Consider the following 42585-nt stretch of genomic DNA (forward strand, 5'->3'; position numbering starts at 1 on the left):
CCCTGCGCCTGATCGGCGAGGTGATCGAGCGTGAGTTCGGCATCAAGCTCTCGCGCTCGGCCGTGGGGCGGGCGATGGCGGCACTGGGCTTCACCCCGCAGCGCCCGCTGCGCCGGGCGCGCGAGCGTGACCCCGTGCTGGTCGAGCGCTGGGAGCAGGAGGAATTCCCGGCGATTGCCGCCGAGGCCAAGCGCGTGGGGGCGCGGATCTTCTTCGCCGACGAGGCCGGCATGCGCTCGGATCATCATGCCGGCACGACCTGGGCACCGATGGCCCGCACGCCGACGGTGCCCACCACCGGCCAACGTTTCGGCATCAACATGCTCTCGGCAGTGGCCCCCGACGGGCACTTCCACTTCATGGTGCATGAGGGTCGCGCCACGGCCGAGGTCTTCGTCGACTTCCTCCAACGCCTGCTGAACGACGCCGATCGGCCCGTGTTCCTCGTCGTCGACGGCCACAGCATCCACAAGGCGCGCATCGTCAGGGAGTTCGTCGAAGCGCAAAACGGCCGGCTCAAGTTGTTCTTCCTGCCGCCGTACTCCCCGCACCTCAACCCAGACGAGCAGGTCTGGGGCAACGTCAAGGCATACATCGCCAAGCAGACGGTGGCCAACAAGGTCGACCTCAAGGAGAAGGCAGTGCGGGCGCTGGAGCGCCTGTGCGCATTGCCCAAGGTGGTTGCCGGTTTCTTCCGCCATCCGCACTGCCGCTATATCCTCGATGCCCACGCTGCGGCCTGACATTACTTAATGGACGGTTAGTACGCGCGGCTCCCCCAGAAGCCCTCCCGAGGCGTGTAGGCTGGGGCAAGCGCCCCGGCAGCTCCTCAGCAACGGCTCCCGCCAGCCGACGGCGACTCGCGGCGCAGGAGCGCCGCCGGATGCGTGACACCGCGGGAGCGGTGTCACCAGGCGACAGCGGCTGCGGCAATCGGCGTCGAGCATTCGCTTCGAGGAAGTGAAAGCGCTTCTGCGATCGGCAGGGTCCGTGCTGTTCGCTTGCTGAACCGTCAGCCATGTGCTGCAATCTAGAAAATTGTGACACAAGCGAGTGGCCAGGCGATGCGAGAAATCAACGTGCGCGAGATGCGGGCATCCATCGGGCGCCTCGATGAGCTCGTGTGTGAGGCCGGCGAGCTCGTCATCAGCCGGCACGGTAAGCCGATTGCGCGCGTCCTGCCGATACGCGGCCGTCGCGCGCGGCCGGACCACGCCGATCTTCGCGCCCGCATGCCGCGTGTGCGGGAACCTTCCGAAGCCCTGATTCGCGCTGAGCGGGATGAGCGCTGAGACCGGCTCCGCCTACCTGGACACCAGCGCGCTGGCCAAGTGGTATGTGAACGAGCAGGGCTCGGATGCGTTCGTCGCCTATCTTAAGGGACTCGACTCGGCGGTCATCAGCAGCCTGACGCGTGCGGAGATGCGCAGCCTGTTCGCCCGCCGCAGGCGCATGGGCGACTTTGACGCAGCCCTCGAGACGCTCCTCTTCTGCGCGTTCCTCGACGATATCGCGAGCGGCGCCTTGCTGGTGCGACCGGTGGATGATGCGCGCTTCGACGATGCGGCCAATCTCATCGGGCGCTACCCGGAGCATCCGCTTCGCACCCTGGACGCACTGCACCTCTGCGTGGCACGCCAATTGGGTCTGGAAGCCCTGGCAACGGCCGATGCGACGATGGCCGCGGCGGCCCGGACCATGGGCTTCTCTGTCGCCCGATTCTGACGCCTGACTTTGCGCCAATTCCCCACAGACATGCCCCATCCACCGCAGATCAAGATCCCCGCCACCTACATGCGCGGCGGTACCAGCAAGGGTGTCTTCTTCAAGCTCGACGATCTTCCAGAGCCCGCCCAGGTGCCGGGTGAGGCGCGGGACAAGCTGCTGCTGCGGGTCATCGGTAGTCCGGACCCCTATGGCAAGCAAACGGACGGTATGGGCGGGGCCACGTCCAGCACCTCGAAGACCGTGATCCTGTCCAAGAGCGACCGCCAGGACCACGATGTGGATTATCTGTTCGGCCAGGTGTCCATCGACGAGCCTTTCGTGGACTGGTCCGGCAACTGCGGAAACTTGAGCGCCGCGGTCGGCGCCTTTGCCGTGACCAACGGCCTGGTGGACCCGGCGCGCATCCCAGAGAACGGCGTCTGCGCCGTGCACGTCTGGCAGCAGAACATCGCCAAGACCATCGTCAATCACGTGCCGATCACCAACGGCCAAGTGCAGGAGACCGGCGACTCCGAGCTCGACGGCGTGACCTTTCCGGCGGCCGAGGTACCGGTGGAGTTCGTGAGCCCCATCGACCCCGGCGAGGCGGTATTCCCCAGCGGCAATCTCATCGACACCCTGGAAGTCCCGGACATCGGCACCTTCGAGGTCACGATGATCAACGCGGGCATCCCGACGGTATTCCTGAATGCGAAGGATCTGGGCTACGACGGCACCGAGCTGCAGCCGGCCATCAACGACGACGCGGCGGCGCTTGCGCGCTTCGAGACCATCCGCGCCCACGCCGCCGTGCGCATGGGCCTGATTCGGGATGTCGCCGAAGCCGCTGCCCGCCAGCACACGCCGAAGGTGGCCATCTGCGCGGAGCCGAAGGGCTACACGGCCTCCAGCGGTAAGGCCATCGAGGCCTCTGACATCGATCTCAATGTCCGCGCCCTGTCCATGGGCAAGCTGCACCACGCCATGATGGGCACCGCCGCAGTCGCCATCGCCAGCGCCGCGGCCATCCGCGGCACACTGGTGAGCCGAGCCGCCGGCGGCGCGGGCCGCGAAACCCTCACCTTCGGCCATCCCTCCGGAACGCTCAAGGTCGGCGCCACCGCCTCGGAGCAGAACGGCACGTGGCGGATCGAAAAGGTCGTCATGAGCCGCAGTGCCCGGGTGCTGATGGAAGGCTGGGTGCGAGTGCCCGGCGATACCCTCTGATCCGCACCGCGAGTGCCACGACGCCGTGGGCGGCTTGCCTCCGGCTCGCGGGGAGTCGGATGGGGCCGAAGCGGCCCATGGCGGGACGGGCACTGCTTGTTCAGGCCCGACCAGGCGGTTACCCTGCCATCAGCCTCGCGCGGCAGCGCTCGTGACCAGGCCGAAAAAACCATTCAGCAAGTATGCCCATACCCGACGAGGAGTCCTCGACATGTCCCACAAGCCCGCCGTCATCGCCGTCGTCAGCCTTTTGCTGGCCGCTCCCCTGTATGCCGAGGTGGATCTGCAAACCCAGCCGGTGGTCGCCGAGGCTATCGAGACCAAAATCGAGGGCGAGGTCATGGTGGTGAACACCAACACTCGCCTGATGACCCTCAAGCTGGCGGATGGCACCTACAAGGTGCTGCACGTGCCGCCGGAGGTGGAGCGCCTGGAAGAGATCAAGATCGGCGACATGGTGACCATCACCGAGAGCACCACCGCGCTCATCGAGCTGCAGACCGGGCGCGACGCCGGTGCCATGGGCGCCGAGGGCGAAACCCAGGTGACAGTGGAGCCCGGCGACAAGCCCGCCGGCAGCATCACCGATGCCCTGACCCTCTACGGCAAGATCGTCGGCGTCGACAAGGCCGCAGGCACCATGACCATCCAAGGCGCCGAGACCACCCGTGTCTTTCCGGTCGAGGATGCAGCCTTGCTGGACGAGCTCGAGGTGGGTGACGGCGTCGTCGCCGAGTTCCGCAACGTCATTACCGGCGAAGTGACCGTCAAATAATCGGCCCTGCGTACCCGCGGCGCCCTGCGCGCGGGCGCCGCCGAGACAAGCCGCCTGCGGGCGGCTTTTTTCGTGGCTTGACGCTTTTGGCAATCTGCGAACCGGCGGGCGCTCTCGGGGCTTATTTCTTGCCGAACAGCAGCGGCTCCACGTCCGCGAAGCGGCTGACGAAGTGGACCTTGAGGCCTTTCTTGATGTGCTCCGGCACTTCGTCGTATTCGCCTTCGTTGTCCGCCGGCAGAATGATCTCCTTGATGCCGGCGCGCCGCGCTGCGATCAGCTTCTCGCGCACGCCGCCGATGGGGAAGACCTCGCCGGTGAGGGTCAGCTCGCCGGTCATGGCGACGCGGCGCGCCGGCTTGTTGCGCGCCAGTGACAACAGCGCCGAGGCCATGGTGATGCCGGCGGAGGGGCCGTCCTTGGGCGTGGCGCCGGCGGGCACATGCAGGTGGATGAAGCCCTTCTCGAAGAAGTTGGGGTCCGCGCCGAACTTGTTCGCGTGGCTGACGATATAGCCGTAGGCGATCTCCGCGGATTCTTTCATGATGTCGCCGAGCTGGCCTGTCAGCTTGAAGCCGCGGCTGTACTCGTGGGTGCGTACCGCCTCGATAGAGAGTGTCGCACCGCCCATGGCGGTCCAGGCGAGGCCCGTCACCACGCCCGGGCCGCCGAGCTTGCGCTCGTCGCGAAAGACCGGGCTGCCGAGGTAGTCCCTGAGCTGCTCGGGGCTCACGCTCACCGGCTTCTCTTCGCCCTCCAGCAGGCGCACCGCGGACTTGCGCACAATCTTGCCGAGCTGCTTCTCCAGTCGGCGCACGCCGGCGTCGCGGGCGTAGCCTTCTATCACCGCGCGCAGGGTCTTGGTGGCGAGCTTCACGGTGCCCTTGTCGAGGCCGGCGCGCTCGATCTGCCGCGGCAGCAGGTATTTCTTGGCGATGGCCAGCTTCTCGTCGGCGATGTAGCCGGAGAGCTGGATGACTTCCATGCGGTCCAGCAGCGGCCCCGGGATGGTGTCGGTCTGGTTGGCGGTGCAGACGAAGAGCACCTTGGACAAGTCGAAGCGCAGGTCCAGGTAGTGATCCAGGAAATCCCGGTTCTGCTCCGGGTCCAGAACCTCCAGCAGCGCCGAGGCGGGGTCGCCGTGGTAGCTGGCGCCGATCTTGTCGATCTCGTCCAGCATGATGACGGGGTTCTCGGTGCCGGCGTCCTTGATGGCCTGGATGAACTTGCCCGGCATGGCGCCGATGTAAGTGCGCCGGTGGCCTTTGATCTCGGCCTCGTCGCGGATGCCGCCGACGGAGAAGCGATAGAACCGCCGGCCCAGGGTGTCGGCGATGGAGCGGCCGATGGAGGTCTTGCCGACGCCGGGCGGACCCACCAGCAGGATGATGGAGCCCGCGATCTCGCCCTTGTGGATGCCCACGGCGAGGAACTCCAAAATACGGTCCTTGACGTCGGCGAGGCCGTAGTGGTCGCGGTCCAGAATGCGCCGCGCGCGCTTTAAGTCCAGCTTGTCCGCGCTGTCGACGCCCCAGGGCATCAGCGTGATCCAGTCCAGATAGTTGCGGGTCACCGAGTACTCCGGTGAGCCCGGCTCCAGCACGGACATCTTGTCCATCTCTTCGTCGACGCGCTTCTGGGCCTCCTCGGTGAGCTTGAGCTTCTCCAGGCGCTCCTTGAACTTATCGATCTCCGCGGTGCGGTCGTCCTTGGCGATGCCGAGCTCCTTCTGGATGGCCTTGAGCTGCTCCTTCAGGAAGAACTCGCGCTGCTGCTTCTGCATCCGCTCTTCCACGCTCTCGCGGATCTTTTGCTGCGCGCGGGCTAGCTCCAGCTCGTTGTTCAGCAGCACCAGCACCTTCTCCATGCGCTTCATCAGCGGCACCGCCTCCAGCACCTCTTGCAGCTGCTCCTTGCTGGAGGTGGTCAGGCTTGCCGCGAAGTCCGCCAGGTGCGAGGGGTCGTCCGGCCCGAAGCGGTCGAGGAACATCTTGAGCTCCTCGACATAGAGCGGATTCAGCGGCAGCAGCTCCTTGATGGTGTTGATCACCGCCATGGCGTAGGCCTTCACCTCGCTCTCGGGCTCGTGCCGAGGCTCCGGCATGTAGTCCACGCGGGCGGTGAAGGGCGCCTTGCGGTTGACGAAGCGCTCGATGTTGAAGCGTTGCAGGCATTCCACCAGGACCTGCAGCTTGCCCTCGTCCTCGGCGACGCGGTGCACCCGGCAGGCGGTGCCGACGGCGTAGAGCTCGTCCGCGGTGGACTCCTCGGAGGACTCGGCACCGGTGAGCACCACGCCGAGGATCTTGTGCTCGCTCTCACCCACCTGCACCAGGGTGCTGCGCCAGTGCTCCGCGTCCATCAGCAGCGGCACCGCCTGGCCCGGGAAGAAGGGCCGGGAGGCCACCGGCAGCAGCGGGATCAGCGTCGGCAGCACCTCGGAGGCGCGGGCCAGCTGACTGCCGTTCTCTTCGGTGTCCTGCGCCTCGCCGTCGGCGTCGACGCGGTCGTCCTGGCGATCGTCTGGGGCGGGGATGTCGTTCATGATTGACGTGGTCGCTGTCCGGTCGGTGGCGGCCGAGCGCAAAGGCCCGACAGCACAGTCCAGTGTTCATTGGCGCCGGTCCCGCGTCGCCGCGAGTCTTGCTGATCCGGCGAATTGACCCGTCAATTTCAGGGATTAGGGTTGGGAATGCAACCGCTGTCGGTGGTGTCCCGGGCGCCGGCAGCGGCGTTGGCGAGCCGGGCGAAATCCACCACCGAGAGCTGCTCCGCCCGCGCCCCGGGGTCGAGTCCGCAGCGCGCCAGAAGGGCCGTGTCCGCCAGCCCGCGCAGGCTGTTGCTGAGGCGTTTGCGGCGCTGCGCGAAGGCGGCGGCCACCAGGCGGGCATGCAGGTCCGGGTCGGCGATGGTCAGCGGCGGCGGCCGCAGCGGCACCAGCCGGACCACGGCGGAGGCCACCTTGGGCGCTGGCGTGAAGGCGCCAGGGCCCACCGTCAGCACACGCGCCACGGCGCAGCGGCTTTGCACCATCACCGACAGCCGGCCGTAGACCTTGGAGCCCGGCGCGGCGGCCATGCGATCCACCACCTCCTTTTGCAGCATCAGATGCATGTCCCGGATGCAGTCCATTTGCGCCAGAAAGCGGAACAACAGGGGCGTGGAGATGTTGTAGGGCAGATTGCCGACGAGGCGCAGACGCTCGCCGGCCTCCGCGGCGCCGGTCGGGCGCAATCCGCACAGATCGAAGCGCAGGGCATCCGCCTGATGCACCCGCAGCTGCCCGAGACCGCCCAGGCGCTCGGCCAGGGGGGCCACCAGGCCCCGGTCCAGCTCGATGACGTCCAGCGTGCCGGCGGCCTCCAGCAGGCCGGCGGTCAGGGCACCGCGGCCGGGGCCGATCTCCACCAGGTGCTCTCCCGGCACCGGCGCCACGGCGGCGAGGATGCGGCGGATGGTGCCCGGGTCGTGCAGGAAGTTTTGTCCGAAGCGCCTGCGCGCCCGGTGCGCGCCCGGCGGCTGTGCGGCGTCCGGCGGTGCGTCGGCTGCGGGCGAGTCGGACATGTGCGGTGCTCGGGGCGATGGGTGAAACGTCTTGCGCCATGCAGGGGCCTGTCCCTGTGGCGGCTGGACCAACGCGCATCATCAATGCGCGCCGGCGGTTGGGCAAGTAGGCTTGCCGTCCAGCCTTCGCGCCTGCATTTGCAGGCAAAGCCTTTACAACCGAGGTCCTGTACCTCGACAGGAGCTAACCCATGTCCGCAGCCATCGACCCGCCGAGCCGCGCCGGCCGCAGCGTACCGAGCCGGCGCTTGAGCCGCCTGTGGCACATCGGCCGCGCCACCACCGACCTCGCCGCCGGCGTCGGCGTGCGCGGCATGATGGAGCTGGCTCGCTCGCGCCGCAGCGGCGAGGTGGCGCGTATCCAGTTGAGCCCGGAGGCCACCAAGCGCTTCACCGATCGGCTCGCGCGTATGCGCGGCGCCGTCATGAAGATGGGCCAGCTCATGTCCATGGACGGCACTGAGATGTTCACACCGGAGGCGGCGGAGATCATGGCCGAGCTGCGCGACCGCGCCGAGCCCATGCCCATGAGCCAGCTGAACAAAATCCTGGAGAGCGAATGGGGCCGGGACTGGCGCAAGGCCTTCCGGCGCTTCGAGTTCCAGCCCATGGCCGCCGCCAGTATCGGGCAGGTGCACCGCGCCGAGACCAAGGACGGCCGCCGGGTCGCGCTGAAGATCCAGTTTCCAGGCGTGCGCGAGAGCATCGACAGCGATATCGACAATCTCGGCTTCTTCGCCCGCAACCTCGGCATGGTGCCCAAGGGCATGGACATCGGCCCGCTGTTGGAAGAGGCCCGTGTGCAGCTCCACCAGGAGGCCGACTACGAGGCCGAGGCGGCGTCGATGATGCGCTATCGCGCGCTGGTGGGGGACGACGCGGATTTCTTCGTGCCCGCCGTGCACGACGACCTGAGCACCGACCGCATCCTGGCCATGGACTTCGCCGACGGCGTGTCCATCGACCACCTGGCCGAGTCAAGCTACAGCCGGGCCGAGCGCGACCGCGCCGCCAGCCTGCTGGTGCGGCTGATGATTCGCGAGCTGTTCGACTTCGGCCTCGCGCAGACCGACCCGAACTTCGGTAATTATCTCTACGACGCCCAGAGCAAGCGTGTGGTGCTCCTCGACTTCGGCGCCGCGCTGCCGGTGCCCGGCGAGATCGCCGAGCAATACCGGGCGTTGGCCCATGCCGCGCTGGCGGACGACGAGGCGGGCCTGCGCCAGGCCGCCATGGCGCTCGGGCTCATGGCCCCGGATGTCGACACCGCGACGGCCAAGGCCCTGGTGGAGATGATCCGTGTGTCCTCCGAGGTGCTGAGGCCCGGCATCTACGACTTCGGCAGCTCGGATCTGTTCGAGCGCCTGTACGTCAAGGGGCGGGACATGTACATGGACGAGGCCTTCACCCATCTGCCCGAGCCCATCACCATGTTCCTGCAGCGCAAGTTCGCCGGCATGTTCATGCTCTGCCGCCGGCTGCGCGCCCGCGTGGACCTGCGCGGCATGCTCGACCCTTACCTCTGACTGGAGCGCCGGCTTTCAGCCGGCTCCGCGCGGCGGTCCCGTCAGCGTCAGACGACTTCGATACCGATTTCGCTGCGGCATCAAGGTGGCTTACGCCAAACCGCGGGCGCACGAGAACGCTACCGAGGCTGACGCCGCGAGCCGAGGTTGGCATCATCACGGCGAGGACTGCGGAGCGCAATCGATGGCTTCCGCGGTCCCCGCATCGGCGATCAACCATGAGCCGGAGGCCCGCGCCACATGACCGCTGCGACCGTAACACCTGTCCGACCTTCTACGCTGGGCCGAGCGCATAGGGTGTCCTTGTCCGAATATCACCGCATGGGCGAGGCTGGCATCCTCGGCCCCGGCTTGCGCACGGAGCTGATTGACGGGGAGGTCATCGAAATGCCACCGATCGGACATCCACACGCCGGAACGGTGGACCTCCTCGCCAACCGCTTGGGGGGAGTCGTGAGCAAGCGGGCCTTGCTTCGGGTGCAAGGGCCGATCTGGCTTGACGACTACAGCGAGCCGCTGCCCGACATCGCCCTGCTGCGGCCCCGTGCGGACTATTATCGCGGCGCCCACCCCGGTCCGGCCGATGTCTTGCTGGTGATCGAGGTCGCCGACAGCAGCCTCAGCTATGATCGAGAGGTCAAGCTGCCGCGCTATGCCTTGGCAGCGGTCCCCGAAGTCTGGCTAGTGGATTTGTCCGGCCGGCGGCTGCTCATACACCGACGGCCCGAGGGCGGTCGCTGGAGCGATGTCGAGACGGTTGCTGACCTCGTGGCAGTGCCGGTGCCGTTAGCCGACGGTCAGCCGGCCTTGATCGACTTGACGGATTTGGTCTAGCGCGTCCGTGGCATAAGGCCTAGGCCGCCCAGTCTCTTGCGGGAGTGCTGCGCGCAGGTGGGCGTACCTACTCCAACCCCAGAATCAACGCCCACTGCGCATCGGTGACGGGCATGATGGACAGCCGGTTGCCGCGGCGCACCAGCGGGAAGTCCGCCAGCGGGCCGTCCGGGTCATTGGCCGCGATCTCTTTTAGCTCCGCGAGCGAGATGGTGCGCTTGGTGTGGCGGACATACTTGAGGTCCACCATGTACCAGCGCGGGTTGTCCGGATCGCTCTTGGGGTCGTAGTACTTGGCGTTCGGGTCGAAGGCGGTGTGGTCGGGGTAGGCTTCGCGCACCACCTCGGCGATGCCGACGATGCCGGGCTCCTTGGTGTTGGAGTGGTAGAAGAAGACCGTGTCGCCCGCCTTCATCTCGTCGCGCATCATGTTGCGGGCCTGGTAGTTGCGCACGCCGTCCCAGGGCTCGGTTTGGTCCGGGCGGGCGGCGAGGTCGTCGATGCCAAAGGCATCGGGCTCGGATTTCATCAGCCAGTGGGCCATGGCGGGTCTGTCTCCTTTGATGCTTGGTGGGCCGGGTGGTCCTGCTGGACCCGAGTCGCGTCAGGCCACGGATGGTAAACGACTGTCGGGCGGTGTCGAAATCGCCGAAGCGCCGAGCGTTCTTCCCTATACTCGACGGGTCGCGGCGCAGCGGGACCGAGCCAGGTGCAGAGACAGGCTCCCGGGTGACTCGGTTTCGTGCGCCCTGGCTTGGTTTCCAGGACACGACAGGAGACAGCAGTCATGCATACCAAACCGGCCATTGCCGCCGCCGTAGCGGCCCTCATCGGCACCGGGGTCGGCGCCGGCAGCGCGCAAGCACTGGACTTCGGCGAAATGATGAACCCCTCCAAGTGGTTCGGCATGGGAAAAGAAGAGCGGCCGCCGCAGCAGCCCATGCCGCCGCAGCTCTATCCCAGCCCGCCGCAGCAGCCCAACGCCCAGCCTGCGCAGGCGCAGGCGGCACCACAGCAGCAGGCGCCGCAGGCCCCGCCGCAGCAGGCTCCATCGCAGCCCGCCCCACCGCAGTCGGCCCAACCGCAGGCGTCGGCATCCCAGCAGCCCGGACAGATGCCGCCCCGGATGCAGGGCCAGGCGCCGGCCCAGCCCCAGACCCAGCCCCAGCCCGGCCAGCAGATGCCGCAGGGCTATGCGCCCGGGCCGGCACCTGGCTATGGCGCTGCGCCTGGCTATCCGCAGGCGCCCGGCTATGCACCCGGCTATGGCGGCCCACAGGGTTATGGCGGCGGCTATCCGCCGCCGGGGTACGGGCCGATGCCCGGTGGTTATGCGCCCTATGGGCCGGGTGGCGGCTACCCGCCGGCGTATGGACCGGGCTACGGACCTCCGGCCGAGGAGGGCAACGGTGGCTTCAACCCAATGAACATGATGCGCGCCCCCATGCGCATGATGGGCGGGGACCAGGAGTAAGGCCGCCCGCCGCGGCGCCGGGCCTGCGGGAAGCCGCATTTGTGCCCGGCGCCGGTGCGACCCATCTCCGGCGCATCGCTCAAGACTTTTGCTCACCCTCGCTGCCGGAGAGTCACCCGCCATGGAGCAACGCCCCAGCATCAAGACCGCGCTGCCGAAGCATCGCTACGACATCAGCGACTACAGCGCCACTGTGCTCGGCGACATCGATACCGACGATCCCCATCCCTACCGCTGGATCATGGCCCTGGTGCCCATGGGCAGCCAGGAGCCGTCGCTCTATATCTGCGCCCAGCGTGCAGCGCCGGAGCGCGCCAGCATGGGCGACTATGATCTGCGGGTGGTCTCCGAGGCGCTGACCGACGTGGTGGACACCGCCGATCGCTGGGGAGATCTGGAGATCTTTACCGAGCAGGCCCTGGATCTCGCCTGCCAGGTGCTGGGCCTGAAGCAGGAGATGGTGATCAAGCTGATGTGAGCGGCCGCCTGCGGCAGGGGCAGCGACAGGTGCGGGCTCAGGACCCGCGCGAGAGCAGCAGCGTGTCCAGGGTGCCGCGGTATTGCTCCACCCGGGCGCTGACGCCGGCGAGCTCCTGCTCCATGGCGGCGATGCCCCCCGACAGGTCGTCCGCCGCGGCCTTGGCGCCGTCGCGCTCGGCCTTGGCGATTTCTTGGCGCCGGTGCAGCGCCGCCAGCTCGCGCTCCAATTGCTTGAGCTCCCGCGTCGCTCGCCGCCGTCGGCGCGCGGGGGTGTCGCCGGCGAAGGGTAGGCCGCCACCGGACTGGGGCTCGCCGCGCGCATCCACCAGCACGCGCAGCGCCCCTTCCCGGGCCTTGAGCTCCTGCTCGCGCAGGCCGAGCTCCTCCACTTCCGCATCCAGCGCCGCCGCGCGGTCGGCGCGCTCGCTGCGCCGCGTCCTGAGGTTGGCGAGCTCCCCGCGCAGCCGTGCCTCTGCCTCGCGCTCCTGCTCCAGCAGGCTGCGGGTCTCCCGGGCGCGGACCTCGCGGGCGGCGGCTTCGCGCTCGGCGCGCTCGGCGTCGGCGCGCTGGGCGAGCTCACGCTCCTTGAGCCGGCGGTGGTCGTCCAAGGCCATCTGCTTGCGTTTGGACTGATCCCGTGCGCGCTGCTCCTCCAGCTCGAATTCGCGTCGGCGCAGGTCCAGCTCCGCCTGCGCGGCGGCGCGCTCCTGCTCCCAAGCGGCGCGCTTCTGGGCCAGCTCCTCGTCCAGGCGCTTGCGCTCGGTCTCGGCGCGCCGCTCCATCTCGGCGAGGGCGGTCGCGTGCGCCTTGCGGGCCTCGGCGCGCTTGTGCTCGAGCTGCTCCAGCTCGGCATCCGTCTGCGCGGACAGGCGCCGCTGCGACTCGCGGGCCTGCATTGCGAGCTCCTGCTCGCGGGCGGCGAGCTCCGCCTCCTGGCGCCGGCGCTCCAGGCGCAGCCGGGCGTCGATGTCGTCCCGCCGGCGCTCGAGCAGCTCCGACTCGTAGTGACTGTCCGCCAGCAGGCGCTGGAGCCGCGCCCGGGCGGCATGCACGGACTGGAAGCGGGTTGCATAGCCTTCGGGGTCGCGCTCCCAGCGCTCCCACAGGCGCGCGAAGTCCGTGGGCGAGAGGCGGCGCACCGGATCGGCGTATTGATCGAAGCCCGGGATATGGTCGAGCCCGCCGCCCAGGTACTTGCGATAATGCAGCTGCACGTCCTCGCTGTAGTAGGCGTGCACCGCCGGCGGCTCGAAGAGCTTCAGCGCCAAGAGCGCGAAGAAGAGAATGCCCAGCGCCGCCTGGGCGAAGCCCTCGACGGTCTCGAAGTGCGGCACGCCGGCCTCGGCCGGGCCGCTCTTGAGGTCCGCCAGCGCCTTGGATTGGGCTGCAAACGTGAGCTTGGGCGGTACCGCCGGCGGCTGCTCCGCCTCCACCTCGGCGGTGATGCGCTCCAGCAGGGCGGCTTGCTCCCGGCGGACGCTTTGTAGGGCGTCGGTGCGCTCGCCGAGGCGCTGGGTGAGCTCGGCGATGCTGGCCTCGACGCCGGCGAGGCGCTCCTCGCGCTGGGCTTGGATCTCGGCGAGCTGCTCTTCCAGCAGGGTGGCGCGCTCGTCCCATTTGCGGGCCTCCGGGCCGTAGCCCTCGGGGCGCCCTTCGCGGCCGAGGACCTCGTCGCCGACGCGCTCGCGGGCGGCGGCGAGGTCGCGGGTCAGCACCTCGATCTGGGGCGCGAACTCCGCCTCGATGCGCTCGCGGCGCTCGCGCTCGGCGGCGAGGGACGCCTCCAGACGGGCGATGTCGGCCTCCAGCGCCTGCACCCGCCCGAGCAGGCCCTGATCGCGCTGCTCGGCGCGGGCGCGCACCTGCTCGCGCAGGGTCGCGTCGCGCTGCTCGTAGTAGCGCTCCACCTGCGCCTGGTGCCAGGCGGCGATGTCGTCGGCGCGGATCAGCTTCTCGATGAAGGGCGCCGTGACATAGAGCGAGATGGCGACGATGGCGATGCGCACGGCGATGCCGACATACCAGCGCACCACCGGGCCGATGCCGCCGCGCTCGTCCATGGCGTGCCGGCGCCGGCGGGCGAAGGACGGGCGCTCGGACATAATCAGCGAGGCGTCCACGATCCAGACGACGGCGAACAGTAGCGCGAACATGAACACCGCCACCGGCAGCCGCAGCCAGGGCGCGGCGGAGGGCACCAGCGAGGCGCCGACGGCGCCCCAGACGAAGCCCTCGATGCTGGCCATGAGCAGAATCACCACCCAGGCCGAGCCCAGCCAGACGCCCGCGGCGGGGGTCAGCAGGCTGCGGCCGTAGGGGCGCAGCGTGAAGATGTCGAAGAGCGAGGGCCGGCGCGGGAAGCCGGTGTCCTCGGCGACGCTGGTGTCCGTGTCGCGCCGGGCGCTGCGCCCCGATCCGAGCCGCGGCAGGGCGTCTCGCAGCGAGGCGAGCAGCCGGCGTCCTTGGGCGTTGGGGCCCATGCGCTAGACCATCTTGCGCAGCTCGTACTCGAGGATGCCCTCGGCGCCGGCGGCGGAGAGCTGCGGGATCAGCTCGCGCACGGCGGCGGCATCGACGATGGTTTCTACGGCTAGCCAGTCCTTGTCGTAGAGGTGGCTCACGGTCGGCGCGTGCAGGCTTGGCAGCAGGGCGACCACTTCGTCCAGCTTCGCCGCCGGCACATTGCACTTGAGCGCCACCTTGTGCCGGGCCACCAGCGCCGCCTTGAGCATGAGCGCGATCTGCTCGATGCGGGCGCGCCGCTCGGGGTCCGCCAGCGCGGCGTGGTTGGCGATGAGCCGGGTGTCGGTGACCAGCAGATCGGCGACGATGCGCAGCCCATGGGCGCGGATGGTGCTGCCCGTCTCGGTGATCTCCACCACGGCATCGACGAGTCCTTCCACGGCCTTGGCCTCGGTGGCGCCCCAGGAGAACTCCACCTCCGCGTCGATCCCGCGCTCGGCGAGGAAGCGGCGCGTGAAGCCCACCAGCTCCGTGGCGACCTTGCAGCCGGCGAGATCCTCGACGCGCTGGACGGGCGAGTGCTCGGGCACCACCAGCACCCAGCGGCTCGGCCGGTTGGACGCCTTGGAATAGGTGAGGGTGCAGACCTCGGCGACGTCGGCCTGACTCTCTAGCATCCAGTCCAGGCCGGTCAGCCCGAGGTCCAGGGTGCCGCGCTCCACGTAGCGCGCCATCTCCTGGGCGCGCACTAGGGCGCAGCGGATGTTCGGGTCATCGATGTCCGGGTAATAGTTGCGCGTGTGCGGCGTGATGCGCCAGCCCGCCTGCGCGAAGAGCTGAATGCTGGCCTGCTCCAGGCTGCCCTTGGGGATACCGAGCTTCAATGGGGTCATGGGCTTGCGGATACGGCGGCTGCTGCCGGCTTGCGGCACTGTCTCCTGTCATTATCGCCGATCCATCGCCGGCGAGTCGGCCAAAATGCCGACAGGCGTTGGCTTTGATGCAACAGACGGCGCGGTGAAACTTGCCGAAAAGCGACAACCGGACTAGGCTCACGCTCGGCAGGGTTTTAGCGTACAACGCCAGTGTGCGTGCTGCGAGCGCATCGCGACGCCCGTCCCGCGCTCGCGGGCGGCGCGCCCCGATAGGCGCAGCCGCCGGTGCAGCCCGCGCGCAAGCTTACGGCGGCCATGGACGGGGCTCGTCCGCCAGCGCCGAGGCGGCTCGCGGCTCGCGCCGTCCCGTCGGCCAAGACCCTGACCGAGAACCGCGCGGACAGCCGTGACCGCCGCCCATCAGCAGCCTTGGCCGCATGCCCGTCGCAATATGATGCCCACCCTCCTCGATTCCGTTGCTTCCTGGTCCGCGGCCGTTGTCGCCGCCGGTCTCTGCCTGTCCACAGCCGCGATGAGCGCCGAGGAGGGGCCCAGCCAGGGGCTTCGCGAGGCGGGCTGGCTGCAAAGCGTCCGGCTGGAGCCCTATCGCGTGCGGGTCACGGCCAAGCTGGACACGGGCGCGAAGTCCAGTGCCATCCATGCCGTTGACGTGGAGCGGTTCGAGCGCGCCGGGGTGGAGCGGGTGCGTTTTTCGTTGTTTACGGACCACACCGAGCAGGCGGGCGACAAGCTGACCTACGACCTGCCCATCGAGGGCGAGGTCCGCATCAAGCGCGCCCCCGGCAAGCCGCCGGAGGAGCGGGTGACGGTGCGGCTCGGCTTCTGTCTGGACGGCGAGCTGATGGACGCCGAGGTCAGCCTGGACAACCGCGCCAACCTGAACTACCCGGTGCTGCTGGGGCGCGAGTTCCTGCGCGAGCATTTTCTCGTCAACTCGGCGGAGACCTTCCTCCTGCCCTATGACTGCCCGTCTGCCAAGTCCAGGGACAAGGCGTCGGACGTCGATGCGAAGGGTAAGGACGCCGACTGATGCCGGCGCCCTTCTTTGCCCGATTGTCGCCGCTGGCGGCCATGGCGCTGCTGCTGGCGGGCATCGGTCTGGGCATGACGGTGTTGAAAGCCGTGCACTATGACGTCCCGCTGCTGCCGGAGCTGACCACCACGGTCTGGACCGTCGAGGCCCGTATCGGCTTCCGCGGTGACGGCGGCTCGTCCAAGGTGGAGTTTTTGCTGCCGCCGCGGGTGTCGATGGAACGGGTCATCGACGAGAACTTCGTCTCCCGCGGCTACGGGCTCGCCATTCTCGAAGCCGACGGCCGCCCCCGTAAAGCGACGTGGACGCTGCGGCGTACGCCCACCAGGCCGCAGGCCCTGTACTACCAGGTGAGGGTGCTGGGCGGCTCGGTGGTGACGGATGCCTCGGTGCCGCCCTTTCCGCCGGTGCCGGATTACAAGGAGCCGCTGGCTTCGGCCATCCAAGCGGTGCTGAGCCAGGCGCGCGAGCAGTCCGCGGATGTCTTCTCCTTCACCGAGCAGACGCTGCGGATCCTGGCCGACACGGACGACGAGAACGTCAAGGTCATCCGCAACGTGGACGACCGCCGCAGCTGGGAGCACCTGGTGGCGGAGATCCTCGCCGGTGCGCGCATCCCGACACGTATCGCCTACGGCCTGCCGCTGGAGCGCCCGCTGGTGGAAGGGCAGCTCATCCCCTGGCTGGAGGTGCACAACGGCGACGAGTGGCGCGGCTACAACGTCGTCACCGGCGCGCCCGGCTACCCGCCCGGGTTCTTCATCTGGCGCTACGACGACGCCGATCTCCTGCGCACCCGGGACGTGCGCGATGTGGGCTTGAGCTTCTCCACCACCCAGACGCGGGTGGCGCAGATGGACGTGGCGCAGCTGACCGGCGCCGCCTTTGCCGTGCAGCCCTTCGGCATCGATTTGACGCGGCTGCCGGTGTCCGTGCAGAACCTCTATCACGTGGTGCTGATGCTGCCGCTGGGAGCGCTGGTGGTGGCCTTCATGCGGGTGGTGGTGGGGGTTCCCACCTTCGGCACCTTCATGCCCATCCTGATCGCCCTGGCCTTCCGCGAGACCCAGCTCGCCTGGGGGCTGGCGTTGTTTCTGACCCTGGTGCTCGTCGGCCTGTCGCTGCGCCTGGCCCTGGCGCAGCTGCGGCTGCTGCTGGTGCCGCGGCTGGCGGTGATCCTGGTGGTGGTGGTATGCCTGATGCTGGCCATCACGGTGCTGAGCTTCCGGCTCGGCGTGGAGCAGGGGCTGTCCATTGCGCTGTTTCCGATGGTCATCCTGGCCATGACCATCGAGCGCATGTCCATCGTCTGGGAGGAGCGCGGCTTCGGCGAGACGGCCAAGGAGACGGCAGGCTCCCTGCTGGTGGCGGTGTGCGGCTATTTCGTGATGAACGAGCCGCACTTGGAGCACCTGATGTTCTACTTCCCGGAGCTGCTGCTGGTGGTGCTGGCGGTGCTGCTTCTGCTCGGGGCCTACAGCGGCTACCGGCTGACGGAGCTGTTCCGCTTCGGCGCCCTGGCACGGGCTCGCTGACAGATGACGAGCCTACCCGAGCAGGGAGCCTCAGCCGGCGGCAGCGGCGGCTGGCTCGGGCGTTGGCGGGCGCTGCGCGGCAACGGCGTGCTCGGCATCAATGCCCGCAACCGCCGCTATGTCATGCGCTGGAACTCGCGCAGCAAGTACCCGCTGGTGGACGACAAGCTCACCACCAAGCGCCTGGCCCTGGAGGCGGGCCTGGCGGTGCCCGAGCTCTACGGCGCGGTACGCTTCCAGGGCGAGCTGATCCACCTGGACCGCGTGCTGGCGGCGCCGGAGTCCTTCGTCATCAAGCCCGCCCACGGCAGCGGCGGCGACGGCGTGCTGGTGGTCACCGATCGCCGCCGCGGGCTCTTCATCAAGGGCGACGGTCGGGCGCTGACGCTGCGGGACATCGAGTACTTCGTCTCCAATATCCTGAGCGGCGTGCACTCCCTCGGCGGCATCCCGGATGTAGCCATGGTCGAGTACCGGGTCCGCCCGAGCCGGCTGTTCGATGCCATCAGCTACCGCGGCGTGCCGGATATCCGCCTGCTGATCTTCCGCGGCATCCCGGCGATGGCCATGGTGCGGCTGCCGACACGGGCCTCCGACGGTAAGGCGAACCTACACCAGGGCGCTGTCGGCGTCGGGATCGCGCTCGCGAGCGGTGTGACGGGCCACGGCGTGGTCCGCGATCAAGTCGTCGACGAGCACCCGGATTTCGGCACGCCCTTGGTGGGTCATGCCATTCCGGATTGGGAGGCGCTGCTTGCCATCGGCGCCCGCTGTGCGGACCTCGCCGGGCTCGGCTACTGCGGCGTGGACCTGGTGCTGGACGAGGACCGCGGGCCCATGATGCTGGAGATCAATGCCCGGCCCGGGCTGGCCATCCAGATCGCCAACCAGTGCGGGCTGGAGCAGCGGCTCAAGGTCATCGAGGCCATGCGCGAGCTGCCGACGGACATCGGTGAGCGCATCGCCCTGGCGCGGGAGCTGGACGCGGCGCGGACCGCGGCGGGTTGAAGTGACGGTTACCTCAGAATTTAGGTTACCGTCCGCAGATTTGTCCGTGACGGTTACCTCGGAATTGGGGTTACCGTCCCCGGATTTTGCGCGGCGCTGAGCCTCGGCGTGGCGGCTGGTCAGAAGCGGCAGATGGTCTCGCCGCCGTGCTCGATCCAGCCGTGGATCATCTTCGGTGTGGTCATGCCGCTGGCGCAGTGGCCGGCGGCGTCGATGCAGATGACGCCGCCGCGGCCCTTGACCTTGCGGCTGAGAAAGCCGATGCCGTAGTCGACGGCGCCGGCGGCGTCCACCTGTGTGAATTCGACCGCATCGGCGATGGTCTTGGCGAAGACGGTGCGCATGAACTCTTCGCCATAGCCGGTGGCGGAGACGGCGCAGGTGTCGTTGTCCGCATAGACGCCGGCGCCGATGATGGGGGAGTCGCCGACCCGGCCCATGCGCTTGTTGACGATGCCGCCGGTGGAGGTGGCCGCCGCGAGGTTGCCGGCGCGGTCGCGGGCCACGGCACCGATGGTGCCGTATTTCTGCTCGTCGCCTTCTTCGTCGTGGTCCAACATGATGCGCTTGCGCAGCCTGGCCTGCTCCAGCTGCTTGATGCGGTCGGGGGTGAAGAAGTAGTGATCCGGCGTCAGCTTCATGCCGCAGTGCTCGGCGAAGTGCAGGGCGCCCTCGGCGATGAGCAGCACGTGCTCGCTGCCGTCCATGACCAGCCGCGCGAGCTGCACCGGGTTGGCGATGTTGCCGACGGCGGCGACGGCGCCGGCGGCGAGGTCGCGCCCGTCCATGATGCCGGCGTCCATCTCGACCTTGCCGTTCTCGTTCAGCACCGAGCCGCAGCCGGCGTTGAACAGCGGGTCGTCCTCCAGCTGCGAGGCGCAGGACTCCACCGCCTCCACGGCGCTCGCGCCCTGTTGCAGCATGGTGCGGCCGTGCTCCAGCACCACGCGGATGCTCTCGAGATAGCGCACCGCGATGCGCTCGTCCTTGACGTTGTCGAGGGCCCCGGCGCCGCCGTGGACCATCAGAGAGAAGCTGTCTTGCATGCTGTGGCGAACCTCGGCGCCCCGCGGGGCGCCTGTTGGGGCAGCCGCCGTGGCGCCCGTGCTGAAAGGATTGGGCGCCGCCGGCACCCGGTCGCTTGGGCCGAGGATGGGGGCGGCCACGGCAAAGCCGAGTCCGGCGGCGTCAGAGCCGCATCAGCAGCTCCTGCTCCAGGCGTGCCTGGGTGGCCTCGTCGCCGGCGATGAGCACCAGGAGCTTGCCGATGAGGATGGGGCCCCAGTTCACCAGGATGATGCCGGTGCCGGTGGCGGGGTCGTACTCGATGCCGCTCAAGTCCACCGCCGAGAGGCTGCGGTGGCGGGTGTGGTAGGCCTTGGCCAGCCAGACGTCGATACCGAGCTTGTGGGCGACGGCGGTGGGATAGCTGGCGCCGTTGTAGCGCGGGTTGCATTCGATGGCGAGAAACTCCGGCGCCGTGTCGTCGCCCACCACGGCGACATCGAAGGCGAAGACGCCGCGCATGCCCTGGTCATGCAGCCACTGCGCCATGGGCTCGACGCTGTCCCAGGGGGTGTGTCGGGCCGGGTGGCGGTTGCCCTGGTGGACGCAGCCCGCGAGCACCTGCTCGGTGGCCGCGTGCCGGCGCACGCCCCGGGCATCGCTATCAAATTGCAGATTCAGGAAGACGTCCGTCACCACCTCCTGCTGGATCTGCACCGGCGTGTCGGGCGAGAACTGACCGATGGCCGCCCGCAGCTCGGCGTCGTCCGCGCAGCGGTGGATGCCGACGCCGGACACCGAGACGGCGGCCTTCAGATAGCAGGGCAAGGGTGCGGCGGCGATGTCCGCTTCGGTGATGGCATCGACGGTGGCGAAGGGAATGGTCAGCGGCACGGGCACGGCCAGCCGTTCGGCCACGTCCATGAAGGTGTTCTTGGAGTTGATGGCCGCGACGGTCTCCAGCCAGCGCTGGTCGGGGCGCACCGCGTGCTCGTCCGGGCCGAAGAAGAACACCGACACGTCATGGTCCGGGTACTGCGCGAGCTGCGCATGGCTCAGGTCCCAGAGCACGTCCGTGGTGTGACTGAGGCCGATGCGCCGGTAATGGGCGCTGATGGCGTCCCATTCGCCGGCGAGGTCCGGATGCAGCTGCAGCACGTCGCCGGGCTGGCTCAGGCCCAGGGCGCGCCCCGAGTAGAGATGGTTGCCGGTGACACCATCGGCGGTGCAGCCCATGATGTCGTGATTGAGGATCCGCCGCGGCTGAGCGGCGCTGACGGTCTGCGCCAAGGCTGCCCCCATGCGCTGGTGCTCCGGTCATGTCGCTTGCTGTACTCGCCGGTGAAAGCAAAAATGGTGCCGGTGGCGCGACGCCGCTTGCCGCGACCTCGTCCTAGTGCGGGTGCTCATGCTGGTGCGCGCGCCCTGGTGGCTGCACCGCGTTGGGGCGTTCGTGGGAGCGGCATCCCTGCCGCGACGCTGCGCTGATGCGATTGCCATTGGCGTCGCGGCCAGCGGCCGCTCGCACGGCGGCTCCGGTTGTGGGAGCGGCATCCCTGCCGCGACGGTGCGCTGATGCGGCTGCCACGGGCGTCGCGGCCAGAGGCCGCTCCCACGGCGGCTGCGGTTGTGGGAGCGGCATCCCTGCCGCGACGATGCGCTGAGGCGGTTGCCACTGTCGTCGCGGCCAGAGGCCGCTCCCACGGGAGTGGCGGTGCGAATGGGGGCGGCTTCAGCCCAGCGGCGACTCCCCCCCGGGTGTGTCGGACTCGGCGCCGGGCGCGCCGGGCTCGGCGGCACCGGGCTGGTGGTCGAGAAAGCTGCGCCGGAAGCGGTCGCACTGGTCGATCAGCTCGCGGGTGCTCTTCGGCATAGGCACCCGGGCGCGCACGATGTGGCTCACCAGGGCCGTGCCCACCTTGAGGATGCGGTTGCTCTCCTGGGCCTCGTGGATCTGGCGCAGGGTCGGCGCCGGCGGCAGATAGGGCTGCACGCGGCGCAGCTTGTCGCTGGCTACGACGAATGCCGGCCAAACCGTGAAGATCACGGGGTCCGTGCGCAGGATCTCGGTCTTGCGCTTGGCGGCCTCGGCGAGGTCGTCCAGCAGTGGGCGCAGCGTCGGCAGCTGGGTGCTGCCGTCGAAGGTGGCGGCAATGGTGGCGGTGATCCGGTCGATATCGCGCATGGTCTGCGCGATCTTCACGTAGCGGCTCTGGTAGAAGGTGGCGATGGGCTGGCTGAAGGCCTTGAAGGGCTCGCCCCAGAGCTCGTCGATGCCCTCGTCGCCGCCGCGGTGGCGCACCAAGCGGCCGAGCTCCAGGGCCTCCAGCAGATAGTCGCCGCATTCCTGCATCAAGGCGTCGTCGGGCTCCACCTGGACGCCATCGGCCTGCAGCTCCACGAGCTTGGTGAAAATGGTCGTGGCGCGGTTGAACAGCGCCCCGGCGAGCATGGCGCCATTGACCCGCTTGCGCTCGGGGTCCATTTCCCCTTCGTAAGCGGCGCGAGCCTCCGCCAGGCGCATGCCCGGGATGTTGATACCGTGCTCGACGTGGTTGAACAGGCGGCGGGTCAGCGCCTCGATCAGCGCCTTCTTGGCCTGGAGGCCCTCCGGCGGGGGCTCGTAGTACTTGATCCAGTACCCGTCCATATAGATACAGGTGCGCCCGCCCACCTCGGCAATGGCACCGTTGGCGGGGCCAGGGTCGTCGGTGTTCGAGGTCGAGCGCTCGACGGCGCCATGATCGGGCTCCAACTGCATGCTGGGCGGCGTTGCTCCAACGCGGCGGCGGTAGGTTTCAGCGGCGGGGCGATGCCTTGAACCCCCGATGGGCGGATGCTGAGATCCATTCGGTGCGAGGCCCGACCATTTTCGGTGCTGTCAACGCGCGATTGCAACTGCTTAAACAACCTAAAATGTACGTCGCAAGCACCTGAAAGATTATGGGTCTTGGGCTCATAAGGTCTATTATTGCCTGTCATTAGGCAACCGTTGGTCCCGTCGCGGCCGCCGTTTCCGCAAGCGCCGGCCGTCTGCCACCACCTGACCGACACCGATGCGCGGGGCCTTGCGGCAATCGCGGTCGGATCGTCCACTGACTATAGAAGCGAGCCGTGATGCCAGTAGCGCGCCGGAGCCAGCACCGAACCGCAAGCCGAGCAGCCAGGGGACGCCGTCGCAAGGCGCTGTCGCGTCGGGACCAGGACCTTCGTCAGGAGCAGGACCTTCGTCAAGGGTCCGCGCCGCCGCCGTCGTCGGGCATTCCCTACGCCCGCGCAAGGCTGCGCCTGACGCCCCTTGGCCTTGGCGTGCTCGGACTGCTCGCCGTCGCGGCGCAGCCGCTCGCCGCGCAAGCCGGCGAGAGCACCCGCGCACAGTCGCCGGCAGCCGCCGGTGAGGCGCAGCCAAGCGCGCTGCCGCAGCCGCCGCAGACCCCGCGGCCGAGCCGCGCGGCCGTGAATGCGCTCATCGACCGCTATGCCAAGCGCTCCGGCCTGGAGCGCGATCTGGTGCACGCCGTGGTGCGGGCGGAATCGGGCTACGACGCCCACGCCGTGTCCCATGCCGGGGCGGTCGGTCTGATGCAGCTCATGCCGGAGACGGCTGCGGACTACGGCGTGGACTCGGTGGCGGCGCTGTTCGACGCCAAGACCAATGTGCGCATCGGCACCCGGCACCTGAAGCGGCTGGTGTCGCGCTACGGCATCGGCAAGGCGGTGATGGCCTACAACGCTGGCGAAGGCGCGTTGGCGCGCCACGGCGGCTTCGTCACCTATCCGGAGACGCAGCGCTACACCCATCGCGTGCTCACTGCCTATCTGAGCCGCAAGGGCGTCGGCGCCTACTCCGGCAAGGCACGTCAGATCACCGGCATCAGCCTTACTCCGGCCATGGCCCAGGCGGGCGGCGGCAAGTACCGCGGGCTCACCCAGCGCGAGCGGGCCAGGCGCATGCGAAGCGCCGGTCTCTCGGGCCTGTCGCTGAAGGTGCGACCGTCGCTCGGCATCCCGCCGTTGGACCCGACCGCCCACGACATCGGCCCGGATACCAAGCCCATGTTCGTGCTCGAGCGTCCCGCGGAGGACAACTGATCGCCGCCCCCGCCGGCACGGTCGGCCAGCGGCGGGGGTCAGAGCAGCATCCCCACCAGGGCGCCGGTCATCAGCGTAGCTAAGGTGCCGGCGAGAATGGCGCGCAGCCCCAGTGCCGCCACCTCGCTGCGCCGCTCGGGTGCCAGGGTGCCCAGGCCGCCCAGCATGATGCCCAGGCTGCCGAAGTTGGCGAAGCCGCACAGGGCATAGGTCATGATCAGCCGGCTGCGCTCGCTCAAGGTGCCCTCGGGCAGCGCCGCCAGCTCCATGTAGGCCAGCAGCTCGTTCAGTACTGTCTTGATGCCCATGAGTCGGCCGGCGTCGGCGGCCTCCTGCCAGGGAATACCGATCAGCCAGACCACCGGCGCGAATAGCCAGCCGAGCAATCGCTCCAGGGTCAGGGGCGCACCGGCCACCGCCGGCAGCAAGTCGAGGGCCGTATTGGCCAAGCTCACCAGCGCCACCATCACGATGAGCATCGCGATGATGTTCAGCAGCAGCGGCAGGGCGTCCAGAGCGCCGCGGGTCACGGCGTCCATGGCCCCGGCATAGCGCTGCCCGACCGCGGGCAGGTCGTCGGCGGCCGACGGCCCCGCACTGCGCGCCGCCGGTACCAGGATACCCGCGATCACCAGCGCCCCCGGGGCGTTCACCAGGGAGGCCGTGAGGATGTGGCCCAGCGCGTTGGAGACCGCATCGCCGATCAGGGCGGCGTAGAGCACCATGACCGTGCCGGCGATGGTGGCCATGCCCGTGGTCATCAGTGCGAAGAGTGCACTGCGGCTCATGGCGGTGAGATAGGGCTTGATCAGCAGCGGCGCCTCGACCATGCCGATAAAGACATTGGCCGCGGCACCGAGCCCGAGCGGACCGCCAACGCCGAGACTGCGCTGCAGCAGCCAGGCGAAGCCCCGCACCACTGCGGGCAGGATGCGCCAGTGGAACAGCAGCGCCGCCAGGGCCCCGATGACCAGTACCAGCGGCAGGGCGCGGAAGGCCAGGACGAAGCTGTTCTCGGGATAGGCCACCTCATAGGGGGCCGCGGCGCCGCCGAGGTGGCCGAAGACGAAGCTGGTGCCGGCCTCGGTGGCTTGGCTCAGCGCCAGCACCAGTGCGTTGACGGCCACAAACAACTGCTGTGCCGCCGGCAGCTTCAGCAACAGCAGGGCGACGGCGAGCTGCAAGGTCAGTCCCCCGAGGACCAAGCGCGCGCGCACCGCGGCACGGTCTTCGCTCAGCACCCAGGCAAAAGCCAGCAGGGCGGTGATGCCGAGCACGCCGCGCGCGCCCTGTAGCAGCAAGTCCGTCATGGACGGCTCCGTGTGCGGTTGCATGGACGGGCATGGGTCGCCGCGCCGCGGGCAGTGTAGCGCCCCGACCGTGCCCGCGCCCGCCAGCGGGTGCCGCAGCCCGACTGGCGCTGCTGCGGCGAGCATCGAGCGCTTGGCGTTGAAAAGGCTGGGCGGGCGCAGCACAATTCGGGCCTTCACCATCCGGGAGGTCTCCCATGACCCAGACGCACATGCCCAACCCGCGCCGGGGCGCGCGCGCCCTGCTGGCGGCGCTGCTTGGCTTGCTCGTGCTCGGCGCCGGCCTGGAGCGCATCGAGGCCGCCGCCAGCCGCGACCCTGGCCAGTACTTCTTCGATCAGACCTTCGGTGACTTCACCGAAGAGCTCGCGCTCGCCCGCGACGAAGGCAAGCAGGGCATCCTGTTGATGTTCGAGATGGACGAATGCCCGTTCTGCCACCGTATGAAGACCACGGTGCTGAATCAGCCCGGGGTGCAGGACTACTTCAAGGAGCACTTCCTGATTTTTCCCGTCGACGTCGAAGGCGACATCGAGGTGACGACCTTCAGCGGCGAGACCAAGGCGCAAAAGGACTTCGCGTTACAGGACCACCGCGTGCGCGCCACCCCGGTGTTCGCGTTTTTCGACCTCGACGGCAACCTGGTGGCCCGCTACACGGGCGCGACCCGAGACGCAGAGGAGTTCATGCTCCTCGGCCGCTATGTCGTCGACGAAGCCTATAAGGAAACCACCTTCACCAAGTACAAGCGCGCGCAGGCGGATGACCGGCAAGCGGCGCGCTAGTGCACGGCCCCCAAGCGGCGCGCGAGTGCACGGCCCCAGGAATCCGGAGACCGTTTGCGATGATGTTGACGCATCGGCAGCGGTTTCGAGCTTTCGAGCGCCGTGCCGATCTTGGTAAGGCAAGGCCAATCATCGGCATCAACCTAGACCCTCACCGCAGCCGCTGACGGAAACCGCCATGACCACATCGGAGCACACCGACAACGCCATTTGTCTGCGCTGCACCGTCGCCGGGCAGGTGCAGGGGGTCTTCTTCCGCGCCTCCGCGCGCGAGGAGGCGCTGCGCCTCGGCGTGAGCGGCCACGCGCACAACCTGCCGGACGGCCGCGTGGAGGTGCTCGCCTGCGGCGAGCCGGAGGCGGTCAACGCCCTGCGCGAGTGGCTGCGCCGCGGCCCGCCCCAGGCGCAGGTGACGGGCGTGGCCTGCGAGACCCTGGCCTATCAGGCCCTCAGCGGCTTCACCACCGGCTGACGCGAGAGCGCCTGCGCTGAGACTGCCCGCACTGCACGCCGGACGCATCCTGGCCCGGCCGAACCGCTTCGTCGCCGAGATCGAGCTCGCCGGCGGCCAGCGTGTCGACGCGCATGTGCCGAATACGGGCACGCTGCTGAGCTGTTGGCGCCCGGGCGCTCCGGTGCAGCTCTCGCAGGCGGACAATCCGCGCCGCAAGCTGCGCTGGACACTGGAGCGCGTGGACATGGGCGGCGGCTGGGTCGGCGTCAACACCCAGCGCCCGAATCAGGTCATGGCCGAGGGCATCGCCGCCGGGCGCATCTCCGCGCTCGCGGGCTATGGGCGGCTGCGCCGCGAAGTGGCCTTCGCTGCGGACGGCGGCGAGGCGGGGCGTATCGACATCGCACTCGACGAGGGCAGCCGACCAGCCGCCCTGGTGGAGGTGAAGAACGTCACCCTGCTGGACGGGCCGCATCTGCGCTTTCCGGATGCCAAGAGCGAGCGCGGGCGCAAGCACCTCGCCTTGCTCTCGGCGGCGGTGGCCGGCGGGCGGCGCGGCGTCATGCTGTTCGCGCTCAATCGCGCCGAGGGCGAGCGCTTCGCGCCCGCCTGGGACATCGACCCCGCCTACGGCGAGGCCCTATTGGCGGCCGCCGCCACCGGGGTGGAGCTGCTTGCGGTGCGCATGGTGCACGGGTGCGACGGCATCACCGTCGGCGACGCGGTGGCGCTCGACCTCGCACGGCCCCGGATCTGACGCCATGCGCTCGGGCGCGGAGCAGGCTCGGATCGGGCGCGATCGCCGCTGTCCGCGACGCTGCTCAATAGCCTTCGGTGGCCGGAACGAGGGGCTCGGGGTAGGCCGCGGTGCGCTCGATGCCGGTGGTGAGCCGCCCGTCCGGATAGAGGTCCAGCCAGCGGTATCCGGGGGTGAGCGTGTCCAGGGCGAACCGATCACTGTCCGGCAGGAACTGCACGCAGGTGGACGGGGTTGCCAGCAGACGCACCCCGCCGTGCTCCTGCTCGGCATGCTGGTGCACATGGCCGCAGATCACCGCACGCAGCTGCGGGTGATGCGCAAGCGCAGCCAGGGCTGAGGCGCCGTTGTCCACCTGCATGGTGTCGATCCAATGGCTGCCCATGGGCGCAAGGTGATGGTGCAGGAACACCAGCGTGGGCCGCTTGCTAGCGGCTGCGGCATGCTCCGCGATACCCGCCAGCACGCCCTCATCCAGGTGTCCGCCTGCCTGCGCCGGCAGGGTGGAGTCCAGCAGCAGCAGGTCCCAGGCGCCGGCGGTGACCAGGCGCAGCGCCGAGGCGGCGCCGGCGTCCAGATGACCCACAAGCAGGTCCAGGCGGTCGTGATTGCCTGGAATGCAGTGATAGGGTATTCGCAAGCCGTCGAAGCGCCGGCGCAAGACATCGTAGGCACCCGGCTCTTCGTCGTGGACCAGGTCGCCGGTGAGGACGATGCCGTCCGGCGGCCAGTACTTGGTCTGGGCCAGTGTCAAGACCGACTCCAGCGTGCGCCGCGTGTTTTGCCCGAGCAGGCGCCGCTGCGGGTCCGCGAACAAATGCAGGTCGGTCAGCTGTAAAAGCCGGTACGGTGCGGCTGCAGGCTGCTGCTGTTGCGCGTGGCCGCTGTCGCCCGCGGGCGGCGTTGGTGCGTCGGTGTCGGCCATGGATTATCGTTCGGAGCCGCCCCTGATGGGCGTCGAGCCCCGAGCTTGTATCAGGGCCGGCGCCGTGGGCAAGTAACTATTACCGATTCGTGATAGGCATCGCAGCCACAGCCGACGTCTTCCGGGAGCCCTGGCCGGCGCTCATGCAGCCCGCACCTGCGCATCCAGGGTGTTTGTTCCCGTGCCGGTGGGGACGTTGGCGCCGTACGGGCGAGCCGCTCGTAGCGAAACGTACACGTAGGGCGCGTGCCGAGCAACCCCGGAGAGCCTGACCGATGACGCTCAACGAGCTGCGCTATGTCGTCGCCGTGGCCCGCGAGCGGCATTTCGGCCGCGCCGCCGAGGCGTGCTGTGTCAGCCAGCCGACGCTCAGTGTGGCGGTCAAAAAGCTGGAAGAGGAGCTCGGTGTCAGTCTCTTCGAGCGCGGTAGCGGCGAGGTCAGCATCACCGAGATCGGCGCCGCCGTGGTCGCCCGGGCGCAGCGAGTACTGGAGGAGGCCGAAGGCGTGCTGGCGGTCGCGCGCAGCGGACGTGATCCCTTGGTCGGGCCGCTGCGCCTGGGCGCCATCTATACCATCGGGCCCTATCTGCTGCCGCGCCTGGTGCCGGCGCTGAACCGTACGGCGCCGTCCATGCCGCTGATGATCGAGGAGAACTTCACGGCGGTGCTGGCGGATCGGCTAAAGCGTGCCCAGTTGGACGTGATCGTGATCTCCCTGCCCTTCGACGAGCCGGGCATCCAGACCCTGACCCTGTACGACGAGGCCTTCGTGGTGCTGCTGCCCGGCAGCCATCCCTGGACGGCGCGCCCGGCCATCGACCCGGCGGCACTGGCCGGGGAGCGTGTGCTGCTGCTGGGGCCCGGCCACTGCTTCCGCGATCAAGTCCTGGAGATCTGCCCACAGTGCGCCAACGGCGGTACGGCGGGTATCGACGGCGGCCTCGAGGGCGGCTCGCTGGAGACCATCCGCTGCATGGTCGCAAGCAACGTCGGCATCACTGTGCTGCCCATGAGTGCGGCCCGCGAGGATCGACTCGGCGGCCAGATCGTCTGTGCCCGGCCCTTCGACGGTGCCGCGCCGTCGCGCCGGGTGGCGCTCGCGTGGCGTAAGTCCTTCCCGCGTTTGGGGGCTGTCGATGCCGTGGCAGCCGCTGTGCGTGCTGCGAATCTGGGGGACGGGATTGCCAGGGAGCCGACCGGCGGGCCCGAGCAATCGCAGCTCGACACCGGATAAAGTCGTACTATGGGGACCATTGGAACAAACAATTGCTGCCCCATTTGGCGAGGGGTAATGTTCCGGCGATAGTCACGCCGGCGCTCATGCGCGAGCACCTCCGGGCGCCAGCGAGCAGCGCGGGCCCGCGCCGACGCCGCGCTCGCGGCAGCAGGACCTTGACGGCGACCCCATCGGCGACCCCCATCCCTGAGCACCGCTCAGCACGCAACCCAGAGGATCCAAACATGGAGCTCAAAGGCAGCAAGACCGAACAAAACCTGAAAGACGCCTTCGCCGGCGAATCCCAGGCCAACCGCCGTTATCTGTACTTCGCGTCCAAGGCCGACGTGGAAGGCTACAACGATGTCGCCGCCGTGTTCCGCTCCACGGCCGAAGGCGAGACCGGCCACGCCCACGGGCACCTGGAGTACCTGGAGCAGGTGGGCGACCCGGCCACCGGCCTGCCCATCGGCGGCACCGACGTCAACCTGAAGTCCGCCATCGCCGGCGAGACCCACGAGTACACCGATATGTACCCGGGCATGGCCAAGTCGGCGCGCGACGAGGGCTTCGACGAGATCGCCGATTGGTTCGAGACCCTGGCCAAGGCCGAGCGCTCCCATGCCAATCGTTTCCAGAAGGCGCTGGACAATCTGGACGCCTGAGCCGGCCATCGGCGAAGCGCCGATTGGAGCCCACCGCAGCGGGTATGCTATACCCGCTACGGACGGCCCTCGGCACGACAGAAGGGGCGCGTTGCGCCCTTTTTTTGTGCGCAGCCGCCAGCGGTGAAATACATCGATCCGGTGGACGGGTCCAGACTCGGAGCATGCTGCTGGATCGGCAATTCCGGTCCCCATCCCGGCAGGAACGAGGTTGTAAACATGGCGCTCATCGACTCCTCCCCGGCCTGGCAGGCCCTCGCCGCGCATTGGCAGCGCATGGCGCAGATGCACATGCGCGATCTCTTCGCCGCGGATCCGGACCGCGGCGAGCGCCTGTGCGCAGATGCCGCTGGCGTGCACCTGGACTTCGCCAAGCACATCATCACCGACGAGACCCTCACGCTGCTCTTCGATCTCGCCCGAGCGGCGGACCTGGAGACCTGGCGGGCGCGGATGTTCGACGGCAAGCACATCAACAGCACTGAAGATCGCGCGGTGCTGCATGTGGCGCTGCGCAACCGCTCGGGCCGTCCCATGTCCGTGGACGGACGCGATGTCATGCCGGACGTCAACGGCGTCTTGGAGCGCATGCGCACCTTTAGCGACCGCGTGCGCGGCGGCGATTGGCAGGGCTTCACCGGGCGGCCCATCCGCGACGTGGTAAACATCGGCATCGGCGGCTCCAATCTGGGCCCCAAGATGGTCTGCACGGCGCTGACGCCGTATCAGTCCGAAGCGCCGCGGCCGCACTTCGTCTCCAACGTCGACGGGAGCCACCTGACCGAGACGCTCAAGCACCTCGACCCGGCGACCACGCTGTTCATCGTCGCCTCCAAGACCTTCACCACCCAGGAGACCATGACCAACGCCCAGAGCGCCCGGCGCTGGCTCGTGGACGGCTTAGGCTCCGAGGCGGCGGTGCGCAATCACTTCGTCGCCGTCTCCACCAATGCCGAGAAGGTGGCGGAGTTCGGCATCGACACCGAGCATATGTTCGAGTTCTGGGACTGGGTGGGCGGTCGCTATTCGCTGTGGTCCGCCATCGGGCTGCCGATTGCCCTGGCCGTCGGGTTCGAGCGCTTCGAAGCGCTCATCAAAGGTGCCCACGACATGGACGAGCACTTCCGCACCGCCCCGCTGGAGCAGAATCTGCCCGTTATCCTGGGGCTGCTCGGGGTCTGGTACATCGACTTCGCCGGTGCGCGAACCCACGCCATCCTGCCCTACGACCAGTACCTGGAGCACTTCCCGGCCTATTTTCAGCAGGGCGACATGGAGAGCAACGGCAAGCATGTCACCCGCGACGGCGCGCGGGTGGGCTATGCCACCGGGCCCGTGGTCTGGGGCCAGCCCGGCACCGATGGCCAGCACGCCTTCTACCAGCTGATCCACCAGGGCACCGAGCTGATTCCGACGGATTTCATCGCGCCCATCAAGAGCCACAATCCCATTGGCGACCATCACGCCAAGCTGCTCGCCAACTGCTTCGCGCAGACCGAGGCGCTGATGCGCGGGCGCACGCTGGAGGAAGCCCGCGATGCCATGCTCGCCTCCGGCATGGACTCGCACGAGGCCGCGCGCTTGGCCCCCCAGCGCCAGTTCGACGGCAATCGGCCCAGCAGCACCCTGCTGGTGGAGCAGATCACGCCCCACACCCTGGGCGCACTCATCGCGCTCTACGAGCACAAGATCTTCACCCAGGGCATCGTCTGGGGCATCAACTCCTTCGACCAGTGGGGCGTGGAGCTGGGCAAGCAGCTGGCTGGGGTGATTCTGAGCGAGATCCAGGCGGGAGATGTCAGCAGCGAGCACGATACGTCGACTACCGCCCTGTTGCGCTATTACCTGCGGCGGCGCTGACCGGCTCAGGTCCCCTGGATGCGCTCGTAGTATCGGCCGCGGTACAGCATGCGCGGCTCGCCGGCATCGCTGAAGCGCGTGCGCGTATGCAGGGCGTTGTTGCAGATGACCCCCCAGCCGGATTCCAGGCGCAGGCGCAGCACCGGTGTATCCTCGGCGGCGAGCACCTCACGCAGCGCGGCCACCGCAGCTGTGGTGGCGGCGTCGTCCCGCCAGTGGATATTGCGCTTGCGATCGGTGTAGCGCATGGCGAGGCTGCCGCCCTCGCCGCTCATGAACACCGGCCCCGTGCTGGCGGGGCGCAGCTCCTCGCCGTCGACGACGTTCGGCGGGATGGTCATGGCCTCGCTGTGCATCAGCGCCCGGATGTGCGCCGGGTCGCGGTCTCGCAGCCGGATGTAGACGATCTCCGGGTCCAGCAGAGCGTTCTCACCGCCCTCCGCCGCCGGGCGCACGCAGTGCAGGATGAAGGCCCGAATCTGGCGCTGCGGGCTGTTGTAATAGCCGTCTGTATGCCAGGCGATGGGCTTATCGGTGTAGGGAATGAAGCCGCGGTGCAGTGCGTCGGACTGGATGGTCACGGCGGTGATGGCGTCCTCGTCGGCACCGGGATTGTGGTCGAGGCGTTGCAGACCGAAGCGCGCGCCGAGCAGGCGCGGGATGGCCTTGTCCGGGTCGTCGCCGACCCGGCTGCGATAGACGGCCATGTTCCAGCGTCGGCAGCACTCGCGGATGGCCTCGGCCTCGGCGTCCGTGAGCCGGCGCGGGTCGTCGACCTCCACCACCAGGTCCGCCGGCGACTCGGGCAGGTCCGCGAGCTTGGCATCCCGCCAGCGGCGGTAGGCGTCGTGGTTGGACAGGGACAGGGGCGTGACGTGGCGAGGCATGGGGACAGCGGCGGCTGGGGTTGCATCGGTCGGAATCTTACAGGGACCTGGATGCGGCGGCATCCGCGATGCGGATCTGTGGCGCGCGGACCAAGGCCGCCGGATCGACACAGCGGTAGGCATGCGCGCCGGTCTTCATATACTTTGGTGGTGGAATCCCAATTACTCGAGGAGGGCGCCATGTCCGAGAACCCCTACCGGCATATCCTGCTGGCCGTCGACTTCGCACCGGAGTCAGAGGTCGTCGTGCGGCGTGCGCTCGCCATGCGCGATCGCTTCGATGCCAAGCTCACACTGTTGAATGTGGTGGAGTACGTCCCGCCTGAGACCGAGCTCGCCGGCGGCGCCTTCATGGCCGAGCCCGTGCTGCCGTCGGACCTGGACCTGGAGCGCGAGCTGGTGGACGTGGCCCGCAAGGAGCTCGACGGTCTCGGCGAGCGCATCGGCGTGCCCGCGGAGGACCGTATCGTCGAGTTCGGCCCCACCGGCCGCAGCATCGAGCACGTGGCCAAGGACCTCGGCGTGGATCTGATCATCGTCGGCGCCCGGGACCATACCTGGCTCGGCAACCTGTTCGGCTCCATCTCCCGCTCCCTGCTGCGCCACGAGGTCTGCGACCTATTGGCCGTGCGCATCGGCGAGCAGGAGGACGAGGGCTGAAGCGGGACCGCGCACCGCCCGATAATGGTTGCGGCGTAGGTCGGTGCCGACGCCAGGAGGCCCGACAACCGGGCGGTTGCGTTCGGCGCAGCGTCGGGCTTCGTGCCTCAGCCCGACCTACGGACCCTCAAGGCGTAGGTCGGTGCCGACGCCAGGAGGCCCGACAATCGGGCGGTTGCGTTTGGCGCAGCGTCGGGCTTCGTGCCTCAGCCCGACCTACGGACTAGCCCCTATCCCTCTCACTGCCTCGCCACCGGCGTCACCGTCAGCTCGGCCGCTTCGCCCTCGCGGCGCACCTGCACCAGCACCGGCTCGCCTACCTTGAGCGCGTTCAGCGCGTAGGTGTAGTCGTAGATATTCTCGATGCTGCGCCCGGCGACGGCGGTGATGACGTCGCCGGCACGCAGACCCCCGGCCTCCGCCGGCCCGCCCTTGGCGACGCCGTCGAGCATCACGCCGGCGACCTCGGCGTCGGCATAGGCCGGGATGGTGCCGAAGTAGGCCCTGAGGTTGGCGCGGCTCGCCCCGGTGCCCGGCTTCTCCTGGGCCACGTAGGCGGGCGCATCGGCCCCCCCGGCGAGGGCGGTGGACATCAGTCCCACCAGCCGGGCGATGCGTGTCAGCCCGTCGTAGTTCAGCTTCTCCGCCGTGTCCTCCGGGGTGTTGTAGTCGGCATGGGCGCCGGTGAAGAAGCTCAGCACCGGCACCCCGGCGAGATAGAAGGACGTGGTGTCCGTCGGCAGGTAGGCATCCGCCTGCAGGCGCAGGGGCAGGCCCACGGGCACGTTCCGCCGCTCCAGCTCCCGGCGCCAGCCGTCGCCGGAGCCGACGCCCTGCACGTACAGGTGATCGTCGAGGCGGCCCACCATGTCCAGGTTCAGATAGGCGCTCACGGTCGATGCCACCTTGCCGTCGCTGCTGCCGGCGGCCGCCGCCAGCGCCTCCACGAACGCGGCCGAGCCCAGGCGGCCCAGCTCCTCGCCGGTCCAGGCGGCGAAGACGATGTCCTGCGCCAGGTCCAGCTGGCCGGTGCGGCGGCGCGCGGCCAGATCCTCGGCGATCTCCAGCATCGCGGCGACGCCGGAGGCGTTGTCGTCGGCGCCGGGATGGACGCGCCCTTGGAGCGCGTCGCGGGAGGAGAGTCCTTGGCCGTCGCCGATGTGGTCCACATGGGCGCCGATGACGAGCACCCGGTCGCTCGGCGCCTCGCCGGCCTGCAGGCGCCCGACGACATTGCGGTCTTGGCCGGTGGTGGGGCGCAGCCGGATGTCCGCGGCCAGCTGCACGCCGTCGAGCGCGACGGCGGCCTGCTCCCCGGCGTCGGCCCGGGCCTGAAGCGCCCGCAGGTCCGCCCCGGCCGCCGCAGTGAGGCGCTGCGCCGCCGCGGCCGACAGCGAGACCACCGGCAGGCTGCCGCCGCCGGCACCCGCCTCCTGCGCCAGGGGCAGCAGCTGGTCCTTTACAGGCGTGTCCGGCCCGGGGGCCAGGATGAGCCCGCGCGCGCCCTGCTCACGGGCCATCAGGGCCTTGTAGCGGGGGTCGGCGTATTCCACCAGGTCCTGGCGGCGCGCCGCCGGCAGGTCGGCGGGCAGGTCGCGCAGGGCCAGCACCCATTTGCCGGCGACGTCCAGCTCGCCGTAGCTGTTGAAGTCCTGGCTGCCGTCGTCGCCGGGCGCGACGATGCCGTAGCCGGCGAAGACGACGGCTGCCGGGGCGACGGCGCCGGTGCCGGAGAAGGGCAGGGGACGCCAGTCCCGGTCCAAGGCGAGGGGCTGCTCGGCGCCGTCGGCACCGAGCAGCGCAAGCCGGGTGCCGTCCTCCAGGGTCACGCCCGCCGTGAAGCTGTAGGGCTGGAGCCAGCTGTCGCCGGGCTCCCCGGCGATGGCGGCGGCCGGCGCGAGCCCGATGGCGGTCATGGCGCGGGCGACATAGTCGGTGGCGAGCCGGCTGCCCGCGGTGCCCGTGCGGCGCCCGGCCATCGCGGTGGCGGTGAGCGCGTGCACATGGGCGCTCAGGTCGGCGGCGCTGACGGCGGCGTCGGTGGCGGGCAGCGCCGGGGCGTCGGCCGGGTCCGGGGCCGGTGCGGGTGCCGCCTCGGTGGCCTCGGGCTCGACCGCGGCGCCGGCGGGCGGCAGCCCCAGCAGCTCGCGGGCGGCGGCGTCGTCCCAGTCGGCCATGAAGATCTGCGCCTGCTTGGTGGCGGTGCGGCTGCTGGCCCAGGCGAGCTGGTCGCCGTCCGGCGTGAACACCGGCAGGCCGTCGAAGCCGGGCGTGTCGGTGACCCGCACCGGGTCGTGCTCGCCTTCCGCGTCGACGATGTAGAGCTCGAAGTTGGCGTAGCCGTGGGCGTTGTTGGTGAAGACGATGTAGTCGCCGCTGGGGTGGAAGTAGGGCGCCCAGGACATGACGCCCAGGTCCGTGATGGCGCGCTGGTCGCTGCCGTCGGCGTTCATGGTCCAGATCTCGGCGGTCTTGCCGCCGGGCTCGAAGCGCCGCCAGACGATGCGGCTGCCGTCGGCGCTGTAGAAGGGCCCGCCGTCGTAGCCTTCCTTGTCCGTGAGCCGGCGGACATTACCGCCGTCGGCGTCCATGACATAGAGCTCCATGAAGCGCGACGGGTCCTCTGCGACCGCGGCTTGGGTGGCGGCGTCCGCGTCCGCGGCGTAGGCATGGCGGTTGGAGGCGAACAGGATGGTCTCCCCGCTCGGGGACCAGGAGCCCTCGGCGTCGTAGCCGCGGGCGTTGGTGAGGCGCCGCGGCGGGCCGCCGTCGATGCCGGTCTCATAGATCTCGTAGGTGGGATCGTAGCTCCAGCTGTAGCGGCTGCCCTGGCCGGCGGCGCGCTTGTCCAGCTCTTCCTGCTGCTTGGCCGCGGCCTGCGGGTCCTGGTGGGTGGAGGAGAAGAGCACCCGCTGGCCGTCCGGGTGAATCCAGGCACAGGTGGTGCGCCCGGTGCCGGTGGAGATGCGCGTGGTATCGCCGGTGGTCAGGTCCAGCAGGTAGATCTGATAAAAGGGGTTGCCGGGCTCGCGCTCGCTCTGGAACACCATGTAGCGCCCGTCGGCGCTGAAGTAGCCCTCGCCGGAGCGGCGTCCTTCGAAGATCAGCTGGCGTGTGTTGCTGAGCAGCCTCGCCTCGTTGCCGCCGTCGGCGGCCGCCGAGGTCTGGGCAGGGTCGGTGTCGGCGGCCGCGGTCGCGGCGCCCAATGCCGTCAGCAAAGCCGCTGCGGCAGGTTGAATTCTCGGCATGTGCATGGATTCCTACGCATGGTGGTTCTTGACTGATGGCCCTGGGGCCACCGGGCCGCTGCGGCGGCCTTCTGGACCGGGTCGCCGAGCGCGCTCGCCCATGACGCTCGCGCACCATGACCCAGGACCTCAAGTGCGGCCATGCCGGGGTCGCGACAAATCGAGCAACCTCTGCTAATCCCGTGGATCTATCCGTCGGGGCCTGCCTGCAGGAGACGGAGACGCAGGGCAGAGATCTGCGCGGGCTGCGAGCTCAGCGGGCGCTGGGGATCCGACACGCCACCAGGGTGCCGCCGCCCGCCGCCGGCTCGGCCACACAGGTGCCGCCGAGCATACCGGCGCGATAGGCCATGAGCCGCAGTCCGAGCCCGCGCTTGGCGTCGGGTGCAATGCCCTGGCCATTGTCGCGCACGCGCAGGGTCAGCTCGGTCTCGCCCACCTCCAGGGACATATCCACATGCTTGGCTTCGGCGTGGCGCAGGGCGTTGCTGAGGGCCTCCTGGGCGATGCGATAGAGGTGGGCGGCCTGGTGCTCGCCGACGGCGCCGCTCGGGCCGGTATGCGTGAAGCGGCAGGGGATACCCGAGGCGCGCTCCATGCCGGCGGCGAGCTCGGCGAGGGCGTTCTCCAGCCCCGGCGCCGAGACCTCCGCGGACAGCCCGCGGGCGATGCTGCGGCAGCTCTCCAGCGCATGGCGCAGATAGTCCTCCAGCTGGGCGAAGGCTTCGGCGCTCTGCTGAGCCTGGTGTTGGTCCAGCTGCCGGCGCAGGCTGTGCGCGAGCATCACCAGTGCCGTGAGCTCCTGGCCAAGCCCGTCGTGGATCTCGCGGCCGAGCTCCTCTTGCTGACGGGTGCTGAGGTCGATGACATCCCGCTCCAGGCGGCGCCACTCCGTGACGTCCCGGCCCACCAGCACCCAGAGATTCTGGGTCGGATCGAAGCGGGCCGAGAGCTCCAGCGGAAAGTCGTCGCCGGTGGCCCGATGACCATTGAGCAGCTGCGGCTGGCGGTCTTCCCGGTCCACCAGCGGGTCCGCCTGCGCAGCGTCTGTGGCGGACAACAGCTTGCGTACCGACGTGCCCGAGATGTCGTCGGCGCTGTAGCCGAACATGGCCTCCGCGGCGGCATTGAAGCTCTGGATGTGTCCCTCGGCATCGGTGGTAACGATGGCGTCTGCGGCGGCGTCCAGCACGGCGCGCAGCCGCGCCTCGCGCTCCGCCAGCGCCTGCTGGGTGGCCTTGAGATCGCTCACATCCAGCATGCAGCCCAGCAGCCGCATGGCCTTGCCGTCGGCATCCCGATCCACGGCGCCGCGCTCGAGCACGTCGACATAGTCCCCGTCAGGGCGGCGGTAGCGGTACTCTGCCTGCCAGTCGTCGGCGGTGCCGTCGATGGCGGCCTGAACCTTGGCTTGGGCGGCCTCCCGGTCCGCCGGATGGATACCCTGGACCCACCAGTCCCGTACCCGCGACGGCGGGGAATCGGGCTTGCCGAACTGGCGCTCGTACTCGTCGCTCCACCACAGGCGGTTGCGCAGGACGTCGTACTCCCAGACGGCCTCGTGCACCACTTGCAGCGCCCGGCGCAGGCGCAGCTCGCTGTCGGCGAGGCGGCGCTCCAGGGCCTTCTGGGCGGAAAGGTCCAGCATCATCACCAGCACCCGCTCCAGGCTGGTCTCGCTGCCGGGGATGAGGGCGAACTGACAGAGCATGGGCAGCTCTCGGCCCGCCGCGTCGGTGATGACGTCCTCGCACAATGCGACGCGCTGGCCGGCGGCGAAGGCGGCCAACAGCTTGTCGAGCTGGCCGGCACAGCAGAGCGCCGGCAGCTGCCGTGGCATTACCACGTCCTCCGGGATGCCGAGCAGTGCGCGCGCCGCTGCATTGATGGCGGTGAGGCGGATGCCCGCGCGGCAATCGGCGAGGACCTGCGGATGCTCGCTGTAGTAGTCCGGATCCGCCGCCGATGGCCCCAGAGCCTTGAGCGTCTCTGACACGCCAGACCAGTCCTGCTCCAGCGTCTGGATGGGAGCATCCTCGAACAGGCGCCGGTAGTGGCGCTCGCTGGCGCGCAGCTTCGCCTCTGCGGCGGCCAGTGCCGTAATGTCCACCAGGGTGATGATCACGCCGTCGATACGGTCTTCCGCGTCGCGGTAGGGCAGCACACGGCGCAGCCATTGGCGACCGGCGCCGTCGCCCACCTGGCGCTCCGCGGATTGTAAGGACTCGAGCACAGAGCGGCAGTCCGCCAGCAGGTGCGGGTCGTCGATGCGAAATTGCAGCTCCGCGAGCGGGCGATCCTGGTCGTTGGGGCGCAGGTTGAGCAGCGCTTGGCACGCCGGCGTAAACAGCTTGATACGCAGCTCGCGGTCGAGAAAGACGGTGACGGTGTTGGAGCTGTTGATGAGATTGTTGATGTCGCTGTTGCGCTGCTCCAGCTCCGTCACTTTCTCCTGCATCTGGCTGTTGACGGTGGTGAGCTCCTCGTTCAGCGATTGCAGCTCTTCCTGCGAGGTCTGTAGCTCTTCGTTGGCGGATTGCAGCTCCTCGTTGGTGGAGATGACCTCCTCGTTGGCCGCTCGGAGCTGCTCGTTGGCGCTGCGCCAATCATCGATGGTGCTTTCCAGATCGTCCCGGGTGGCGCGCAGCTCGAATTCCAGCTGATCGATGGTGCTGTGCGCTTCCCCCGCGGTCTGCTCGATCACCTCGGCCGGCAGCGGCGTCTCTGCCGGCCCGCTGTCGCGGAAGGTCACCAGCAGCAGCCGCTTGGCGAGGCGGCTCTCGCGTACCGGGTACACCAGGACCTCCACCGGCACCCGGGTGTTGCCGCGCACGGCCTCGGCTTCGGCCACGCGCACCGGCCCGCGGTCGCGAAGCGCCGTCTGGCAGGCGGCGCGCACCGGCGTGCGCAGGCCCTTGCGCAACAGCTCGAGCAGCGAGCGGGTCGGCTCGCCGCTCGGCATCTCCAGGTAGTCCGCGGTGGGGCCGTGGTAGTAGAGGACCTCGTAACCCGCGTCGATCAATACCGACGCCGGTGCGTACAGCTCGCACAGCACCCGGCGCGCGGTGTCTTTGACGTCGACCCTCTGCTCCGGTGCCCATGCCGGCTGCGAGGCGATGCTCGGCGCCGGCGTCTGCGTACTGCCCGGCGCAATGCCGATGGAATCCTGTCGGCTCGGGCCGATCCGCCGAAAGACTCGCCAGCGCGGCGACAAGGCCTCGAACAGGTTGATATAGCGGCCGACGGCCTCGCTGCTGCCGAGGAACAGAAAGCCCCCTTCGTTGAGCGCGAAGTGGAAGCGGGCGATGATCTGCTCCTGCGCCTCCGGCTTTAGATAGATCAGTACATTCCGGCAGCTGATCAGGTCGATGCGGGAGAAGGGCGGGTCGGTGAGCAGGTTTTGGGTCGCGAAGACCACCGCCTCGCGCAGCGGCTTCACCACCTGTCGGCGCGCGCCGCCGAGGCTCGTGAAGAAGCGCTCCCGGCGCCCCGTGCTGAGGTCCTGCAGGGCCGCTTCGGTATAGATGCCCTGTCGGGCCTGCTGCAGGGCGGCCTCGTCGATGTCGGTGGCGAACACCTGCACATTCGCGGCACGGCCGCCTTCGTCGAAGGTCTCCAGCAAGAGCATCGCGATGCTGTAGGCCTCCTCGCCGGTGGTGCATCCGGGCACCCAAACGCGCAGCGGCTGCTCGTCGGCATGGCCCTGTACCAGCGGCTCGATGACTTGCTCTCGCAGCGCGCCGAAGGCGTCCGGATCGCGGAAGAAACCGCTCACGCCGATCATCAGCTCACGGTACAGCTCTTCCACCTCCGTCGGCTCGGCGCGCAGCAGGGCCAGGTAATCCTCGCTGCGGGCGGCCCCGAGGAGCTCCATGCGCCGGCGGATCCGGCGTCCGACCATGCTTTGGCGGTAGTCGCGGAAGTCGTACCGAGTGCGGGTGCGCATCAGCTCCAGGATACGGTGCAGCGCGCTCTGCTCCGCGGGCTCGGCGGAGAATCCCAACAGCGCGCTGGCACCGTCGCCGGGGCCGACGTGCTCCAGCAGCGCCGCAGGGATCTGCGCCGGCGTCAGGACCGCATCGGCAAGACCGGCATCGATGGCGGCCTCGGGCATGGCCGCGTAGTCCGCCGTCGCCGGCAGCTGCGCCACGGTGAAGCCCCCGGCGTCGACGATGGCGCGCAGGCCGGCGACGCCGGCGTCACCGGTGCCCGAGAGCACGACGCCCATGGCCGCGACGCCCCGGTCTTCCGCCAGCGAGACCAGTAAGCGGTCCAATGCGGCCCGGGACGGCTCGCTGCCGCGCAGCGGCGTCAGGCGCATGTGTCCGCCGCGGAGTGTGAGCGCTTGCGCCGGTGGCGACACATAGACATGGTCGGGGGCCGGTGCGAGGCTCTCGGCAGCGGTTTCGACGGGAATGCTGGTGTGCTGTTGCAGCAGCTCGACGAGCATGCTGGGCTGGTCCGGCGCCAAGTGCGGCGCCACCACCCAGGCGAGACCGCTGTCCGGCGCTACGGCGGCGAAGAGCGCCTTCAGCGCCTTGAGCCCGCCGGCGGAGCAGACCACGCCCACCACCGGCGCGCCGGGTGGGTGATTGCGGGCCTGCGGGTGGTCGCGCCGTCGCTCGGGGACGTCGGCAGCGTCGGGCCTCTGCACCCTGGGGTCTGCGTCTGGGTTTGACATCGGTCTGCGTCCGGTGGCTGTCGGGGTCGGGCGGACGCCCGATTGCGACAGCTACCCCGCCGGCGGTCCGCGGCGGGCTCAGGGCCGAAGGCTTGCTGGGCTCGACCCTAGCCCCTAGTCTCAAGCCTGCTCGATATGCCACTGCACGGCGTGGCGGATCAGCTCCCCACCCGTGGCGAGCTGGAGCTTGCGCTTGATCTTTTCGCGGTGGGTCTCGACCGTCTTCACACTCAGGTGCAGCCGCTCGGCGATCTTGGACGTGGACAGACCCTGCCCGATGAGTCCGAAAACCTCCAGCTCGCGATCACTCAGGGTCTCGATGCTGGAGCTGCCGGCGTCTTTCTTTCTGGCAAAGCCGTTGATGACTCGCTCCACCATCTGCTCACTCAGGTAGATGCGGCCTGCCAGGACATGGTGCACGGCCTCCAGGATCTGCTCGGTCACCTGATGTTTGTTGACATAGCCGCGGGCGCCGGCGTTGATGGCGCGCTCGGCGAACAGGGACTCGTCGTGCATGGAGCACACCAGCATCTTGAGCTCCGGCGCGTGCATCTTGAGGCGCTTGATGAGCTCGATGCCGTTGCCGTCGTCGAGCGAGATATCGATCAGCGCCAGGTCCGGATTCTGGGTGCGAACCTCCTCGATGGCGTCGCGGACATTGCCCGCCTCGGCGCACACGGTCAGATCCGGCTCCTGGTCGAATAGGCTGCGCAGACCGGCGCGAACCAGCGGGTGGTCGTCGATGATGACAATGCGGCTGGGTTGAATCGTCATGATATTTAAGGATGCTCCTCGTCGCTTCTATAGCACTTCATGCTGTGCGCCGCATGTTCCGGGACCTGGCATCGAGCCCGACGCCCGGCGGTTGCCGGCACGGTGGCATTGACGCTGGCCTGTTCTACTCGCCGGACTCTGCCCCGGGGGTCTGCCACGTCCCACACGACCCACGCCGCGGGTAGGATGCATGGTCCAGCACTTGATTTCGTAGCGGGGGCATCCGATCCGGCGCCTTGTTTTGCGCCGCCGGCGAGGGCAGCGCGACACCCGCATCGTCGCCGCGACATGTGTCGACCGTCGCATAGGCCTGCTCCGCCCGCAAGATCGACCTGATCGTCCCGAGACGCCGGTCAGGGGATGTCGGACATGGCGGGCTTCGTCTCCATACAAACCCCAACCCGCAGCCTGTGACAAGCACCAGCCTGGTTGTGGTGCAAGATGCGCTGACGGACGGTACCCTTTCGACCCTTGCCAGCGGCAAAGCGGGCAGTCCCGACGCGATGCTCTAGCCATTCCTGATGGACGGTTTGGGAGTGCACCGGATCTGCGTCCTAATGCCCACTCTTTTGAAGTTTGAAATGCGTGGCGGTGAGGGTACTGGTTCGGGAGGGCTGAGGGCTGAGGGCTGAGGGCTGAGGGCTGAGGGCTGAGGGCTGAGGGCTGAAGGCTGGCCGCGACATGCACATTGCACTTCGCGCGTCGCACTGATGGACTGCGTACCCCGTACCCCGTACCCCGTA

Annotated in this window: 34 protein-coding genes; 20 read left to right on the forward strand and 14 right to left on the reverse strand. The window is 69.0% G+C overall.

Annotation, left to right across the window (positions count from 1 at the left end; translation table 11 throughout):
• The 5 genes from CKO31_RS17775 to CKO31_RS17795 all read left to right on the forward strand — a co-directional run.
• The coding region (locus CKO31_RS17775) for an IS630 family transposase (protein WP_200240115.1) at window positions 1-743 on the forward strand (743 nt) is incomplete at its 5' end.
• 321 nt (window positions 744-1064) lie between these two features.
• Window positions 1065-1292, forward strand: coding sequence for a type II toxin-antitoxin system Phd/YefM family antitoxin (locus CKO31_RS17780; RefSeq protein WP_200240117.1), 228 nt, complete (start codon window positions 1065-1067; stop codon window positions 1290-1292).
• Window positions 1282-1725, forward strand: coding sequence for a type II toxin-antitoxin system VapC family toxin (locus CKO31_RS17785; RefSeq protein ID WP_200240118.1), 444 nt, complete (start codon window positions 1282-1284; stop codon window positions 1723-1725). Before CKO31_RS17780 ends, CKO31_RS17785 begins: the two co-directional genes overlap by 11 nt.
• Before the next feature lie 30 nt (window positions 1726-1755).
• Entirely contained in the window at window positions 1756-2934 is a 1179-nt protein-coding gene (gene prpF / locus CKO31_RS17790; RefSeq protein WP_200240120.1) for a 2-methylaconitate cis-trans isomerase PrpF, read from the forward strand.
• Between the two features lie 211 nt (window positions 2935-3145).
• The gene (locus CKO31_RS17795; protein WP_200240122.1) at window positions 3146-3709 is read left to right on the forward strand and encodes a copper-binding protein; all 564 of its coding nucleotides are present in this window, start codon (window positions 3146-3148) and stop codon (window positions 3707-3709) included.
• 121 nt (window positions 3710-3830) lie between these two features.
• On the opposite strand, the gene lon is transcribed toward CKO31_RS17795, so the two are convergent.
• Both lon and rsmA read right to left on the reverse strand, forming a co-directional pair.
• A complete protein-coding gene (gene lon, locus CKO31_RS17800) occupies window positions 3831-6254 on the reverse strand; it encodes an endopeptidase La (RefSeq protein WP_200240124.1) in 2424 nt (807 codons plus the stop codon).
• A 128-nt stretch (window positions 6255-6382) separates the two neighbouring features.
• Window positions 6383-7273 carry a 16S rRNA (adenine(1518)-N(6)/adenine(1519)-N(6))-dimethyltransferase RsmA gene (gene rsmA, locus CKO31_RS17805; protein ID WP_200240126.1) on the reverse strand — a complete coding sequence of 297 codons (891 nt, stop codon included), beginning with the start codon at window positions 7271-7273 and terminating at the stop codon, window positions 6383-6385.
• A 191-nt stretch (window positions 7274-7464) separates the two neighbouring features.
• On the opposite strand from rsmA, the gene CKO31_RS17810 reads away from it, so the two are divergent.
• The gene (locus tag CKO31_RS17810; RefSeq protein WP_200240128.1) at window positions 7465-8799 is read left to right on the forward strand and encodes an ABC1 kinase family protein; all 1335 of its coding nucleotides are present in this window, start codon (window positions 7465-7467) and stop codon (window positions 8797-8799) included.
• A 297-nt stretch (window positions 8800-9096) separates the two neighbouring features.
• Window positions 9097-9633: a Uma2 family endonuclease gene (locus CKO31_RS17815; RefSeq protein WP_322789172.1), complete on the forward strand. Its 537-nt coding sequence runs from the start codon at window positions 9097-9099 to the stop codon at window positions 9631-9633.
• Window positions 9634-9700: 67 nt separating this feature from the next.
• On the opposite strand, the gene CKO31_RS17820 is transcribed toward CKO31_RS17815, so the two are convergent.
• Window positions 9701-10177 carry an EVE domain-containing protein gene (locus tag CKO31_RS17820; RefSeq protein WP_200240132.1) on the reverse strand — a complete coding sequence of 159 codons (477 nt, stop codon included), beginning with the start codon at window positions 10175-10177 and terminating at the stop codon, window positions 9701-9703.
• Window positions 10178-10420: 243 nt separating this feature from the next.
• Here CKO31_RS17820 and CKO31_RS17825 point away from each other — a divergent pair, with 243 nt between their 5' ends.
• Together CKO31_RS17825 and CKO31_RS17830 are read left to right on the forward strand one after the other, a co-directional pair.
• Window positions 10421-11107 carry a hypothetical protein gene (locus CKO31_RS17825; RefSeq protein ID WP_200240134.1) on the forward strand — a complete coding sequence of 229 codons (687 nt, stop codon included), beginning with the start codon at window positions 10421-10423 and terminating at the stop codon, window positions 11105-11107.
• Window positions 11108-11228: 121 nt separating this feature from the next.
• Window positions 11229-11585 (forward strand): hypothetical protein, encoded by a 357-nt coding sequence (locus tag CKO31_RS17830; RefSeq protein ID WP_200240136.1) that lies wholly within the window; start codon window positions 11229-11231, stop codon window positions 11583-11585.
• Between the two features lie 37 nt (window positions 11586-11622).
• Here the strand turns inward: CKO31_RS17830 and CKO31_RS17835 are convergent, their stop codons facing one another.
• Together CKO31_RS17835 and hisG are read right to left on the reverse strand one after the other, a co-directional pair.
• Window positions 11623-14067, reverse strand: a complete 2445-nt coding sequence (locus tag CKO31_RS17835) for a DUF4407 domain-containing protein (RefSeq protein WP_200240138.1) — start codon at window positions 14065-14067, stop codon at window positions 11623-11625.
• A 3-nt stretch (window positions 14068-14070) separates the two neighbouring features.
• A complete protein-coding gene (gene hisG / locus CKO31_RS17840) occupies window positions 14071-14943 on the reverse strand; it encodes an ATP phosphoribosyltransferase (RefSeq protein WP_200240140.1) in 873 nt (290 codons plus the stop codon).
• Window positions 14944-15376: 433 nt separating this feature from the next.
• Here hisG and CKO31_RS17845 point away from each other — a divergent pair, with 433 nt between their 5' ends.
• Genes CKO31_RS17845 through CKO31_RS17855 form a run of 3 tightly spaced genes read left to right on the forward strand, consistent with a single transcriptional unit; the run spans window position 15377 to window position 18522 of the window.
• On the forward strand, window positions 15377-15976 hold the full coding sequence (locus CKO31_RS17845) for an ATP-dependent zinc protease family protein (protein WP_200240142.1): 600 nt from the start codon (window positions 15377-15379) through the stop codon (window positions 15974-15976).
• Complete coding sequence (locus CKO31_RS17850) at window positions 15976-17514, forward strand: UUP1 family membrane protein (protein WP_200240144.1); 1539 nt, start codon at window positions 15976-15978, stop codon at window positions 17512-17514. Before CKO31_RS17845 ends, CKO31_RS17850 begins: the two co-directional genes overlap by 1 nt.
• 3 nt (window positions 17515-17517) lie before the next feature.
• Window positions 17518-18522, forward strand: coding sequence for an alpha-L-glutamate ligase-like protein (locus CKO31_RS17855; RefSeq protein WP_200240146.1), 1005 nt, complete (start codon window positions 17518-17520; stop codon window positions 18520-18522).
• Window positions 18523-18641: 119 nt separating this feature from the next.
• Here CKO31_RS17855 and CKO31_RS17860 read toward each other — a convergent pair whose 3' ends face one another.
• The 3 genes from CKO31_RS17860 to CKO31_RS17870 form a co-directional block, all read right to left on the reverse strand.
• Window positions 18642-19568, reverse strand: a complete 927-nt coding sequence (locus CKO31_RS17860; RefSeq protein WP_242475472.1) for an isoaspartyl peptidase/L-asparaginase family protein — start codon at window positions 19566-19568, stop codon at window positions 18642-18644.
• 142 nt (window positions 19569-19710) lie between these two features.
• Entirely contained in the window at window positions 19711-20829 is a 1119-nt protein-coding gene (locus tag CKO31_RS17865) for an ATP-grasp domain-containing protein (protein WP_200240148.1), read from the reverse strand.
• Between the two features lie 430 nt (window positions 20830-21259).
• Complete coding sequence (locus CKO31_RS17870; protein WP_306341761.1) at window positions 21260-22288, reverse strand: hypothetical protein; 1029 nt, start codon at window positions 22286-22288, stop codon at window positions 21260-21262.
• 548 nt (window positions 22289-22836) lie between these two features.
• Here CKO31_RS17870 and CKO31_RS17875 point away from each other — a divergent pair.
• Complete coding sequence (locus CKO31_RS17875) at window positions 22837-23619, forward strand: lytic transglycosylase domain-containing protein (RefSeq protein ID WP_322789171.1); 783 nt, start codon at window positions 22837-22839, stop codon at window positions 23617-23619.
• Between the two features lie 38 nt (window positions 23620-23657).
• On the opposite strand, the gene CKO31_RS17880 is transcribed toward CKO31_RS17875, so the two are convergent.
• Window positions 23658-24929: a NupC/NupG family nucleoside CNT transporter gene (locus CKO31_RS17880; protein ID WP_200240152.1), complete on the reverse strand. Its 1272-nt coding sequence runs from the start codon at window positions 24927-24929 to the stop codon at window positions 23658-23660.
• Window positions 24930-25126: 197 nt separating this feature from the next.
• On the opposite strand from CKO31_RS17880, the gene CKO31_RS17885 reads away from it, so the two are divergent.
• The 3 genes from CKO31_RS17885 to sfsA all read left to right on the forward strand — a co-directional run bounded on the left by CKO31_RS17885 (window position 25127) and on the right by sfsA (window position 26925).
• On the forward strand, window positions 25127-25714 hold the full coding sequence (locus CKO31_RS17885; RefSeq protein ID WP_242475470.1) for a thioredoxin family protein: 588 nt from the start codon (window positions 25127-25129) through the stop codon (window positions 25712-25714).
• A 178-nt stretch (window positions 25715-25892) separates the two neighbouring features.
• Window positions 25893-26186 (forward strand): acylphosphatase, encoded by a 294-nt coding sequence (locus tag CKO31_RS17890; RefSeq protein ID WP_200240154.1) that lies wholly within the window; start codon window positions 25893-25895, stop codon window positions 26184-26186.
• Between the two features lie 31 nt (window positions 26187-26217).
• On the forward strand, window positions 26218-26925 hold the full coding sequence (gene sfsA / locus CKO31_RS17895) for a DNA/RNA nuclease SfsA (RefSeq protein ID WP_274607773.1): 708 nt from the start codon (window positions 26218-26220) through the stop codon (window positions 26923-26925).
• A gap of 64 nt (window positions 26926-26989) precedes the next feature.
• On the opposite strand, the gene CKO31_RS17900 is transcribed toward sfsA, so the two are convergent.
• Window positions 26990-27850: a metallophosphoesterase gene (locus tag CKO31_RS17900; protein ID WP_200240156.1), complete on the reverse strand. Its 861-nt coding sequence runs from the start codon at window positions 27848-27850 to the stop codon at window positions 26990-26992.
• Window positions 27851-28125: 275 nt separating this feature from the next.
• On the opposite strand from CKO31_RS17900, the gene CKO31_RS17905 reads away from it, so the two are divergent.
• From CKO31_RS17905 to pgi, 3 genes are all read left to right on the forward strand, one after another.
• Window positions 28126-29085 (forward strand): hydrogen peroxide-inducible genes activator, encoded by a 960-nt coding sequence (locus tag CKO31_RS17905; RefSeq protein WP_200240158.1) that lies wholly within the window; start codon window positions 28126-28128, stop codon window positions 29083-29085.
• Between the two features lie 227 nt (window positions 29086-29312).
• A complete protein-coding gene (locus CKO31_RS17910; RefSeq protein WP_200240160.1) occupies window positions 29313-29732 on the forward strand; it encodes a rubrerythrin family protein in 420 nt (139 codons plus the stop codon).
• A 219-nt stretch (window positions 29733-29951) separates the two neighbouring features.
• Window positions 29952-31592 carry a glucose-6-phosphate isomerase gene (pgi, locus tag CKO31_RS17915; RefSeq protein ID WP_200240162.1) on the forward strand — a complete coding sequence of 547 codons (1641 nt, stop codon included), beginning with the start codon at window positions 29952-29954 and terminating at the stop codon, window positions 31590-31592.
• Window positions 31593-31597: 5 nt separating this feature from the next.
• Here the strand turns inward: pgi and CKO31_RS17920 are convergent, their stop codons facing one another.
• Window positions 31598-32479: a TauD/TfdA family dioxygenase gene (locus CKO31_RS17920; protein WP_200240164.1), complete on the reverse strand. Its 882-nt coding sequence runs from the start codon at window positions 32477-32479 to the stop codon at window positions 31598-31600.
• A gap of 180 nt (window positions 32480-32659) precedes the next feature.
• Between CKO31_RS17920 and CKO31_RS17925 the strand changes: the two genes are divergently transcribed.
• On the forward strand, window positions 32660-33139 hold the full coding sequence (locus CKO31_RS17925; RefSeq protein ID WP_200240166.1) for a universal stress protein: 480 nt from the start codon (window positions 32660-32662) through the stop codon (window positions 33137-33139).
• Between the two features lie 239 nt (window positions 33140-33378).
• On the opposite strand, the gene CKO31_RS17930 is transcribed toward CKO31_RS17925, so the two are convergent.
• From CKO31_RS17930 to CKO31_RS17940, 3 genes are all read right to left on the reverse strand, one after another.
• Complete coding sequence (locus CKO31_RS17930; RefSeq protein WP_200240167.1) at window positions 33379-36387, reverse strand: M28 family peptidase; 3009 nt, start codon at window positions 36385-36387, stop codon at window positions 33379-33381.
• 253 nt (window positions 36388-36640) lie between these two features.
• Window positions 36641-41041, reverse strand: coding sequence for a CheR family methyltransferase (locus CKO31_RS17935; protein ID WP_200240169.1), 4401 nt, complete (start codon window positions 41039-41041; stop codon window positions 36641-36643).
• A 147-nt stretch (window positions 41042-41188) separates the two neighbouring features.
• The gene (locus CKO31_RS17940; protein ID WP_200240171.1) at window positions 41189-41842 is read right to left on the reverse strand and encodes a response regulator transcription factor; all 654 of its coding nucleotides are present in this window, start codon (window positions 41840-41842) and stop codon (window positions 41189-41191) included.
• Window positions 41843-42585: the final 743 nt, after the last annotated feature.

The organism is Thiohalocapsa halophila (genome assembly GCF_016583825.1).
In the GTDB taxonomy this organism is placed as follows: Bacteria; Pseudomonadota; Gammaproteobacteria; order Chromatiales; family Chromatiaceae; genus Thiohalocapsa; species Thiohalocapsa halophila.

What these genes read in the sequence shown, in the direction of transcription:
- CKO31_RS17780 (WP_200240117.1), top strand. Translation starts at nt 1,065, where the DNA reads ATGCGAGAAATCAACGTGCGCGAGATGCGGGCATCCATCGGGCGCCTC.
- CKO31_RS17785 (WP_200240118.1), top strand. Translation starts at nt 1,282, where the DNA reads ATGAGCGCTGAGACCGGCTCCGCCTACCTGGACACCAGCGCGCTGGCC.
- prpF (WP_200240120.1), top strand. Translation starts at nt 1,756, where the DNA reads ATGCCCCATCCACCGCAGATCAAGATCCCCGCCACCTACATGCGCGGC.
- CKO31_RS17795 (WP_200240122.1), top strand. Translation starts at nt 3,146, where the DNA reads ATGTCCCACAAGCCCGCCGTCATCGCCGTCGTCAGCCTTTTGCTGGCC.
- lon (WP_200240124.1), bottom strand. Translation starts at nt 6,254, where the DNA reads ATGAACGACATCCCCGCCCCAGACGATCGCCAGGACGACCGCGTCGAC.
- rsmA (WP_200240126.1), bottom strand. Translation starts at nt 7,273, where the DNA reads ATGTCCGACTCGCCCGCAGCCGACGCACCGCCGGACGCCGCACAGCCG.
- CKO31_RS17810 (WP_200240128.1), top strand. Translation starts at nt 7,465, where the DNA reads ATGTCCGCAGCCATCGACCCGCCGAGCCGCGCCGGCCGCAGCGTACCG.
- CKO31_RS17820 (WP_200240132.1), bottom strand. Translation starts at nt 10,177, where the DNA reads ATGGCCCACTGGCTGATGAAATCCGAGCCCGATGCCTTTGGCATCGAC.
- CKO31_RS17825 (WP_200240134.1), top strand. Translation starts at nt 10,421, where the DNA reads ATGCATACCAAACCGGCCATTGCCGCCGCCGTAGCGGCCCTCATCGGC.
- CKO31_RS17830 (WP_200240136.1), top strand. Translation starts at nt 11,229, where the DNA reads ATGGAGCAACGCCCCAGCATCAAGACCGCGCTGCCGAAGCATCGCTAC.
- CKO31_RS17835 (WP_200240138.1), bottom strand. Translation starts at nt 14,067, where the DNA reads ATGGGCCCCAACGCCCAAGGACGCCGGCTGCTCGCCTCGCTGCGAGAC.
- hisG (WP_200240140.1), bottom strand. Translation starts at nt 14,943, where the DNA reads ATGACCCCATTGAAGCTCGGTATCCCCAAGGGCAGCCTGGAGCAGGCC.
- CKO31_RS17845 (WP_200240142.1), top strand. Translation starts at nt 15,377, where the DNA reads ATGATGCCCACCCTCCTCGATTCCGTTGCTTCCTGGTCCGCGGCCGTT.
- CKO31_RS17850 (WP_200240144.1), top strand. Translation starts at nt 15,976, where the DNA reads ATGCCGGCGCCCTTCTTTGCCCGATTGTCGCCGCTGGCGGCCATGGCG.
- CKO31_RS17855 (WP_200240146.1), top strand. Translation starts at nt 17,518, where the DNA reads ATGACGAGCCTACCCGAGCAGGGAGCCTCAGCCGGCGGCAGCGGCGGC.
- CKO31_RS17860 (WP_242475472.1), bottom strand. Translation starts at nt 19,568, where the DNA reads ATGCAAGACAGCTTCTCTCTGATGGTCCACGGCGGCGCCGGGGCCCTC.
- CKO31_RS17865 (WP_200240148.1), bottom strand. Translation starts at nt 20,829, where the DNA reads ATGGGGGCAGCCTTGGCGCAGACCGTCAGCGCCGCTCAGCCGCGGCGG.
- CKO31_RS17870 (WP_306341761.1), bottom strand. Translation starts at nt 22,288, where the DNA reads ATGCAGTTGGAGCCCGATCATGGCGCCGTCGAGCGCTCGACCTCGAAC.
- CKO31_RS17880 (WP_200240152.1), bottom strand. Translation starts at nt 24,929, where the DNA reads ATGACGGACTTGCTGCTACAGGGCGCGCGCGGCGTGCTCGGCATCACC.
- CKO31_RS17885 (WP_242475470.1), top strand. Translation starts at nt 25,127, where the DNA reads ATGACCCAGACGCACATGCCCAACCCGCGCCGGGGCGCGCGCGCCCTG.
- CKO31_RS17890 (WP_200240154.1), top strand. Translation starts at nt 25,893, where the DNA reads ATGACCACATCGGAGCACACCGACAACGCCATTTGTCTGCGCTGCACC.
- CKO31_RS17900 (WP_200240156.1), bottom strand. Translation starts at nt 27,850, where the DNA reads ATGGCCGACACCGACGCACCAACGCCGCCCGCGGGCGACAGCGGCCAC.
- CKO31_RS17905 (WP_200240158.1), top strand. Translation starts at nt 28,126, where the DNA reads ATGACGCTCAACGAGCTGCGCTATGTCGTCGCCGTGGCCCGCGAGCGG.
- CKO31_RS17910 (WP_200240160.1), top strand. Translation starts at nt 29,313, where the DNA reads ATGGAGCTCAAAGGCAGCAAGACCGAACAAAACCTGAAAGACGCCTTC.
- pgi (WP_200240162.1), top strand. Translation starts at nt 29,952, where the DNA reads ATGGCGCTCATCGACTCCTCCCCGGCCTGGCAGGCCCTCGCCGCGCAT.
- CKO31_RS17920 (WP_200240164.1), bottom strand. Translation starts at nt 32,479, where the DNA reads ATGCCTCGCCACGTCACGCCCCTGTCCCTGTCCAACCACGACGCCTAC.
- CKO31_RS17925 (WP_200240166.1), top strand. Translation starts at nt 32,660, where the DNA reads ATGTCCGAGAACCCCTACCGGCATATCCTGCTGGCCGTCGACTTCGCA.
- CKO31_RS17930 (WP_200240167.1), bottom strand. Translation starts at nt 36,387, where the DNA reads ATGCCGAGAATTCAACCTGCCGCAGCGGCTTTGCTGACGGCATTGGGC.
- CKO31_RS17940 (WP_200240171.1), bottom strand. Translation starts at nt 41,842, where the DNA reads ATGACGATTCAACCCAGCCGCATTGTCATCATCGACGACCACCCGCTG.